56 protein-coding genes and 1 pseudogene (2 of these 57 cut by a window edge) are annotated in these 56,297 nt (G+C 69.2%); 25 read left to right on the top strand and 32 right to left on the bottom strand.

Annotated features, from left to right (window positions below):
• Positions 1–649, top strand: the 3' portion of a protein-coding gene (locus L1066_RS28210) for an acyltransferase family protein (RefSeq protein ID WP_235738905.1). Its footprint begins 467 nt before the window's first position; the window shows 649 of its 1,116 coding nt (coding positions 468–1,116); the start codon falls outside the window, past its left edge; its stop codon occupies positions 647–649.
• A 204-nt stretch (positions 650–853) separates the two neighbouring features.
• Here the strand turns inward: L1066_RS28210 and L1066_RS24180 are convergent, their stop codons facing one another.
• The 4 genes from L1066_RS24180 to L1066_RS24170 form a co-directional block, all read right to left on the bottom strand.
• Complete coding sequence (locus L1066_RS24180; protein ID WP_235738904.1) at positions 854–2,329, bottom strand: DEAD/DEAH box helicase; 1,476 nt, start codon at positions 2,327–2,329, stop codon at positions 854–856.
• 270 nt (positions 2,330–2,599) lie between these two features.
• Positions 2,600–3,049: an NAD(P)/FAD-dependent oxidoreductase gene (locus L1066_RS28205; protein ID WP_312008721.1), complete on the bottom strand. Its 450-nt coding sequence runs from the start codon at positions 3,047–3,049 to the stop codon at positions 2,600–2,602.
• A complete protein-coding gene (locus L1066_RS24175; protein WP_312008720.1) occupies positions 3,025–4,059 on the bottom strand; it encodes a flavin-containing monooxygenase in 1,035 nt (344 codons plus the stop codon). The genes L1066_RS28205 and L1066_RS24175 overlap by 25 nt, the downstream gene beginning before the upstream one ends.
• Positions 4,060–4,115: 56 nt before the next feature.
• Positions 4,116–6,398 (bottom strand): arylsulfatase, encoded by a 2,283-nt coding sequence (locus L1066_RS24170; protein WP_235738903.1) that lies wholly within the window; start codon positions 6,396–6,398, stop codon positions 4,116–4,118.
• A gap of 32 nt (positions 6,399–6,430) precedes the next feature.
• Between L1066_RS24170 and L1066_RS24165 the strand changes: the two genes are divergently transcribed.
• On the top strand, positions 6,431–6,916 hold the full coding sequence (locus L1066_RS24165; RefSeq protein WP_235738902.1) for a MarR family winged helix-turn-helix transcriptional regulator: 486 nt from the start codon (positions 6,431–6,433) through the stop codon (positions 6,914–6,916).
• On the opposite strand, the gene L1066_RS24160 is transcribed toward L1066_RS24165, so the two are convergent.
• Complete coding sequence (locus L1066_RS24160) at positions 6,898–7,860, bottom strand: bile acid:sodium symporter family protein (RefSeq protein WP_235738901.1); 963 nt, start codon at positions 7,858–7,860, stop codon at positions 6,898–6,900. The two genes, L1066_RS24165 and L1066_RS24160, sit on opposite strands and share 19 nt — an antisense overlap.
• 127 nt (positions 7,861–7,987) lie before the next feature.
• Here L1066_RS24160 and L1066_RS24155 point away from each other — a divergent pair, with 127 nt between their 5' ends.
• Positions 7,988–8,599, top strand: coding sequence for a hypothetical protein (locus L1066_RS24155; RefSeq protein ID WP_235738900.1), 612 nt, complete (start codon positions 7,988–7,990; stop codon positions 8,597–8,599).
• A gap of 39 nt (positions 8,600–8,638) precedes the next feature.
• Here L1066_RS24155 and L1066_RS24150 read toward each other — a convergent pair whose 3' ends face one another.
• From L1066_RS24150 to L1066_RS24125, 6 genes are all read right to left on the bottom strand, one after another.
• The gene (locus tag L1066_RS24150) at positions 8,639–9,355 is read right to left on the bottom strand and encodes a class I SAM-dependent methyltransferase (RefSeq protein WP_235738899.1); all 717 of its coding nucleotides are present in this window, start codon (positions 9,353–9,355) and stop codon (positions 8,639–8,641) included.
• Entirely contained in the window at positions 9,352–10,128 is a 777-nt protein-coding gene (locus L1066_RS24145) for an ABC transporter ATP-binding protein (protein WP_235738898.1), read from the bottom strand. The genes L1066_RS24150 and L1066_RS24145 overlap by 4 nt, the downstream gene beginning before the upstream one ends.
• On the bottom strand, positions 10,125–11,111 hold the full coding sequence (locus tag L1066_RS24140; RefSeq protein WP_235738897.1) for an ABC transporter substrate-binding protein: 987 nt from the start codon (positions 11,109–11,111) through the stop codon (positions 10,125–10,127). Before L1066_RS24140 ends, L1066_RS24145 begins: the two co-directional genes overlap by 4 nt.
• An 18-nt stretch (positions 11,112–11,129) precedes the next feature.
• A complete protein-coding gene (locus L1066_RS24135; RefSeq protein WP_235738896.1) occupies positions 11,130–12,299 on the bottom strand; it encodes a FecCD family ABC transporter permease in 1,170 nt (389 codons plus the stop codon).
• 142 nt (positions 12,300–12,441) lie between these two features.
• Complete coding sequence (locus L1066_RS24130) at positions 12,442–13,686, bottom strand: fatty acid desaturase family protein (RefSeq protein WP_235738895.1); 1,245 nt, start codon at positions 13,684–13,686, stop codon at positions 12,442–12,444.
• Positions 13,687–13,754: 68 nt separating this feature from the next.
• Complete coding sequence (locus L1066_RS24125) at positions 13,755–14,891, bottom strand: ferredoxin reductase (protein WP_235738894.1); 1,137 nt, start codon at positions 14,889–14,891, stop codon at positions 13,755–13,757.
• Positions 14,892–14,991: 100 nt separating this feature from the next.
• On the opposite strand from L1066_RS24125, the gene L1066_RS24120 reads away from it, so the two are divergent.
• On the top strand, positions 14,992–16,164 hold the full coding sequence (locus L1066_RS24120; protein WP_235738893.1) for a PucR family transcriptional regulator: 1,173 nt from the start codon (positions 14,992–14,994) through the stop codon (positions 16,162–16,164).
• 116 nt (positions 16,165–16,280) lie between these two features.
• Entirely contained in the window at positions 16,281–16,886 is a 606-nt protein-coding gene (locus L1066_RS24115) for a hypothetical protein (protein WP_235738892.1), read from the top strand.
• An 85-nt stretch (positions 16,887–16,971) separates the two neighbouring features.
• Here the strand turns inward: L1066_RS24115 and L1066_RS24110 are convergent, their stop codons facing one another.
• From L1066_RS24110 to L1066_RS24090, 5 genes are all read right to left on the bottom strand, one after another.
• The gene (locus tag L1066_RS24110; RefSeq protein ID WP_235738891.1) at positions 16,972–17,376 is read right to left on the bottom strand and encodes a hypothetical protein; all 405 of its coding nucleotides are present in this window, start codon (positions 17,374–17,376) and stop codon (positions 16,972–16,974) included.
• Entirely contained in the window at positions 17,376–17,882 is a 507-nt protein-coding gene (locus tag L1066_RS24105) for a CDP-alcohol phosphatidyltransferase family protein (RefSeq protein WP_235738890.1), read from the bottom strand. The genes L1066_RS24110 and L1066_RS24105 overlap by 1 nt, the downstream gene beginning before the upstream one ends.
• Positions 17,879–18,286, bottom strand: coding sequence for a phosphatidylserine decarboxylase (locus tag L1066_RS24100; RefSeq protein ID WP_235738889.1), 408 nt, complete (start codon positions 18,284–18,286; stop codon positions 17,879–17,881). Before L1066_RS24100 ends, L1066_RS24105 begins: the two co-directional genes overlap by 4 nt.
• Positions 18,283–18,558: a phosphatidylserine decarboxylase gene (locus tag L1066_RS24095; protein WP_235738888.1), complete on the bottom strand. Its 276-nt coding sequence runs from the start codon at positions 18,556–18,558 to the stop codon at positions 18,283–18,285. Before L1066_RS24095 ends, L1066_RS24100 begins: the two co-directional genes overlap by 4 nt.
• Before the next feature lie 211 nt (positions 18,559–18,769).
• Positions 18,770–19,927: a CaiB/BaiF CoA transferase family protein gene (locus L1066_RS24090; RefSeq protein WP_235738887.1), complete on the bottom strand. Its 1,158-nt coding sequence runs from the start codon at positions 19,925–19,927 to the stop codon at positions 18,770–18,772.
• Between the two features lie 126 nt (positions 19,928–20,053).
• Here L1066_RS24090 and L1066_RS24085 point away from each other — a divergent pair, with 126 nt between their 5' ends.
• Positions 20,054–20,728 carry a PadR family transcriptional regulator gene (locus tag L1066_RS24085; protein ID WP_235738886.1) on the top strand — a complete coding sequence of 225 codons (675 nt, stop codon included), beginning with the start codon at positions 20,054–20,056 and terminating at the stop codon, positions 20,726–20,728.
• A gap of 87 nt (positions 20,729–20,815) precedes the next feature.
• Positions 20,816–22,840, top strand: a complete 2,025-nt coding sequence (locus L1066_RS24080; protein ID WP_235738885.1) for an NADPH-dependent 2,4-dienoyl-CoA reductase — start codon at positions 20,816–20,818, stop codon at positions 22,838–22,840.
• A gap of 132 nt (positions 22,841–22,972) precedes the next feature.
• Here L1066_RS24080 and L1066_RS24075 read toward each other — a convergent pair whose 3' ends face one another.
• On the bottom strand, positions 22,973–24,292 hold the full coding sequence (locus L1066_RS24075; protein ID WP_235738884.1) for an MFS transporter: 1,320 nt from the start codon (positions 24,290–24,292) through the stop codon (positions 22,973–22,975).
• 94 nt (positions 24,293–24,386) lie between these two features.
• Here L1066_RS24075 and L1066_RS24070 point away from each other — a divergent pair, with 94 nt between their 5' ends.
• From L1066_RS24070 to L1066_RS24045, 6 genes are all read left to right on the top strand, one after another.
• On the top strand, positions 24,387–24,626 hold the full coding sequence (locus tag L1066_RS24070) for a hypothetical protein (protein WP_235738883.1): 240 nt from the start codon (positions 24,387–24,389) through the stop codon (positions 24,624–24,626).
• A complete protein-coding gene (locus L1066_RS24065; protein ID WP_235738882.1) occupies positions 24,623–25,141 on the top strand; it encodes a hypothetical protein in 519 nt (172 codons plus the stop codon). The genes L1066_RS24070 and L1066_RS24065 overlap by 4 nt, the downstream gene beginning before the upstream one ends.
• A 67-nt stretch (positions 25,142–25,208) precedes the next feature.
• On the top strand, positions 25,209–26,144 hold the full coding sequence (locus tag L1066_RS28200) for an SDR family NAD(P)-dependent oxidoreductase (protein ID WP_235738881.1): 936 nt from the start codon (positions 25,209–25,211) through the stop codon (positions 26,142–26,144).
• Entirely contained in the window at positions 26,105–26,731 is a 627-nt protein-coding gene (locus tag L1066_RS24055; RefSeq protein WP_235738880.1) for a Rossmann-fold NAD(P)-binding domain-containing protein, read from the top strand. The genes L1066_RS28200 and L1066_RS24055 overlap by 40 nt, the downstream gene beginning before the upstream one ends.
• 45 nt (positions 26,732–26,776) lie before the next feature.
• Positions 26,777–28,900 (top strand): aryl-sulfate sulfotransferase, encoded by a 2,124-nt coding sequence (locus tag L1066_RS24050; RefSeq protein ID WP_235738879.1) that lies wholly within the window; start codon positions 26,777–26,779, stop codon positions 28,898–28,900.
• 46 nt (positions 28,901–28,946) lie between these two features.
• Entirely contained in the window at positions 28,947–29,243 is a 297-nt protein-coding gene (locus L1066_RS24045; protein WP_235738878.1) for a chorismate mutase, read from the top strand.
• Here L1066_RS24045 and L1066_RS28195 read toward each other — a convergent pair.
• Complete coding sequence (locus L1066_RS28195) at positions 29,204–30,865, bottom strand: adenylate/guanylate cyclase domain-containing protein (RefSeq protein ID WP_235738877.1); 1,662 nt, start codon at positions 30,863–30,865, stop codon at positions 29,204–29,206. The two genes, L1066_RS24045 and L1066_RS28195, sit on opposite strands and share 40 nt — an antisense overlap.
• 133 nt (positions 30,866–30,998) lie before the next feature.
• Between L1066_RS28195 and L1066_RS24035 the strand changes: the two genes are divergently transcribed.
• The 3 genes and pseudogenes from L1066_RS24035 (at position 30,999) to L1066_RS24020 (ending at position 34,045) form a co-directional block, all read left to right on the top strand.
• Complete coding sequence (locus tag L1066_RS24035; RefSeq protein ID WP_235738876.1) at positions 30,999–31,868, top strand: DUF2817 domain-containing protein; 870 nt, start codon at positions 30,999–31,001, stop codon at positions 31,866–31,868.
• Positions 31,869–32,214: 346 nt separating this feature from the next.
• A pseudogene (locus tag L1066_RS29015) lies at positions 32,215–32,795 on the top strand (M15 family metallopeptidase).
• A gap of 215 nt (positions 32,796–33,010) precedes the next feature.
• Positions 33,011–34,045: a putative endonuclease domain-containing protein gene (locus L1066_RS24020; protein ID WP_235738873.1), complete on the top strand. Its 1,035-nt coding sequence runs from the start codon at positions 33,011–33,013 to the stop codon at positions 34,043–34,045.
• A gap of 48 nt (positions 34,046–34,093) precedes the next feature.
• On the opposite strand, the gene L1066_RS24015 is transcribed toward L1066_RS24020, so the two are convergent.
• On the bottom strand, positions 34,094–35,098 hold the full coding sequence (locus L1066_RS24015) for a GTP pyrophosphokinase (RefSeq protein WP_283095603.1): 1,005 nt from the start codon (positions 35,096–35,098) through the stop codon (positions 34,094–34,096).
• A 1,179-nt stretch (positions 35,099–36,277) separates the two neighbouring features.
• Here L1066_RS24015 and L1066_RS24010 point away from each other — a divergent pair.
• Positions 36,278–37,351 (top strand): FG-GAP repeat domain-containing protein, encoded by a 1,074-nt coding sequence (locus L1066_RS24010; protein ID WP_235738872.1) that lies wholly within the window; start codon positions 36,278–36,280, stop codon positions 37,349–37,351.
• Between the two features lie 15 nt (positions 37,352–37,366).
• Here the strand turns inward: L1066_RS24010 and L1066_RS24005 are convergent, their stop codons facing one another.
• The 4 genes from L1066_RS24005 to L1066_RS23990 form a co-directional block, all read right to left on the bottom strand.
• Entirely contained in the window at positions 37,367–37,951 is a 585-nt protein-coding gene (locus L1066_RS24005) for a methyltransferase (protein WP_235738871.1), read from the bottom strand.
• Complete coding sequence (locus L1066_RS24000) at positions 37,948–38,148, bottom strand: hypothetical protein (RefSeq protein WP_235738870.1); 201 nt, start codon at positions 38,146–38,148, stop codon at positions 37,948–37,950. The genes L1066_RS24005 and L1066_RS24000 overlap by 4 nt, the downstream gene beginning before the upstream one ends.
• A 76-nt stretch (positions 38,149–38,224) precedes the next feature.
• On the bottom strand, positions 38,225–39,178 hold the full coding sequence (locus tag L1066_RS23995; protein WP_235738869.1) for a penicillin-binding transpeptidase domain-containing protein: 954 nt from the start codon (positions 39,176–39,178) through the stop codon (positions 38,225–38,227).
• The gene (locus tag L1066_RS23990; protein ID WP_235738868.1) at positions 39,133–40,143 is read right to left on the bottom strand and encodes an NTF2-like N-terminal transpeptidase domain-containing protein; all 1,011 of its coding nucleotides are present in this window, start codon (positions 40,141–40,143) and stop codon (positions 39,133–39,135) included. Before L1066_RS23990 ends, L1066_RS23995 begins: the two co-directional genes overlap by 46 nt.
• 119 nt (positions 40,144–40,262) lie before the next feature.
• Between L1066_RS23990 and L1066_RS23985 the strand changes: the two genes are divergently transcribed.
• Positions 40,263–41,132, top strand: coding sequence for an SDR family oxidoreductase (locus tag L1066_RS23985; RefSeq protein ID WP_235738867.1), 870 nt, complete (start codon positions 40,263–40,265; stop codon positions 41,130–41,132).
• Positions 41,133–41,154: 22 nt separating this feature from the next.
• Here L1066_RS23985 and L1066_RS23980 read toward each other — a convergent pair whose 3' ends face one another.
• A complete protein-coding gene (locus tag L1066_RS23980) occupies positions 41,155–41,817 on the bottom strand; it encodes a hypothetical protein (protein ID WP_235738866.1) in 663 nt (220 codons plus the stop codon).
• Between the two features lie 201 nt (positions 41,818–42,018).
• Positions 42,019–42,372 (bottom strand): nuclear transport factor 2 family protein, encoded by a 354-nt coding sequence (locus tag L1066_RS23975; RefSeq protein WP_235738865.1) that lies wholly within the window; start codon positions 42,370–42,372, stop codon positions 42,019–42,021.
• A 116-nt stretch (positions 42,373–42,488) separates the two neighbouring features.
• Here L1066_RS23975 and L1066_RS28190 point away from each other — a divergent pair, with 116 nt between their 5' ends.
• From L1066_RS28190 to L1066_RS23960, 3 genes are all read left to right on the top strand, one after another.
• Positions 42,489–42,971, top strand: coding sequence for a helix-turn-helix domain-containing protein (locus L1066_RS28190; RefSeq protein WP_235738864.1), 483 nt, complete (start codon positions 42,489–42,491; stop codon positions 42,969–42,971).
• Between the two features lie 89 nt (positions 42,972–43,060).
• The gene (locus L1066_RS29010) at positions 43,061–43,273 is read left to right on the top strand and encodes a hypothetical protein (protein WP_376707731.1); all 213 of its coding nucleotides are present in this window, start codon (positions 43,061–43,063) and stop codon (positions 43,271–43,273) included.
• Positions 43,274–43,327: 54 nt separating this feature from the next.
• A complete protein-coding gene (locus L1066_RS23960) occupies positions 43,328–43,828 on the top strand; it encodes a VOC family protein (RefSeq protein WP_235738863.1) in 501 nt (166 codons plus the stop codon).
• Positions 43,829–43,893: 65 nt separating this feature from the next.
• Here the strand turns inward: L1066_RS23960 and L1066_RS23955 are convergent, their stop codons facing one another.
• Complete coding sequence (locus L1066_RS23955; RefSeq protein ID WP_235738862.1) at positions 43,894–45,189, bottom strand: MFS transporter; 1,296 nt, start codon at positions 45,187–45,189, stop codon at positions 43,894–43,896.
• Between the two features lie 328 nt (positions 45,190–45,517).
• Here L1066_RS23955 and L1066_RS23950 point away from each other — a divergent pair, with 328 nt between their 5' ends.
• Positions 45,518–46,147 carry a glycoside hydrolase family 25 protein gene (locus L1066_RS23950; RefSeq protein WP_235738861.1) on the top strand — a complete coding sequence of 210 codons (630 nt, stop codon included), beginning with the start codon at positions 45,518–45,520 and terminating at the stop codon, positions 46,145–46,147.
• 123 nt (positions 46,148–46,270) lie between these two features.
• Here the strand turns inward: L1066_RS23950 and L1066_RS23945 are convergent, their stop codons facing one another.
• Positions 46,271–47,377, bottom strand: a complete 1,107-nt coding sequence (locus tag L1066_RS23945) for a YihY/virulence factor BrkB family protein (protein WP_235738860.1) — start codon at positions 47,375–47,377, stop codon at positions 46,271–46,273.
• A 171-nt stretch (positions 47,378–47,548) separates the two neighbouring features.
• On the opposite strand from L1066_RS23945, the gene L1066_RS23940 reads away from it, so the two are divergent.
• On the top strand, positions 47,549–49,393 hold the full coding sequence (locus L1066_RS23940; protein ID WP_235738859.1) for a phosphoenolpyruvate carboxykinase (GTP): 1,845 nt from the start codon (positions 47,549–47,551) through the stop codon (positions 49,391–49,393).
• Positions 49,394–49,623: 230 nt separating this feature from the next.
• Here the strand turns inward: L1066_RS23940 and L1066_RS23935 are convergent, their stop codons facing one another.
• The 5 genes from L1066_RS23935 to L1066_RS23915 form a co-directional block, all read right to left on the bottom strand.
• On the bottom strand, positions 49,624–50,664 hold the full coding sequence (locus L1066_RS23935; protein WP_235738858.1) for an ABC transporter substrate-binding protein: 1,041 nt from the start codon (positions 50,662–50,664) through the stop codon (positions 49,624–49,626).
• Positions 50,664–51,572: an ABC transporter ATP-binding protein gene (locus L1066_RS23930; protein ID WP_235738857.1), complete on the bottom strand. Its 909-nt coding sequence runs from the start codon at positions 51,570–51,572 to the stop codon at positions 50,664–50,666. Before L1066_RS23930 ends, L1066_RS23935 begins: the two co-directional genes overlap by 1 nt.
• The gene (locus tag L1066_RS23925; protein WP_235738856.1) at positions 51,569–52,627 is read right to left on the bottom strand and encodes a FecCD family ABC transporter permease; all 1,059 of its coding nucleotides are present in this window, start codon (positions 52,625–52,627) and stop codon (positions 51,569–51,571) included. Before L1066_RS23925 ends, L1066_RS23930 begins: the two co-directional genes overlap by 4 nt.
• A complete protein-coding gene (locus tag L1066_RS23920; protein ID WP_235738855.1) occupies positions 52,624–53,682 on the bottom strand; it encodes an iron chelate uptake ABC transporter family permease subunit in 1,059 nt (352 codons plus the stop codon). Before L1066_RS23920 ends, L1066_RS23925 begins: the two co-directional genes overlap by 4 nt.
• Positions 53,683–53,911: 229 nt before the next feature.
• Complete coding sequence (locus tag L1066_RS23915; RefSeq protein ID WP_249225384.1) at positions 53,912–54,676, bottom strand: IclR family transcriptional regulator; 765 nt, start codon at positions 54,674–54,676, stop codon at positions 53,912–53,914.
• 64 nt (positions 54,677–54,740) lie between these two features.
• On the opposite strand from L1066_RS23915, the gene L1066_RS23910 reads away from it, so the two are divergent.
• Positions 54,741–55,694, top strand: a complete 954-nt coding sequence (locus L1066_RS23910; protein ID WP_235738853.1) for an acetaldehyde dehydrogenase (acetylating) — start codon at positions 54,741–54,743, stop codon at positions 55,692–55,694.
• Positions 55,691–56,297: the 5' portion of a 4-hydroxy-2-oxovalerate aldolase gene (gene dmpG, locus L1066_RS23905; protein ID WP_235738852.1), read on the top strand. Its footprint extends 407 nt past the window's final position; 607 of the gene's 1,014 nt are visible here — the first part of the coding sequence; its start codon is at positions 55,691–55,693; the stop codon falls past the right edge of the window. Before L1066_RS23910 ends, dmpG begins: the two co-directional genes overlap by 4 nt.

Here is a 56,297-nt window from a genome sequence, read left to right as displayed (position 1 = left end):
CTTCGAGGAGGTCGACATGCCCGAGTGCGCCTTCGCCGACGTCGGCTCCGACAAGCAAGTGGTACTGCTCGGCGACAGCCACGCGGTCGTGATGTTCCCGCCACTCGAGAAGGCAGCGAACCAGCTGGGCTGGCAGGTCAACAACTGGACCAAGAGTGGATGCACGGTCGCCGACGTGACGCTCTGGGCTCCGAGTCGCGAACGCGCGTTCACCGAGTGCGACGAGTTTCGCGAGATGATCCTCGACCGCGTCGTCGAGGAACGGCCCGACGCCGTGGTCATCTCCTTCGCCACCCGGTCGAACCGCCGTGTCGTCGGTGATGACGGCGACCGACTCGACGGCGCCACCTCGCGCGATCAGTCCATCGCCGGCCTGCGCAGCGTGCTCACGAGGCTGACGGACGAAGGCATCCCGGTGCTCCTCGTCGTCGACAACCCGATCGCACCCTTCGCTCCCCCTACGTGCCTGGCGGAGGAGGCAGCCGTCGAGCCGTGCACGTTCCGCGCCCGCGGGAGCTCCCAGGAGGTCGCCGCCGCGGAAGGCATCGAGGGTGTCACCCTGCTCCGCCCGTCCGAGCGCATCTGCAAGGGCCGCCAGTGTTCCCCGTGTGGCGCGACATCCTCGTCTATCGCGACACCAACCATCTGACGAAGACCTACGCCCTGACCGTGACACCCCGCTTCATCCGGGAGCTGGAGGCGCTGGGCGGCGCCACCTGACCGTCGACGGCGCCCAGATCGTAGGTCGTTGCCGCGGCGCGGGCTCCTGCTCGGGGACGTTGACCGTCACCCCTGAAATGCCTGAAGGCCGGCAACTCCCCGGAGTTGCCGGCCTTCTCAGCTGTGCGTGCGATCAGCGTCCGCGGCTGAAGCTGCTGGCGCTGTGGCTGCTCCGGCCACCGCCACTGGTGCGGGCTGCGCCAGAACGGCCGGCCGGCTTGCGGTTGCCACCGCCTGAACCGGAACCCTGCTTGCGCGGCTGCGACTGCCCACCCTGGCCGCCACGCGACTGACCGCCGCGGGACTGACCAGACGCGGCACGCGCCTCGCCCTGGCCTGCGCCACCGCCCGAGCGGCGACGACGACCGCCCGACTTGCCCTGCCCACCGGACTTGCCGGAGGACTGCTGCGGCTGCTCGAACTCGATCCCGCCGGGCGTCGAGCGGTCGCCCGGCGCCAGCTTCTTCAGCACCGGGTGAGCGGCGCCGTCGATGCGGGTGATGGTCGGCTTGATGCCGGCTGCGCGGGTCAGGTCGCGCACGTCCTTGACCTGGTCGTCGGTCATCAGCGTGATGACCGAGCCCTCGTTGCCGGCTCGCGCCGTACGGCCGGAGCGGTGCAGATAGGCCTTGTGCTCGGCCGGCGGGTCGGCGTGGACGACGAGCGAGACGTCGTCGACGTGGATGCCACGGGCAGCGATGTCGGTGGCAACGAGCGTGGTTGCGCGGCCCTCGTGGAAGGCCTCCATGTTGCGGGTGCGCGCGTTCTGGCTCAGGTTGCCGTGCAACTCGACCGACGGGACGCCGGACTTGTTGAGCTGGCGGGCAAGGGCCTTGGCGCCGTACTTGGTGCGGGTGAAGACCACGGTGCGCCCGGGGGCGCTGGTGAGGTCGACGAGCACCGGCACCTGGTGGTCGCGCTGCAGGTGCAGCACGTGGTGGGTCATCGTGGCGACCGGCGACTGCGCCGAGTCGGCCTGGTGGGTGACCGGGTTGTTGAGGAAGCGCTTCACCAGCACGTCGATCGCCTTGTCGAGCGTGGCGGAGAAGAGCAGTCGCTGGCTCTTCGGCGGCGTCTTCTCGAGCAGGCGACGTACACCGGGGAGGAAGCCGAGGTCGGCCATGTGGTCGGCCTCGTCGAGCACGGTGACCTCGATGTCACCCAAGGTGCAGTGGCCCTGGTTGATGAGGTCCTCGAGGCGTCCCGGGCAGGCGATGACGACGTCGACGCCCTGGCGCAGTGCCTGCACCTGGGGGTTCTGGCCGACGCCGCCGAAGACGGTGCGCGTGGAGAGGTTGGCTGCCTTAGCCAGCGGGACGAGCGCCTCCTCGATCTGGCCCACGAGCTCACGGGTCGGGGCGAGGATCAGCGCCCGCGGGGCGCCCTTGCGGGGGCGGCGGCCGCTGGCGACGAGCCGCGCGACCAACGGGATCAGGAAGGCGTAGGTCTTGCCCGATCCGGTGCGCCCGCGACCGAGCACGTCGCGGCCGTCGAGCGAGTCAGGCAGCGTGGCCGCCTGGATCGGGGTGGGAGAGGTGATGCCGCGTTCGGCAAGCACGGAGGACAGGACAGTGGGCACGCCGAAGTCGGCGAAACTCTTGGTAGACAAGGAAATCTTTTCGTTGGTGGTGTCTCACCAAACTCATCGCGCAGAGCGCGGGAAGTGTGCCTCGGATTCGAGGGATCGCACCAAGTGGTACGCCATTCGGTCCGCGGCAAGACTTGTCGGACCGAGCCCCTCCAGCGTAGTGCACGCACGCCCACAACCTCCCATCCTCGCGGTGTGCGTTGCCCCACCTTCCCTCCGGACCAGCGGGATCGTCCCTAACAGATTTGTAGTTTCCGGCCGGAATCTACAAATCTGTTAGGGACGATCCCCTCAGGAGAAGCGGAGCACCCCGTCGGCGATGTCGGCCCTGCGGATCGAGCGGACGTCGTGGAAGTAGCTCTGCTTGAGCTTCCAGGGTTCGACGGAGCCTTGCTTGGGGAGCTCGTCGATTGCTCGGAGCACGTAGCCTGCTTCGAAGTCCATGAAGGGTTCCTCGGTGACTGACGGGTCGCGGGGCGGGGTGACCACGGAGGTCCCGGTCGCCTCCATGTGGGCGAGCACCCGGCAGACGAACTCGGCGACGAGATCGGCCTTCAGCGTCCATGAGGCGTTGGTGTAGCCGATCGTGTAGGCGAAGTTGGGCACGTCGCTGAGCATCAGCGCCCGGTAGGCCATGGTGTCGGGCAGGTGGACCTTCTCGCCGTCGATCGTCATCTGGATGCCGCCGAAGGCCAGCAGGTTGAGACCGGTCGCGGTCACGATGATGTCGGCCTCGAGCACCTCCCCGAGCTGAGCAGGATGCCCTTCTCGGTGAAGGTCTCGATGGTGTCGGTGACCACCGACGCGGTGCCCTCACGCAGCACCCGGAAGAGGTCACCGTTGGGCACCAGGCACAGCCGCTGGTCCCACGGCCCGTAGGTCGGCTTGAAGTGCACGTCGACCGGATAGTCCTCGGGCAGCATCTTCTGCGTCATCTTGCGGATCGCAGCACGCACGAGCTTCGGCCGCTTCTGGCTGACCGAGTAGAGCGTGTTCGCCTGCGCGATGTTCTTCAGCCGAATGACCGGGTAGGCGCGTCTCGCGCCGAGCACCCTGCGCACGGTGTTGGCGAGCGGGTCGCGCCGCGGCACCGACAAGATGTAGGTCGGCGATCGCTGCAGCATCGTCACGTGACCGGCAGCTCTCGAGTCGCCGGACTCGAGCATGGACGGCACCAGGGTCACCGCGGTGGCGCCGGAGCCGATCACCACGACCCGCTTGCCGGCGTAGTCGAGGTCGGCGGGCCAGTGCTGCGGGTGCACGATGCGACCCTCGAAACGTTCGCGCCCGGGGAACTGCGGGGTGTAGCCCTCGTCGTAGTCGTAGTAGCCACTGCAGCTCCACAAGAAGTTGCAGGTGTAGGCGACCTGCCCCTGATCGGTGTCGACGGTGACGGTCCAGCGCTTGCTGTCGGAGTCCCAGTCAGCGCCCAGGACGTGTTGCCCGTAGCGGATGCGCTGGTCGACGCCGTACTCCTCGGCCGTCTCGCGGACGTAACGCAGGATCGAGGCGCCGTCGGCCAGCGACTTGTCGTCGGTCCACGGCTTGAAGCGGTAGCCGAGCGTGAACATGTCGGAGTCGGAGCGCACGCCGGGATAGCGGAAGAGGTCCCACGTGCCACCGCTCGCCCCGCGTCGCTCCAACAGCAGGTAGGAGCGGTCCGGGTGCTCGGTGCTCAACTTCGCGGCGGCCCCGATGCCGGAGAGTCCGGCACCGATGATGAGTACGTCGACGTGCTCAGCAGCGTTCATGCCGACGAGACTACTGAACGAAATTCAATGACGGAACCCGTCGCGCCGACGGAGGTCTATTCGGCGTGGAGTGCAGCGACCAGTTGCGCGCGAGCGGCGTCGAGATCGGCGAGCGCACCGCCGCCGGTGAAGGTGACCGTTCGCAACTCGCCGGTCCAGGCGAACGGGGGCGCATAGTCGTCGCTCACCGGGAAGCCGGCGTCGCGGCCGACCCGCAGGCCGCCGCCGCCGATCTGGATTCCGCTGGACCCCATCCCGGCAGCGAACGGAACACGCGCCACCTCCGCTCCATCGACCAGCAGTACCCCGTCCTCGCCGGCCAGTCGGAAGCCGACCGTGTGGTCACCGGCGGGCAGCGGCATGTCGGAGGTGACGGCGTACGGCGTGCTGGTGGCGTTGAGCAGGAAGCGCGGGCGGGCGTCGATCACCACGAGCGCCCAGCCGTTGGACCAGTCACCGATCGCGGCGAGCACTCCTTCACCCCCACCTTCGGGCACGGTGACATCGGCCTCGACCAGCGCGCCGAGCGCGAGGGACGGCACCGCTTCGTCGACGACCGGGTTGGCACCGGGGCGGACGACGAGTCGTTCGGGCGTGGGCCAGAGCGGTGGCTCGAAGCCGGCGAGGTGGCCGTAGAGGTTGTCGGTCAGGGGAAAGACCTGGTTGGCCGCCGCCTCCTGCTCCCAACGGGCGATGAGCTCGGTCACCACGCCCGGGTGGTCGTCGGCGACGTCATGGGCTTCCGAGAAGTCGTCGTCCATGCGGAAGAGGCACCAGCGGTCGTCAGCGAAGTCACGGCTGCCCGGAATCAGCGCCTCGTCGGCGACACCGCCGGAAACGTGGTTGGTGGTGGCCTTCCAGCCGTCGTGGATGATCGAGAGTGAGCCGAGGGTCTCGAAGTACTGGGTCGCCCGTGGCGCCGGCGCTCCGGCATCGGCGACCGTGCCGAGCAACGAGGCTCCGGCCAGCGGCCGCTGGGTGACTCCGTCGACCTGATCGGGGAGCGTCACACCGCAAGCGTCGAGCACCGTGGCCGCGACGTCGACGACGTGGCACCACTGGTCGCGCACCGCACCGGGGTCGGCAACTCCGCCGGCGGGCCTGAGGATCATCGGCACCCGCACTCCCCCGAGCCACGAGTAGCGTTTCCACAGGTGGAAGGGCGCGTTGCCGGCCCACGCCCAACCCCACGGGTAGTGGTTGTAGCCGCGCCAACCACCGATCTCGTCGATCGCTGCCAGGTTGTCCTCGAGCGTGTCCGGCACGTTGAAGCCGAAGCGGTGCTCATTGAGGGAACCGAGCTGGCCGCCCTCTGCGCTGGCGCCGTTGTCGGAGGTGAGGAGCACCATCGTGTCGTCGGCGATCCCGAGCTCGTCCAATCCGTCCAACAGCCGACCGAGGTGGTGATCGAAGTGGGAGACGAAGCCTGCGTGGGCCTCGGCATAGCGAGCGAAGAGCCGCTGCTCCTCAGCGCTCAGCGTGTCCCACGCCTGCACGAAGTCCGGGCGGGGCGGCAACGTGGTGCCCTCCGGCACGACTCCGGCGGCGACCTGTCGGGCGAAGACCCGCTCCCGCAGCGCCTCCCAGCCGTCGTCGAAGCGGCCGGCATACTTCTCGATCCACTCCTTCGGCGCCTGGTGCGGGGCGTGACCGACGCCGGGCGTGAAGTACATGAAGAAGGGCTTCTCCGGCGCGGCGTGCTTCTGGTCCTTGATCATGCGCAACGCCTCGTCGACCAGATCCTCGGTGAGGTGGTAGCCCTCCTCGGGGGTCTCCGACGGCTCCACCGGCGAGTTGTCGCGATAGAGCGTGGGCGTCCATTGGTTCGCGTCGCCGTGGAGGAAGCCGTAGAACCGCTCGAAGCCCTGGCCGAGGGGCCAGGTCTCGAAGGGGCCGACTGCCGACCGGTCGTTGCGAGGCGTCAGGTGCCACTTGCCGACCGCGAACGTGCTCCACCCGGAGTCGCGCAGCAACCGAGGCACCGTGGCGGTCGACTTCGAGATCCGCCCGCTGTAACCCGGGTAGCCGGCCGGCATGTCGACCAGGAAGCCGACGCCGGCTGCGTGCGCGTTGCGTCCGGTCAGCATTGCCGCGCGGGTGGGCGAGCACAGTGCCGTCACGTGGAAGCGGTTGTAGCGCAGCCCCTCCCCCGCCAAGCGGTCGATGTTGGGCGTCTCGATCTCGCCGCCAAACGGTCCCAGCTGCCCGAAACCCACGTCGTCGAGCAGGACCACGAGCACGTTCGGCCTACCCGCCGGGCGTGGCCGTGCCGGGTGGTACGGCGTCGACTCGGCTGTGGTGCGACCGATGACGGGACCGGTGGGAGAGGTCGTGCTCACTGGCGGACTCCTACGATGCTCTGGTGGCTGACATGGGTGAATCGGACCGGGGCGAGGGACATCCCCTCGATTTCGGGGTGCTGCTGAACCTGGCAGGCGTGGTCTTCATCGACGCCCTCCACCAGCGGCTTGCCGACGAAGGCTTCGACGGGTTCACCGTGCGTGGCGGGCTGCTGCTGCGCTCGCTGGGCGACGACGCGCTGAGCCTGCGTGAGCTGGCAGACCGGATCGGGCTGAGCAGCCCCGGTGCGCTCAAGGCAATCGAGCCGATGGTCCGCGCGGGTCTCGTCGAGCGGGTGAAGGCCGAGGACAAACGGGTGCGCGCGGTCCGCGTGACCGATCGAGGGCATGCGGCGCTCGCGTGCGCGGCCGCCTTCCATGCGGAGTTCGAGGCGAGCCTGGCCGCCCAGGTCGGCAGCGACGACGCAGCAGCGACGCGGCGGACCCTGGCTGCCCTGGTGGAGCGCGGATCGCCCCACCTGCCGCAGACGCTGACACCTCACGACAACCGCCCCTGAGTCGGCGCGGCCGAGTCCCCGTCGCGACCACCGCCGTGCAGCGGCCGCCGTCGCCAGTAGGTCGAGAGCGCGAGCCCGGTGAAGACATCCCACAACGCCCAGAAGGCGACCACGAGAGCAACCCCACCGAGCTGGTCGAAGTAGGCCAGTGCCAGCACCAGGGCGAGCGCAGTGTTGCGCACCCCCATCTCGAAGGTCATCGCGCGCACCCCGGCCGCACGCATCCGGAGGAGCCGCGCGACGACGTACCCGGTGAGCAGGACGACGGCGTTCTGGATGATCGCCGGGAGTGCCACCTCGTCGAGGTGGTCGACGATGATGCCACCTCGCGCGGCGAGGCCGGCCACGATCACGAGCAACAATGCCGTCAGGACGGCGACCTCCACCGGCCGGCGCAGGCGCGATGCCAGGCCGGGATACCGACTCGCCACCCAGACCCCGACGGCGAACGGCAGTCCGATCAGCAGGGCCACCTCCACACCCATGTCGACCGGGTCGAGACGGATGTCGCGGAGCAGCTCGTCGGCGGCCGGGTAGCGGGCAGACCAGAAGCCGAAGGCCAACGGCGTCGCCAGCACCGCCAACAGGTTGGAGCACGTGGTCAGCGAGATCGAGAGGGCGACGTCACCGTGGGCGCGGTGAGTGAGCAGATTGGAGAGGTTGCCGGCAGGGCAGCAGGCGACCAGCAGCATGCCGAGTGCCACGGAGCCACCCACGTCGAGGAGGTGGCACAGCCCCAGCGTGAGGGCGGGCAGGAGCACGAACTGGGCGACCACGCCGACGACCAGCACCAGTGGCCGGCAGATGACGGCGCGCAGGTCGGAGAGCCTGGTGTCCAGGGCGACACCCAGCAAGAAGACGGCGATCAGGATCTTGATGCCGACCTGCGGGCCTTCACCGAGGCTGATCCGCAGGGTGTCGAGGTCGGAAGCTGCGACGTACATCTGCCTCCCCGATCATTTGCTTAACCATAGTTAAGCAAATGGACGGGAAGTTGTCCTGCGTTTCCGTCACCCGGATCGGAACGGAACGAACGACTTGCTCCGGCACTCCATCCGGCAGGATGTCGACATGACCGAGCATCTCGAGGGGCTCGGGTCCGACGCCTCGCACGCCCCACCGAAATCGACCCACCCGCTCATCCGAGCCGCAGCAGTGGTGCTGCTCGCCTGCGCGGCACTCCCGGTCGGCGTGGCGTTCTCCCTGCTCTGGGACACCATCAGGGTCGTCGGGATCGATCCCCGACTGGCCAACGAGCTCCACTACATGAACGAGGTCTCCGACCCCACAGCCCCGCTCTTCGGTCGCGATCTCAGCTTCGACGACGGCATGATCCTGCTGTTCGCCGCCAGCATTGCTCCGCTGCTCTCGCTGCCCTTCGGCTCCTGGGTACGCAAGCGCATGGGCGATCCGCGCCCCGCCCTGCAACCGATCGCGATCTCGCTGCTGGGGATGGTTCCCGGTTTCGTGTGGCTGGCGACCGACTGGCCCGACCTCGGCACCCCAGAGGTGGGCTTCTTCGGCTGGGTGATGCTCAACGGCGACTGGCTCGTGCCCGCCGCGCTGGGCGTCGGCGGACTGCTCTGCCTGTGGCGGTGGGACCGGACCCGACTCGCCACCCTCCGCCGCGCCGAAGGCCTGGACCCGTACGCCGCCGAGCTCCGGAACCGCCGGCCCTCCTGACCCGACCGGCGCCGAGGACCTCGGCCCTCGGTCGCACCGTCAGGCGGTGCCGCGCACCAGGTACTGCAGTTGCACGTCGTGGCCGGGCGCGACGCCGTACTCACGGTCGAGCTCGAGGATCGAGGTCAGCGGGGTGACGGTGACGTCACGGAAGCCGGCGGCGCGCACGACCTCGACCGTGGGCTCGATCGTGGACGCCTCAGCGAGCGGCAGCGCGCTGCGCACGTGCTCGTCGTACCAGTCGGCGAAGCCCGGGGTCGGGTTGAGGTCGAGCCCCTCGGGGAACCAGGTCGAATCGACCACGGCCAGCGTGCCGCCAGGGCGCAGCAGGCGGCGCCAGTTTGCCAGCGCCACCTCGGGCTCGCGCAGCGTCCACATGACGTAGCGGTTGGTGATCGCGTCGAAGCTGCCAGGCGTGAAGTCGGGGCTGACCGCGTCGCCGATGCCGAAGTCAGGGGCGTTGGGCGTCTGCGCCGCGCGCGCCCGGGCGATCTCGATCATCCCGTCGGAGAGGTCGGTCGCGGTCACCCGGTGGCCGTTGCCGGCGTGCACGAAGGCCACGAAGCCACTCCCGGTGCCCAGGTCGAGTACGTCGGCAGGTGAGGCAGGCAGTGCCTGGCCCCAGATCTGCGACCACGCAGCCACGTCGCGCTCGAAACGCTCGGGACGCTGCTGGTTGGCGTCATAGAGCGGAGCACGTTCGGTCCAATAGGCGTTCATGTTGGCCTGGACCGAAGTGAGCTGGGTGAGGGTCATGCGTGGCTCCTGGATTCGTGGATCGGTCGGAAGAGCAGTTGCGGGTGACCGTCGAGGTCGGTCCGGCTGGCGTGGATGGCATAGACCCGCTCGAGCAGGTCAGGATCGAGGACCTCGTCGGGTGTGCCGGCTGCGGCGACCCGGCCCCGGTCGAGCAGCACGAGGTCGTCGCAGTAGCGGGCGGCGAGGTTGAGGTCGTGCAGCACCACGATGGCGCTGTCCGCCACCGAGCGGACCAGGTCGAGCACCTCGTGCTGGTAGCGGATGTCGAGGTGGTTGGTAGGTTCGTCGAGCAGCAGGAACTCGCCCTGCTGGGCGAGCGCCCGTGCGATCAGCACTCGCTGGCGTTCCCCACCCGACAGGGCGGTGAAGGGTCGGCCGGCCAGGTGCGTGGCGCCCACCCGAGCCAGCGCATCGGAGACGACAGCATGGTCGGCCTCGCTCGTGCGCTGGAAGGTGCCCAGCCGCGGCAGCCGACCCAGCATCACCTGCTCGGCGACGGTCAACGTCGACTCGGTGCCTGACTCCTGGACGACGACGGCGACCTTGCGCGCCAACTCCCGTCGCGACCACGACGCGAGCGGGCGATCATCGATGGTGACCCGGCCGGCACTGGGTCGCAACGACCCGTAGAGCATCCGCAGCAGCGTCGTCTTGCCACTGCCGTTGGGGCCGATCAGGCCGAGCACCCGGCCCGGCCGAGCGGTCAGCGAGACACCGTCGACGACCTGCCGGTCGCCGTACGCGTGGCTGAGTCGCTCGGCACCGATCATCGACTCTCCCCGAAGCGCTCGAGGATCATCTCGAGACCACGCACGCTGAGCGGCGACGGCGGCTCGACGAAGTTGAAGAGCAAGGGCATCACGGCGTCGTTGCGCACCGCGGCGAGGCTCGAGGAGCCGGGCAGGTCGGTGAGCGCCTTGGTGACGTCCGCCGACGTTCCGGTGCTGTGCAGCAGGATGATCACGTCAGGATCGCGGTCGAGGAGCTCTTCGAGGGTGACCTCGAAGACGCGTTCGTGGGCGTCACCGAAGACGTTGTCGAAACCGGCCGCCTCCAGCTGCGGCTGGGCCATGCTCTTGCTGCCGTAGGCATAGGTGGTGCCGCCGCCGATCGTCGGGAAGAGCACCGCGGCCGACCGCTGCTCACCCTCCGCGGTCGCGGACAGCTCCGCGACCTTGGCCTCGATCTCCTGCGCGGCGGCGTCGGCCTCCTCGCTCTTGTCGAAGACCTCGCCGTAGAGCCGCAGCTGACTGACGACGTCGTCGTAACCGGGGTCGTCGATGCCCTGCGCGCACATGGCAGGCTCCTCGAGCAGCGGGATCTTCGCCGAGGCGAGGGTGTCCCGATTGAGGTTGTCGACCTCACCGAGGACGAGGTCGGGCTCCTCCTCGATCACGACCTCCTTCGAGATCAGCAGGTGGCCTCCGGAGTCGGTCTTGCCAGTGAGTGCCGGGATCTCGTTGAGCTGCTCCCAGGTCTCGTCGTCGTAGTACTCACGCGGGTACTCGCCACCGCGGGCGTTCACCCGGTCAAGCACGCCGAGCTCGGCGAGGAACGGCACGGCAGCGCTCTTGAGCATGACCACACGCTCGGGGGCGCGGTTGAAGGTGACATCGGCACCGCAGTTCTCCACCGTCACGGGGAAGTTGTCTCCCTCCACCGCCTGCTCGTCGTCGCTGCCGTTGGCCAGCCCGCAGCCGGTCAGCACGAGAGCCGACAGGGCGGCAGCAACAGCAGTGCGTCGGGTGCTCACGAATGTTTCTCCTGATGTTCAGGCCGCGCTGCTCGCGTGCATGCGGCGGACGAGGATGAGAAGGAAGGGCGCCCCGATCAGCGAGGTGATGATCCCGATCGGGATCTCCTGCGGCGCGAGGACGGTGCGGGCGGCGATGTCGGCCCAGATGAGCAGGATGCCGCCCATGAGTGCCGCCACCGGGAGCGCGCGGACGTGGGCGCTCCCGACGGCGCGACGCGCCAGGTGGGGCACGACGAGACCGACGAACCCGATGCTGCCGGAGGCGGCGACCAGCACGCCGATGCACAGCGCGACCAGCACCAGCAGGGTGGTGCGGAACTTCTCCGGGGAGACGCCGAGCGTCAGCGCGGTCTCGTCTCCGATCGCGAGTGCGTCGAGTTGGCGGCCGGAGAGGGTGAGCAGCACGACGGTGAGCAGCACGACAACCGCGACGAGGGCGAGCGGGCTGCCCCATTCCGCCAGGGAGAGGGAGCCGAGCAGCCAGAACATGACCGAACGGGCACCTTCTGCGGAATCGCTCGCGAAGATGAGGAAGCTGGTGGTGGCCTGCAGCGCGTAGCCGACGGTCACCCCGGCGAGCAGCAGTCGCACCGAGGTGACCCGACCGCCGGTCCGCGCGATGCCGTAGACCAGCAGCGAGGCTGCAAGGGCTCCGGCGAACGCGCTCGTCGGCAACACGTGCTCACCGATGCCGAGACTGAATCCGAAGAGGATCGCAGCGGCCGCCCCCGTGGAGGCGCCCGAGTTGACCCCGAGCAAGAAGGGGTCGGCGAGCATGTTGCGCACCATCCCCTGCAGCGCCATGCCGCAGATCGCGAGGCCCGCGCCGACGAGCAGCGCGAGCAGCACCCGCGGCAGCCGCACCTCCCAGATGATCGAGTCACGCGGCGCCGACCAGGTCTGCTCCTCAGGAACGAGGAAGAGGTGGTGGCCGACCACGCGGACGACATCGTCGAACGGGATGCCGACCGCACCCAGGCTCACGCCGGCGACGACGGAGAGCACCGCTGCCACCGTGAGCCCCAGCAACCACACCCGGGTGCGCCACGCCGTACGACGGGCCAGTTGCGCCGGGCTGGGAGGCGACGATTCGCCGCCCTCACGCGGGGTCGGCGCAGCCACGACCGAGGTGTCGTTGACCGTCACCCGCTTGCCCCCACCCTTGTTGCGAACTCTTTGCAACAAGGACTCTACGCGATGTGCAGCCGCGCCTCACCCCGCACCCCGGGGACTTCACCTGCATACCCCACGGAAATGACCGATCGCCCCTAACAGATTTGTAGTTTTCTGGAGGAGACTACAAATCTGTTAGGGACGATCCCCAGAATCAGGCGGCTTGGGCGGCCTCACGGCGCTGGCGGGTGGCGCGACGCTGGGCGGCGTCGTAGGCGCGACGGACCCGGGGACCGCCGGTGGTGAGCTTCTTGAGCACGCCGAGCTGGCGGGGCAGGTTCTTGATGTTGGTCTCTGCCATCCAGCCGTTGGGCAGGGAGAGGCGGAAGACCTTGTGCCAGGCGCTGGCGACCTGGGCGGGCAGCGGCGCCTCGTGGTAGTTGAGGTCGTACTTCTCGAACAGCGCCTTCACCTTGGGGGCAACCTCGGCGTAGCGGTTGCTCGGCAGGTCGGGGAAGAGGTGGTGCTCGATCTGGTGCGACAGGTTGCCGGTCATCAGGTGCATGGCTTTGGAGCCGGAGATGTTGGCGGAGCCGAGCATCTGGCGCAGGTACCACTCGCCGCGAGTCTCCTTCTCCGGGATCGATGCCCGCTCGAAGGTCTCAACGCCCTCGGGGAAGTGACCGCACATGATGACGGAGTTGGACCACACGTTGCGCACGAGGTTCGCCACGAAGTTGGCGGCCAGGGTCGGCAGGAAGGAGCCGGTCGGAATCGACAGGGCCGGGTGGACAACGTAGTCCTTGGTGGCCTGCTTGCGAATCTTGCGGAGCGTGTCCTTGGCGCGACGCTTGAAGTCCTCGGACCGCTTCTCCTTGGGGATGCGCAGGTTCTTGCCGAGCTCGAGGTCGTAGGCAGCGATGCCGTACTCGAAGAAGCAGGCATTGATGAAGGCCCACGCCGGCTGACCGAGGTGCATCGGCGCCCAGCGCTGCTCCTCGTCGACGCGCATGATGCCGTAACCGAGGTCGTTGTCCTTGCCGACGATGTTCGTGTAGGTGTGGTGCACTTGGTTGTGCGAGTGCTTCCAGCCCTCGGCGGTCGAAGCGTTGTCCCACTCCCAGGTGGTCGAGTGGATCTTCGGGTCACGCATCCAGTCCCACTGGCCATGCATGACGTTGTGGCCGATCTCCATGTTCTCGAGGATTTTCGCCACGCTCAGGCCGGCGGTGCCGATCAGCCAGGCAGGCGGCAGCGCGCTGAAGAGCAGCACTGCGCGGCTGCCCAGCTCGAGCTTGCGCTGCACGTCGACCACCCGACGGATGTATTTCGCGTCGCGCTCACCGCGGGTGTCGAGCACCTCCTGACGGATGGCGTCGAGCTCGGCACCGAGCTGCTCGATGTCTTCCGGCGTCATGTGGGCGGTCGGGTTTGTGGGCTTCTGGGTGATCGTGGTCATGTGGGGCTTCCTTCGCTGGGGGCGGTGGGAGGGCCGGTGGCTTCGACGAGGTCGACCACCGATCGGAGTCAGTGGGAGATGTGGCAGGCGCCAGCAGGTGCGCTGATGCAGGTCTGGATGGGTACGCCGCCCGGGTCGGTCTCGCCGGGGATCGCGCGTGTGAGCTCTCCGTTGCGCAGATCGCGCACCGTGCCTTCGCGCATCGGCAGCACGCAGCCCATGCAGATGCCCATCCGGCAGCCGCTCGGCATGAGCACGCCAGCCGCTTCGGCGGCATCGAGGATCGTGGTGGAGCCGTCGAGCTCGATCTCCACCTCGGACGCCTCGAGGCGGACGGTGCCTCCTTCGCCGGCGACCAGCGTCACCGGGCGGAACTGCTCGGTGAAGAGCTCCAGCCCGCGGGCCTCGTGGTGCGCGCCCAGCGCGTCGAGCAGACCACCAGGACCACAGGCGTACGTCGACCGCTCGCCCAGGTCGGGAACCAGCGACTCGAGGTCGTCGACGTCGAGCACGCCGTGCACGTCGTCATAACGCGCGACCAGGTTGATCGCACCGTCCTCGGCGAGCTCACGCAGGTTGGCGATGAAGATCGAGTCGGGCTCGCTCGGCGCCACGTGCACGACGGTGATGTCGAGGTCGTCGTGCGTGTGCACGACGCCGCTGTCGGTCACGGGGAAGAGGTTGCGCAACATGCCGATGACCGGCGTGACGCCGGAGCCGGCGGTGATGAAGAGGAACTTCTGCGCCCCGGTCAGCGGCGGCAGCACGAAGTCGCCGCTGGCCTGCTCGAGGTGCACCAAGGTGCCCGGACGCGACTGGTGGACGAGGTGGTTGCTGACCACCCCATCGGGCACGGCCTTGACGGTGATCGAGATGAGCCCGTCACGGCGGGGACCGTGGGTCAGCGAGTAGGCGCGCCACTGGCGGACCCCGTCGACGTCGACGCCGATGCGCAGGTACTGCCCCGGCACGTGGCCGGCCCAGTCGGCGCCGGGCTTGATCTCGATCGTGGCTGCGTCGGCAGTCTCCATGTGGACGGACACGATCCGACCACGCAGGTCGGCGCCGGAACGGAGCGGGGCGAAGAGGTCGAGGTAGTCGGCCGGCAGGAGCGGCGTTGTGGCCGCCTCGACGGCCCGGGTCAAGACGTCCCGGACGCGTCGACCCCGATGAACGAGGCCCTGAGGTGCTGCGATCGTGCTCATGTGTCCATGGTCCATCGTTGCGGGAGTTAACTCATGACCTTGCGCGCGTGAATCAGCTGTACTCTTTTGTTCGTCAGGAGTGAACAACGAAGGAGAACTCATGGCCACGGACTCCGGTCTCCGACTGCCGCAGCCGGTGGTCGCGGCGATGCGCACCCAGTTGTCCGGCGCCGCCGAGCGGGTGGTCGCCGCCGTCATCCGCGAGGTCCCCTCCTATTCCGAACCCTTCCGGGGCCGGATGGGACGCAACATCGAGACCGCCGTGGCCCTCGCCCTGGGCGGGTTCCTCGACATGGCCTCCACCGACGACATCGCCGAGAGCCGTGCCCGGGTGGCATCGGTGTTCGAGGCGGCGTACGCCCTCGGCCGGGGTGAGGCCCGCAGCGGCCGCGCGATGGACGCGCTCGCCGCCGCCTACCGGGTGGGGGCCCGGACGGCGTGGCACGAGCTCAGCCTCACTGCTGTCGAGGCCGGGGTCTCCTCCGAGGATTTGGCCGGCTTCGCGGAGTTCGTCTTCGAATACATCGACCAGCTCTCGGCAGCGAGCGTCTCCGGGCACGCCGACGAGCTCAACAGCTCCGGGCGGGTGCGCGAGCGTCACCTCGAACGGCTCGCCGACAGCCTCCTCACCCTGACCGATCCCGAGCTCCTCGACACTCTCGCCGAACGCGCCGACTGGCCGACGCCGACCACGCTCACCGCCCTCGTCATCCCCGAATCGATCTCCGGCACCGTCCGGACCCTCACCGATGCCCACACGCTGCGGGCGTCCAACGCCCCCGGACTCGACGACCGCCCCGACCTGGCGGTCCTGCTGGTGCCCGACCTCTCCGCCCACGACCGCCGCTCCATCGTGCAGGCGATCTCCGACCGCGAGGCGGCGGTCGGGCCGAGCCGGCCCTGGCTGACCGCAGTGGCGTCGTACCAACGCGCGGTGCGGGCACTCGACCTCCGCGAGCCGCACGGCCCGGTCGACAGCGACGAGCTCCTCGCCTCACTCGTGGTGACCGCCGACGCAGAAGCGCTCGCGGACCTGCGCGCCCGGGTGCTGGCTCCCCTCGCCGACCTGCGTCCCTCCACCGTGGAGAAGCTCGTCGAGACCCTGCGCGCGTGGCTCCTCCACCAGGGCCGCCGCGACGACATCGCCGCCGCGCTCTTCGTGCACCCGCAGACCGTGCGCTACCGCGTGGGCAAGCTTCGCGAGCTGTACGGCGACCGCCTGGGTGATCCGCAGTTCGTGCTGGAGGCGACGCTCGCCCTCGCGGTGGAGTGAGGGACGGCACCTCGGTGTCGCTGGCAACTGCAACCAAAACGGTCCGAAAGCACGCAACCGCTCATAGACTGCGCCGGCGGCCTCGATCGAGGTCGATCGAACCCGAAGGATGAACCTTGAAACATCTCCGTCTCTCCGCCTTGACCGGACTGGTCACTGCGCTCGTCGTCTCGCTGACCCTGGTCGGCCCCCAGGCACACGCTGCCAAGGTCACCGGAGACAACCTGCCGACCGGCGATGAGATCACCGCGATCTTCCCCTCGATGACGGACGCGGAGAGCACCACCCGCAAGTCTCCGCGACTGTCCTATCCCAAGGGGTGCGAGGGCGAGGCCGTGGTCAAGGGGAACTCCGGGCGCAGCATCGACCTGTTCACCTTCGACGGGTGGCCGATCGCGGTGACGGCCCAGGTCGTCGAGGTGGGCAGCAAGGCCAAGGCAAGGAAGGCGACCAACGCCTTCCGCACGTTCGTCAAGAAGTGCCGGAGCTTCAAGGAGGACGGCTTCAAGATCAAGGTCTCCTCACGCAACCTCCCCAAGGTGGGCCAGCAACGGGTCGGCATGTCGATGCGCATGACGCAGGAGGGCATGTCCATGCGCGGCGCCATCGCCGTCGTGCGACAGGGCAAGCGGGTCGCCATGGTCACGGTCGCGGACATGCGGAAGATCAACACCAAGAAGTACAACAAGCTGGTCAAGTTGGCCGCGAAGAAGATGCGCTGAGCCGCTGGCCGACGACTGGCCGCTTCGATGGAGTGAACCTGCTGCGTTTCGTGGAGCCCCGAGCAGATTCACTCCATCGAAGGAGTCAATGCGAGTCGGTGGAGTCGTCGTCCCCTGCCAACGGCAAGAAGACCGACTGCTGCCGTTGCCGCGGCGGGGCGACCGAGTCCGCGCCGTAGAGGCGTGCGCGAATCGGCGCGGTGAGCACCCCGAGTGGCGCAGTGAGCACGTAGAAGTAGGCGACCACCAGGGCCGTGCTGGCCGGCGCGAGAACGAGGCCGAGCACGACGGCCAGGCCCACCACCGCGGTGATGATCTTGGCCTGGCGGGTCTGCGGGGAGACCAGGTTGCGGAACGACCGGAAGCGGATGGTGCTGACCATCAGCCACGCCGGGACCAGGCTGATCAGCACCGGGATGAGCATCGCCGGCCCGACATGGAAGTTGGGGCCGGAGGGATCCGTCGTGTCGAGCGCGAAGACCGTTGCCATCACCACGGCCGCGGCCGCGGGCGAGGAAGCCCGACGAAGTAGCGCTTGTCGTCCGTGGGATCGATGGTGAAGTTGAAGCGGGCCAGCCGGAACCCGGCGCACGCCAGCCAGAGGAAGGCAGCACCCCACCCGACCGTCGGCCACTCCGGCAGCACCCAGGTGTAGACGAGGAACGCCGGAGCCAGCCCGAAGGAGACCAGGTCGGCGAGCGAGTCGAGCTGCACGCCGAAGGGAGAGGTCGCGCCGACCAGGCGGGCGACGGCGCCATCGGCGATGTCCATGATGATCGCGACCGCGATCAGCACGGCGGCGAGCTGGAAGTGCTCGTTCGTCGCCAGCAGCACCGAGGAGAAGCCGCAGGCCATGTTGGCCGTGGTGAAGAGGCTCGGCGCGGTGACCCGCAACTGCTCCTTGGCACTCAGCTGACGCAGCGACACCACCTCGGCGCCGGAGTGCGACTCCAGGCGCCAGCGGGCGAAGCGGCGGCGTCGGGCGTGGCCGGTCACGAGACGGCATGCTCCGATCCGGGCCAGCGGCCGATCACGCTCTCGCCGCCGATGACGCGGGTGCCCTCGCGGACGGTCAACGTCACCTCCGGCGGCAGGAAGATGTCCATCCGGGAGCCGAACTTCATCAGCCCGATGCGCTGGCCGGAACTGATCTCGTCGCCGGCCTGGACACGCGTGACCACGCGGCGCGCGACCAGTCCGACGATCTGGCGGAAGACGTAACGGCGCTGCTCCCCACGCACGGTGCGCGTCACGGCGATCTCGCTGCGTTCGTTCTGGAAGGCGCTCTCGAACTTGTAGGCCGCCAGCCACTTCCCGGGGCGGTAGTCGACGGACTCGACGGTGCCACCGTAGGGGGCCCGGTTGATGTGCACGTCGAAGACCGACAAGAAGATGCTCACCTGCTGCCAGTCACCGGGGGCGCCACATCGGGCTGCCCGGGACCGGCATACATGACCTTCCCGTCGGCGGGTGACAGCACGGTGTCCTCGTCGACGGGCGTCGCGTCGACGCGCCGCTGCGGGTCACGGAAGAACGCGACGAGGCCGACGGGCAGCGCGGCCAGCAGTGCCGCCGTACGCCGTCGCCCGGCCAGCAGCGCGAGGGCGCTGGGCACGGTCCCGATCAGGGCAGGCAGCACTGCCTCCCGGTCGATCGTGGTCTTCGCGGACACTCCGGCTCCTCTGCGTCTCCCGGGGCCGGACGCCCCGAAGTCTCGCGACAACCTACCTGCCGGTCACGCCCCGGCGGGAAACGTCCCGACATCGCGCGAACCCTCAGTTGGATCACCCGAACCCTCAGTTGGGTACGGCGACCCGCCCAGCCGCGCGCCCTCGAACGCATTCCCGGCGCCCTCGACCGCATTCCGGGCGCCTTCGACCGGGTCAGGGCTGGACCGCGGCGCCCGACTCGAGCAGCTGCTCGACGTTGTCGATGCCCCACGCGGCGAGCGCTTCGCGGGTGTGGGCGCCCGGCACCGGGGCAGGCGGGTGCGAGAGAGTCGCCTCGGTGCGGGAGAAGCGCGGCGCGGGCTGCGGCTGGACGACACCCTCGTGCTCGACGAAGACTTGGCGTGCCTTCATGTGCGGGTGCTCGATCGCCTTGCTCATCGGGATGATGCCGGCGACACAGGCGTCGGAGCCCTCGAAGATCCCGACCCACTCGGCCTGGGTCCTCTGCAGGAACGTGGCAGCGATCAGCTTCCGGAGCTGATCGTGGTTGGCCGGGTCGTAGCGGTCGGGCGCCGTGTCCTTGATACCGAGGAGCTCGACGAAGACCTCGTAGAACTGCGGTTCCAGCGCACCGACCGACATGTGCTCGCCGTCGGAGGTCTCGTAGACGTCGTAGTAGGGAGTGCCGCCGTCGAGCAGGTTGCTGGCTCGCTCCTCCTTGAAACCGCCGCCGGCCAGGAAGGCGGCACCCATGGCGTTGAGCGAGGCCGTGCCGTCGACGATCGCGGCATCGACGACCTGACCCTGACCCGAGGACTTGGCCTCGAGGAGGGCGGCCAGGATGCCGATCACGAGATAGGTGGAGCCGCCGCCGAAGTCACCGACCAGGTTGCCGGGGAACTGCGGCTTGCCCTTCACCTGGCCGAGGCCGTGCAAGGTGCCGGTGATGGCGATATAGTTCATGTCGTGGCCGGCGACCTGGGCGAAGGGTCCGGTCTGGCCCCAGCCGGTCATCCGGGCGTAGACGAGACGCGGGTTGCGCTCGGCGCAGGCGTCCGGGCCGATGCCGAGCTTCTCGGTGACTCCCGGGCGCATGCCCTCGACGAGCACGTCGGCGTCCTCGATGAGCGTGAGCACGGTCTCGACGGCAGCCGGGTCCTTGAGGTTGAGCGCCACGCTCGGACGGCCGCGGTTGAGCAGGTCGTGGCTGCCGCCGGTGAGCATCTGGCCACCCGGACGTTCGACGCGGATCACGTCGGCGCCCAGATCGGCCAGCATCATGCAGGCGTGCGGACTGGGGCCGATGCCAGCGATCTCGACGACTTTGACCCCGCGCAGCGGGCCGGTTCCCTGACCAAGTTCGAACGTCATGTCCCGCATCATGACAGAACCACTGTCATCATCGACAGGACCGGTCCATCCCTGCGGAAGTGACCCGGGCCACGGGAATGTCTCAGGTCTTGCAACTAGTTGCATAGGTGCGGCAGGCTGCTACCCATGGCCCTTGAACACGCGCTGCTCGTCTCGCTCGCCGAACGCGCCGCCTCGGGCCTGGAACTCACCCGCCGGTTCGATGCCTCGATCGGCTTCTTCTGGCAGGCCAGCCACCAGCAGATCTATCGGACCCTCAGACGCATGGAGGCCGACGGCTGGCTCACCAGTGTCGAGGTCGCCCAGGCCAAACGGCCCGCCAAACTCGTGTACGACGTCACCTCGTCCGGACACGAGGAGTTGCGGCGCTGGTTGGCCGAACCCACCCCTGCCATGCCCCAGCGCAGCGATCTCGCCGTGAAGTTGCGCGGCGCCTGGCTGGGCGATGCGGCGGCTCCCCGCCCGGGTCACAATTCCCCGCCCGGGCGGGGAAACACCAGCTTTGTCACCAAAACAATGGCGACAAAGCACCAAGTTCCCCGCCCGGGCGGGGAATCCCCAACGCCCCCAGACCGCTCCGCGGAGCGCCAAGCGCTGCTGGCCGACGTACGCCGGCACCTGGCCGTCCACGCCACGCGACTCGAGCACTACCGCCATGGGTGCGCGCGCGACTACCCCGACCCGCGGTCGCTGACCGGCGGTGACCTCGACCGCTACCTGGTGCTGCGCGGCGGGATTCTCCAGGAGGAGTACTGGGTCTCCTGGCTGACCGAGTACCTCGCCGCCTTCCCCGCGAAGTAGCTCCGTTGCGCGACGAAGTCGCTCCCGTTGCACCGCGACGTCGCAGTTCTTGTCCCCAACACCACATCTGCCCGACCGGAGGCCCCGATGACCGACTACCCCCACCTGCTGGAGCCGATCACCCTCGGTGACCTGACGCTGCGCAACCGCGTGATCATGGGCTCGATGCACACCGGTCTCGAGGACCACACCTGGCAGTTCCCGCGGCTGGCGGAGTTCTTCGCCGAACGAGCGCGCGGCGGCGTCGGCCTCATCATCACCGGCGGGTACGCCGTGAATCGCCGCGGCTGGCTGAAGCCGTTCGCCGGCGAGATGATGAGCCGGCTCGACGCGATGCGGCACCGGATCATCACCGACGCCGTGCACGAGGCAGGCGGCGCGATCGCGCTGCAGGTCATCCATGCCGGGCGCTACGGCTACAGCCCCTTCAACGCCGGCGCCTCCGACATCAAGTCGCCGATCACCCCCTTCAGGCCGAAGCGGCTCTCCGCCAAGGAGATCGACCGCACCGCGGACGACTTCGCCCGCAGCATCGCGCTGGCACGCAAGGCCGGCTACGACGCCGTCGAGGTGATGGGCTCGGAGGGCTACTTCATCAACCAGATGCTGGCCCGGCGCACCAACGACCGCACCGACGAGTGGGGAGGCACGGCGGCCAAGCGGATGCGTTTCCCGGTCGAGGTCATCGAGCGCGCCCGGCGCCTGGTCGGCCCGGACTTCCCGATCATCTACCGCATCTCGCTGCTCGACCTGGTCGATGACGGCCAGACGTGGGACGAGATCGCCGAACTCGCGCGGCGGCTCGAGGCTGCCGGCGTCACGATGTTCAACACCGGCATCGGCTGGCACGAGGCGCGGGTGCCGACGATCATCACCCAGGTGCCCCAAGGGGCCTGGCTGCCGTGGACGGAGCGATTGAAGTCCGTCGTCTCCGTCCCGGTCTCCGCCTCCAACCGGATCAACTCCCCCGAACAGGCCGAGGAGATCGTCGCCACCGGGCGGGCCGACCTGGTCTCGATGGCGCGGCCATTCCTCGCCGACGCCGACTTCGTCAACAAGGCCGCCCAAGGCCGCGCCGACGAGATCAATACCTGCATCGCCTGCAACCAGGCCTGCCTCGACCACACCTTCCGCAACCGCACCGCCAGTTGCCTGCTCAACCCACGCGCCTGCCACGAGACCAAGCTGGTACTCGCCCCCACGCGCACGAGGAAGTCGGTCGCAGTCGTCGGGGCCGGACCTGCCGGGCTGTCGGCGGCGATCGCCGCGGCGGAGCGTGGGCTCGAGGTCACGCTCTTCGAGGCCAGTGACGCCATCGGTGGTCAGTTCCGCCATGCCATGGAGATCCCCGGCAAGGAGGACTTCCGTGAGTCCGTGCGCTACTGGACGCGTCGGCTCGAGGTGTTGCGTGTCGACGTACGGCTCAACACGCGGGCAGCGGCAAGCGACCTGGCGGCGTACGACGAAGTGGTGGTCGCCACCGGCGTGACGGGGCGCGCCATCGACATCCCCGGCGCCGACCACCCCAGCGTCGTGTCGTACGCCGACCTGTTGAGCGGGCGCATCACCGCGGGTGAACGGGTGGCTGTGATCGGTGCCGGCGGGGTCGGTGTCGACGTGGCCCACTTCCTGTCGCACGACGGCGACGAGAAGATCGACGACTGGTATGCCCACTGGGGCGTGAGCACCGGCAACGAGGTCGGCGGACTCGTCACGAAGGCTGCGCGGCCGAAGGTCAGGGACGTGCACCTGCTCCAGCGCAAGACGACGCCGATCGGCAAGGGATTGGGCAAGACCTCCGGGTGGGCGCACCGCGCGGTGCTGAAGGACAGCGGAGTGCGCCAGGTCTCCGGCGTGACCTACGAGCGCATCGACGACGACGGTCTGCACCTCACCGTCGACGGAGTCCCACAGGTGCTTGGCGTCGACACGATCGTCGTGTGTGCGGGCCAGGTGTCCGTGCGGGCGGTCTACGACGAACTGCTCTCGACCACCGACACCCGCGGTGGCTCCGGCAAGGGCGTCCACCTCATCGGAGGCGCCGACGTCGCAGCCGAGCTCGACGCGAAGCGAGCCATTGCCCAGGGCACGAGACTCGCTGCGAGCCTGTGAGCCTGTGAAGTAGCTGACCTTGTCACGCGAAGGAGCGCTCATTGCGTGACGACGTAGTCCGTGTGGCCCGCCGAGATGGCAGCTTCTGGGCACGGGGCGACACAAGACGCGCGACGTCGACGACAGAACGCGCTACTTGGTGGTGACCTGGGAGAGGCGGAAGCGCGTGAAGGCCGGGACGAGGGCGGCGACGACCAGGACGAGTACGACGACGAGCACCCCTCCGAAACCGGCCGCGGCAGGGGCGCCGGTCACCTCGGCCACGCCACCGTGCAGCACATCGGCCAGGCGTGGACCACCGGCGACGACGACGATGAAGATGCCTTGCAGCCGGCCCCTGACCTCGTCGGAGGCAGCCCCCTGGAGCATGCTCTGGCGGAACGCGGCCGAGACCATGTCGGCGGCGCCGGCCACCATGAGCATCAACACGGCCGCAGCCAGGGCAAGACCAGCAGTACCGCCTGCGAAGTGCACCGCGAGACCGAAGCCGGCGACCGCTCCACCCCAGACCAGGATCGCGGCGATGACCGCCAGCCCCTGACGGTCGATCCGAGAGACCCAGCCCGAGAAGACGCCGCCCAGCACCGCGCCTGCCGGGATGGCCGCGAAGAGCAGCGCGAAGGCCAGCCCGCCCTCGGCATTCCCGCCGAACGACTCGTGGGCCATCTCCGGGAAGAGCGCCCGTGGCATTCCGAAGATCATCGCGATGAGATCGACGACGAACGACACCATCAACACCGGCTGGACACGCAGATACCGGAAGCCGTCGATGACCGAGGCGAGTCCCGGCGTACGCGTCACGCCCGCCACCGGCAGTGGCGGAAGCTTCAGGACCGCACCCAGCGTGGCGAAGAGGGTGAGCGTGTCGACGAGGTAGAGCCACGAGAAGCCGAGCACCGGGATCAGCGCGCCACCCACCATCGGGCCGGCGATCGCGCCCGCCATGAAGACGGTCATGTTGAGCGAGTTGGCCGCCGGCAACTGCTCCGGCGGGAGGATCTTGGGCAGCACGGCGTTGCGGGTCGGCTGGTTGACCGCGAAGAACGCCTGTTGCACCGCGAAGAGCGTGAGCAGCAACCAGACATCGGTGTTGCCGAGCGCCGCCTGCACCCAGAAGAGGGCCGCGGTGCCGATGAGACCGGCCGTGGTGATGAGCAGCAGACGCCGGCGATCGAGCGCGTCGGCCAGCGCTCCACCCCACAGGCCGAAGACGACCAGCGGCACGAGTCCGAAGATGCCGGTGAGCCCGACGTACGCCGAGGAACCGGTGATCGAGTAGATCTGCGCCGGCACCGCCACGACCGTCAGCTGCGCACCGACGACGGTGACGATGTTGGCACGCCACAGCCGGCCGAAGTGTTCATTGCGCAGCGGCGTGGTGTCGGCCAGCGCGTTTCTCAGGGAGCGTCCTGGCCGCGGCATCCGCTGCGCACGCCGCCGGTTCGATCCCACCGAGGGATGGTTTCACGCGGCAGACGACGCTGGAGAACCAGCCCGACGTCAACGAAGGGTTGACATCTGCATCGCGTCAAGACATCGTTGACACATGGCTGGCTCCGACAAGACCCCCGTCTCGACGACTCCCTACGCACTGGTGGCGGTGGGCATCGCCCTGACCACGACGAGCACCTTGCTCAACGGCGTGGTGCGTGGGCTCTGCCTGGGCGCTGGCATCGCGATGATCCTCGTCTCCGTCGCCCTGTTCAGCGCGGAGCACCGCCGAGGCAAGGAGGACCCCGACAACGGCGGCCTCTGGCTGCCGAGTCGGGACGAGGACCCGAAATGAGTGACCTCAACGACACCATCGGCCACGCGATCCTCACCGGCACCGACCCGGCCGACCAGCTCGCCGTCGTACGGCGTGCCGCCGAAGCCGACCTGGTGGCCAGCGACCTGCTCCAACAAGCTGTCCACGCCGCCCGCGCCGGTGGGCACAGCTGGTCCGCGATCGGCACCACCCTCGGCCTCACCCGCCAGGCGGCGCAGCAACGGTTCGGCAAGGGAAACGCCACCGAGAGCAAGTCCGGCGACGACAGCGTCGAGGAGCGCTGGCTGGGTCCGGTCACCGCGTTCGACGAGATGGCCGAGCTCGAGATCGCAGGCCGGCTCGGGTGGCACACGATCGGCGCCGGCATGCTCCGGCACCGGGTGGTGCGCACCCCGACGCAGTGGGAGCACCGCCGAGTCATCTGGACCGGCAGCCTCGCGAGGTACGAGAAGGACGGCTGGCAGGTCGGCGCCCGCGCCTTCCCCTATCTCTATCTGGTGCGTGACACCGGGACGCCGGCGCTCGCGGGCTGAAGTGGAGCAAGACCGGCCGGGACAAGCTCGATGCGGCAATTCGCTGGTTGGTTGAGAGAATCCGCAGGTGCCTCACTCGCAACACCCCGACACCCCGCTCGAACGCATCGACCCCGACGAACTGGCGATCGCGATCAAGGTCCTCCGGCAGATCCCGGAGTTGCACCCCGATCACGACGACGTGCGCACCATGAAGCGCGCGGCGTCGTACATGTACAAGCTGATCAAGAAGTCGCGGCGCGCCGAGATCCGACTGGAGCGCCAGAAGCACGACCAGGAGATCATCGAGAAGACGGCCACCGGTTCGGCGATGCGCATCGACGACGAGACCGCCGGCATCCCGTTGGTCTCGAACGCGGAAGGTGCCTTCGCCGGCGAGTTGATCACTGCTCGAGGCTGCTACATCTGCAAGCAGGACTTCACGCTGGTCGACGCCTTCTATCACTGGCTCTGCCCGTCGTGCGCCGCGATGTCGCACACCAAACGCAACCAGCGCACCGACCTCACCGGCAAGCGTGCACTGCTGACGGGCGGGCGGGCGAAGATCGGCATGTACATCGCGTTGCGCCTGCTCCGCGACGGCGCCCACACCACGATCACGACCCGCTTCCCCAAGGACGCGGTCCGGCGTTTCTCCGCCATGGAGGACAGCGCACAGTGGCTGCACCGGCTCAAGATCGTCGGCATCGATCTGCGCGACCCCACGCAGGTGATCTCGTTGACCGAGGACGTCGCCGCCGACGGACCGCTCGACATCCTCATCAACAACGCCTGCCAGACGGTACGCCGCTCCCCGGCGCCTACTCCCAGCTCGTGGAGATGGAACACGCCCCGCTGCTGCCGCTCGAGTCGGGCCTGCCGTTGCCGGAGATGGTCACCTTCGACCGGATCTCCGAGGCACACCCCGCTGCGATCGCCGGCGCCCTCGAGCAGCACGCAGTCGCGCATCACGAGGGCGAATCGGTGGAGGCTGCCCTGGCCGCCCAGAACGCCGCCTCCCTGACCGCGCTCGCCCTGTCGGCGGGCCATGCCTCGCTGGAAGCGCACCTCGCCGGCACGGCCGTCGACGCCGGCGGCCTCCTGCCCGACACCCAGACCAACAACTCCTGGACCCAGGTCGTCGACGAGGTCGACCCGCTGGAGCTCCTCGAGGTGCAGTTCTGCAACTCCATCGCACCCTTCCTGCTGGTCTCCCGGCTGCGCCCTGCGATGCGGGAGGCGGTCCGCCGGGGCGCGCGCCGCGCCTACGTCGTCAACGTGTCAGCCATGGAAGGGCAGTTCTCCCGCCGCTACAAGGGCCCCGGCCACCCTCACACCAACATGGCGAAGGCCGCGCTCAACATGATGACGCGCACTTCGTCGGGCGAGATGTTCGAGAGCGACCAGATCCTGATGACCGCCGTCGACACCGGTTGGATCACCGACGAGCGTCCCCATCAGGAGAAGCTGAGGATCGCCGCCGAGGGCTGGCACGCCCCGCTGGACCTGGTCGACGGCGCTGCCCGCGTCTATGACCCGATCGTGCGTGGCGAGGCCGGGGAAGACGTCTACGGCTGCTTCGTCAAGGACTACGAACCCAGCCCCTGGTAGTGCAGTTCCCACCCGGCGATCGCGAATCGCCGGTAGCGTCACGACATGCGCCTCCGGTTCACCGTCGTGCTCGGCGGTCTCACGTTGCTCATCGGCATGCTCACCGTGGCCCACCCGCCAGCCATCGCCGCCCCACCCGAGCACTCGCTCACGGTCAGCGGCACCGGGGTGTCGACGTACCCGACCTTCGCCCCGGACATCGAGCGGTACGCCGTCGCGGGAGCTGCGGGCGCCCAGCTGCGGGTGCAGGCAACCACCAGCGACCCTGACGGCCAGGTGCTGGTCGACGGGGTACCGCAGGGAGCGAGCGCCGACGTCGTGGTGACCGGAGAACCCGGCGAAGAGGTGTCGGTGATCTTCGACGACGTCGACGGCCGGGTCGCGCACTCGCTCTTCCTGCTGCCCGACGGCTTCCCGACGTTGGAGGCGGAGACGGTTGACGGCGCGGAGCTCGACCCGGGGGTGGTCTTGCTGACCCTGTCGAGGTTCAGCCAGGGCGAGCCGTTCTTCGAGACCGCGCTCGACCGCAACGGCGTGCCGGTGCACGTGCATGAGGAGGCGGAGACCAGTCTCGACCTCAAGCGCCAGCCCAACGGGTCGTTGACCGTGCAGCGCGGCTCCGCGGGGAGCGACTGGCTGGCGGGGGCGCCGCTCGTGGTCCTCGACGAGCAGTGGCAGCCGACCGGAGCGACCCACAGCACCGTCGGCCTGGTGAACACCGACCCCCACGACTCGATCCTGTTGCCCAACGGGCACGTCATCCTGCTCTCCTACGAATACCGCGACACCCCGGACGGCCAGGTGCAGGACTCGATCGCACAGGAGGTCGACTCCGACGGCGAAGTGGTCTTCGAGTGGAGCACCGAGTCGCTGGTGATCGACGAGGAGACCGTGAAGCCGGGTGACCCCGACTACGCGCACGTGAACTCGGTGGTGGTGATGGACGACGGCCATTGGCTGCTCTCCTTCCGCCACTTCTCCGCGGTCTTCAAGGTGGCGCGCTTCGACGACGGCGGATTCGAGGCAGGGGAGGTGATGTGGCGCCTCGGCGGACGCCGGAGCGACTTCGCCTTCCCCGACGACGAATGGGCGGGGCCGTGCGCGCAGCACACCGCCAGCGAGCTGCCGAACGGCAACATCTTGATCTTCGACAACGGCGGCAACCAGCTCGGCCCCGACGCGCCCACCCTGTGCGTGGACCCCGCCGATCCGGATCAGGGACGTGTCAACCGACCGTTCACCCGGATCAGCGAGTATGCGCTGGACGAGCAGGCCATGGAGGCAACGCTGGTCACCGCCCATGCGCCCCCGGGCCGCTTCGCCTACTTCGCCGGCGGCGTGGAGCAGCTGCCCAGCGGGCACCGCCTCGTCGGGTGGGCGGCGAGCCAGCAGGAGGTCGCCACCGAGCTCGATGACGACGGCCTCACGCCGCTGTGGACGCTGCGCGACACCAATCCGACCACCAACCAGCGACTCTTCACTTATCGCGCACATCTCGCCGAGGTGCCCGACGCGATCGACCCGACGGTGACGGTCGCCGATCCCGGGGAGATCCTCCAGGGCACCTCGGCCCGGCTCGACTGGCAGTGCCGCGACCGGGGCGGCTCCGGCCTCGCCGGCTGCGCAGCGACGGCCGACGGGCTGCTCGACACGAGCACCCCCGGTGTGCACGGGGTCACGGTGACCGCCACCGACGCGGCGGGCAACAGCGTGACGCACGAGACGACGTACGTCGTGGCGCCGCTGGAGCGCGCCGTCGATGCGGCGGTGCGGACCAAGGGAAAGGCCTGGAAGGGCGTCGGGCTGGTCGGCGCGGCCAAGAAGCAGCAGGCTGCCACCAAGATCATCAAGGCTCGCAAGAAGCAGGTCGCGCAGGTGCGCATCACCAACCGTGGCAATGCCCCGGATCGGTTCCTGGTCACCGGCAAGGGTGCGACCAAGGTGGTCAAGGTGGTGCACCGCTCCGGTGGCCGCAAGATCAGCGGCAAGGTCACCGGCGCCGGATTCCGTACGCCGACCCTCGCCCCGGGCGCGTCGGTGACGGTCAAGGTCACCTTCAAACGCAAGCGCGCGGTGAAGCGCAACCAGAACTTCCCCGTGCGGGTGCAGTCGACGTCCGCTGCCTCGGCGCGTGACGCCGTACGCGTGAAGGTGAAGGTGCGGAAGTGATCCCGTGGGCAGCGCCGCGACCGGATGACCTCTAGACTTCACGCCCGTGACGACCCCGCCCGAACTCCTTCGCCTGCGCCAGAGCATCGACAACATCGACGCTGCCCTGATCCACCTGCTCGCGGAGCGCTTCCGGTGCACCCAACAGGTGGGCGTGCTCAAGGCCGAGCTGGGCCTGCCGCCTGCGGACAAGTCCCGCGAGGAGCGTCAGGTGTCCAGGTTGCGTGACCTGGCGGAGAGTGCCGGTCTCGACCCGGTCTTCGCCGAGAAGTTCCTCAACTTCGTCATCGCCGAGGTCATCCATCACCACGAGCGCATCGCCGAGGCCGACAACCTGCCCTGAGCGGCCTCACGGTTCCCGCGCCACTGGAGCACACCCACAAGTTGCGCGCCCTCGAACGCAACGGGCGCGACCTCGACACACAAGTTGCGCGCCCTCGACACGCAGGTGGTGCTACTTCGCTCGGGGGTGGCGACGGGGGTGAGGGCGGTGCGCCCGCGGAGGAGCACCGGTTCCTCCGACTGCCACAGCGCTGCCTCCACGGAGCCGTTCGCGCTGCTCGCGGCGACATCGACGAGATCGTGGCGGGCGAGAGCCAGCGACGGATGCTCGCGGGCGAGGTCGGTGAGGCGCGCGGCCTCGTTGACCGGATCGCCGATGACGGTGTACTCGGAGCGCCGAGCCGCCCCGATGTTGCCGGCCACCGCGCGACCGGCGGAGACGCCGACGCTGGCACGCAACTCGGGCACCTCGGCGCGGAGCCGTTCGGCGAGCACTCGGGTGGCGCGAAGCGCTTGGGTCTCCAGGTCGGGCACCTCGTCGGGCGCGCCCCACACGGCCAGCGCCGCGTCGCCCTCGAACTTGTTGATCCAGCCGCCGTGGGCCTCGACGACGTCGACCACCACGGCAAAGAAGCGGTTGAGCAGCTCGACGACCTCGGTCGGGTCACGCCGCTCGGCGATCGACGTCGAACCCACGATGTCGACGAACATCACCGCCACTCGCCGGCTCTCCCCACCGAGTTCGACGCCGCGTGACAACGCGTTGCGAGCGACGTCATCGCCGACGTGACGACCGAAGAGCTCCCGGATGCGTTCGCGCTCGGCGAGCCCGGCCGCCATCCGGTTGAAGCCAGCCTGCAGGTGTCCGATCTCGGTGGCGTCATAGATGGGGACGGTCACGTCGTAGTCGCCCTGCTGCACGCGCTGCACCGCCTGACGCAGACCGCTCAACGGATCCGCGGTCGCCTTGGCCCCCAGCAAGGTCGCGCCGCCGCCGACGACCAGACCGATGCCACCAAGCACCAGCATCGTCACGGCGAGACTCCGCGTGGACGCCTCACCGTCATCGACCAATGAGAACAGGCCCACCAGCGCAGCGCCGAAGAGCACCACACCTGATCCGAGTCCCCAACTCGACATCGCCCGCCACACCGAGCTGCGAGGCGGCGGCAGCGGCGCCGTACCCTCGAGCGCCATCCGGGCGAAACCGCGCAGCGTCCGCTCCGATGCCAGGTGGGAGAAGGCGGAGACCGTCCACCCCGACAGGAGCACGATGAGCAGCACGTCGATGCCCAGCCTGACGCTCACCGTCGCGTTGAGCCCACCGAAGACGAAGGCCGCCAGCGACCAGGCGATCGCATGCCACAGCGCCATCCGCCGCGGCGCACGCAACACCGACATCCGGCCGGAGCGAGACGGGTCGGCCCCCGCGCGGATCCACGCGACCATCGGGCCGAGCGCCACGTTGAGCATCACCACCCCGATCGTCACCGCGACGACGAGATAGCTCGCGGCACCGACCAGGTTCACCAGCCGCAGCCTGTTCTCACTGTCGAGCTTCGGGATCGGCACCACCCACGCGGCCAGGCAGTAGACCAGCACTGCGCCCAGCAGGTTGAGCACGACGATGCCGACGCTCATCGCCAGTCGGGCCCGCCAGGGGCGGAAGCGGGTCACAGCCACGCCGACACAGTAGAGCCAGATCAGTCACCGGGAGGGCATTGCGAGCAGATCATGTCTGCGGTGGGACGGCTGCTGTCGCACCCGGCTGCCGAACCGCACCGTCCGACCGCCTCCTGCGAGTAGCATCGCGGGCGTGGCCAGGCACAGGGTGAACCGGTGGCAATCCGCGTTGTCGGCCGTCGCAGTGGCGCTCGGTTCGCTCGCGCTCATGCCTCCGGCGCACGCAGACGTGCCCGCAGCGGCACCCGATCCCCCGGTCGCGGCGGACACGCCCGAGCCCGAGGAACCCGAGCCGATCGCGATCCCGGCAGAGTTCGGAATCGGGCCGGGCGGGAGGATCGTCCAGTCCACCGCGACGATCGGCAGGTCGGCGAACGGGCGCAAGATCAAGGCCTGGTTCGTCGGTGAGTTCAACGCTGACCACGTCCTCGTCGTGCTCGGCCAGATGCATGGCGACGAGTTGGCCGGGAAGGCCACTGCCATGTGGATACGCAACCACGTCCGACCCAAGAAGGGCACCGCGATGTGGGTGGTGCCGACCATGAACCCTGACGGCGACGCCAGGGGCACTCGGGTCAACGGCAACGGTGTCGACCTCAACCGCAACTGGCCGACCAGCGGCTGGCAGGCGACCCCGCGGGGCAGCCGGTACTGGAGCGGCCCGGAGCCAGGCAGCGAACCGGAGACGCGAGCGATGATGGCGTTCCTCAAGAAGGTCAAGCCCGACTACATCGCCTCGATCCACCAGCCCCTCCACGGGATCGGCAAGTCCGGTGAGGACGTCAAGTGGGAGCGGCGGCTCGCCCGCAACCTCAGCCTGCCCCGCAAGTACTTCGGCGTCTCCCAGGGCGCGGGTGTCTCCCCGACCCTCACCGGTTGGTACAACCACCGCCTCGGCAGTCACGGCACCGCCACCACCATCGAGTACGGCGCCTCCCCGGGTCAGCGCTACCGCACACGCATCGCTGGGCGCGGCATCGCTCGAGCTGCCAAGGTGCGCTGATCTCCCGAGGGCCAATCCGCCCCGACGACCGGTTGCGTAGGGTCGAGACGTGCGTGCTGCTGTGGTGGTCGTCTTGCTGTGCCTGCTGGCTGCATGCGTGGGCACACCGGAGCAGCCGAGCAGGCAGCCCGATCGCACGGAGCAGGGCAGTCCGACACCGGAGAGCGAATCACCCACGGATCAGCCGTCCCCACCCGACGAGGGCGGGCCGACTGCCGACGTGCCCGAGCCTGGAACCGTGCCGCCGGCGTGGCTGGGCACCCGGATCCTGCCCGAGGGTGCGACCGGTCTGAGCACACCGAAGGCGCTGCGCCACCGCCGCTTCACCTTGCCCGACACGGTACCGATGCTGCCGGGCCGAGGATTCCGGGCGGAGGTCACCGACCCGGCACCGGCGGACGTGATCGCGCGGTCCACGTGGAACGAGAACTGCCCGGTGGCGGCCGACGAGTTGGCCTGGCTGCGCCTGGTCTTCCGCGGTTTCGACGGCGAGCGGCACACCGGGGAGTTGCTCGTGCACTCCTCGGCCGCCGACGGCCTCGTCCAGGTCTTCCGCGACCTGTGGCGAGCGGACTTCCCGATGGAGCGGATGTCGATCACCACCCGGGCCGAGCTCGATGCAGCACCCACGGGCGACGGCAACGACACCGGCGCCTTCACCTGCCGTGCAGTGACCGGCGGCAGCTCGTTCAGCGAACATGCCCGCGGGTTGGCCATCGACATCAACCCGTTCCAGAACCCCTACGAGAAGGGGAGGTCGTGCTCCCCGAGCTCGCCCGCTCCTACCTCGACCGCACGGATGTGCGCCCCGGGATGATCACCGCCGACGACCCCGTGGTCCAGGCCTTCGCACGCATCGGCTGGGGCTGGGGCGGCAGTTGGAACTCGCTGAAGGACTACCAGCACTTCTCTGCCAGCAACCGCTGAGCCCGACTGGGCTTCGATGGAGTGAGCATGCGCTGAAGCTGCCCGTGCAGAGCACGTTGGCTCCATCGAAGCCGCCAGCCTGTGGAGGAACGGATGCGAGGGCCCGGGAGTCCGGGCACTCTCGCCGCATGTCCTCGATGTCCAGCTCTCCCGGCCGTGGTTGGCACCGGATCCACCCTCCGCCCAGGATCAGTCGACCGCGACTGGCGGCGCCCGTGAGGACCGATCCCGAGGGACGACTCGGGCCGACTCCCGGGGCCGCCCGCGGGCGCAAGTGGCGGCGTACGTCGCCCGGACTGTTCGTGCCGGCCGATGCGGTCTTCGACCAACCCGGTCAGCGGATCCTGGAGGCATGGCAACGAACCGGGGACGCCAGCCGCGTCACCGGGTGGGCCAGCCTCCACCTGGCCGGCGCGCGGTGGTTCGAAGGATCGGGAGCCCGCGGCGAGCTGCTCCCCGTTCAGCTGCGCATCGGCCCGGACCGTCGCATGGCCAACAGGCCGGGTCTTCTGCTCGACCGCGGACGGATCCTCGAGGCCGAGACGGTCACCCGGCACGGGGTGCTTTGTCTCAACGTCCATCGCTCCCTCTTCGACGAGGTGGTCTGCCGCGGCGAACTCCGGTCCGGTGTCGCCGCGATCGACATGGTCCTCCATGCCGAGCTCACCACCCGCGACCGCCTCCGTGCCTGGCTCGGCACCGTGACGCGCACCCCCGGTCTGCCCTTGGTGCGCCGCGCCCTCGACCTGAGCGTCGAAGGTGCCGAATCGCCTCCGGAGGTGGCGTTGCGCCTGACCTGGCGTGGCGACGCCGAGCTCCCTGAACCGCTGAGCAACGTGCCGATCCACGATCGGTCCGGTCGGTTCCTAGGACGACCGGACCTGGTCTGCCCGGAGCTCGGCGTGGCCGCCGAGTACGACGGCGCCCATCACCTCTCCACGAGTGCGCGCAGCCGCGACATCACTCGGGAAGGAGGCCTGAGGGATGCGGGGCTCGAAGTGGTCTCCGTCGTGGGCGGGGAGTTGTGGCAGCGCGACCTGGTCGTACGTCGACTCCACGCCGCGGTGCAGCGCGTCGCCGCCTCGACATTGCCGAAGGCGTGGGTGCTTCACGGCCCCAACGGACCGGCCCCCGATCTTGCCGCGCGGTTCGACAGTCATCTCTCCCGGATGAGTCGCGCTCGCCGGGAAGCGGCGTTGGCCGACGCACCACTCGCCGTACCCGGCTCCAGTGGAGTGAACATGCGCTGAACCTGCCCGTGCAGAGCACGTTGGCTCCATCGAAGCCGCCAGCAGAGGTCACGTGGCGTCGGGGTCGTCTCCGACCAGCTTCTCCAACCGGGCCAGCAGGGCGTCACGACGATGCGCATTGCCGCTCAGATCGGCATAACGGGTGCCGTGGACGGCGAGGAGTGCGTCGTCGAGGCGGCGTACGGCGCCGGGTGGGTACTTGTAGCCCATCCGCGCGGCGATCGCGGCGTCGTCGATGGTGGTGATCAGGCCACGGAGCTGGTCGAGCGAGGTGATGCCGAGCTCCTGCAGCAGTCCCGCCATCCAGTCGTAGTGATCGGTGCGCGACCAGCCCGCCTCGGTGTAGCGGGCCTCCAGGAAGGTGGCGAGCTCGCGGTCGTCAATGCGTTCGCCGGCTGCACCCGCAGGCTCTCGTACGCCGGCCCGCAGCCGCTCGCGGATCATCGAGAACTCGCGGTCGGCCAGGTCGAGCAGCCCGGCCGCCAAGGTGAAGCGGCGGTCGAGGTCGGGGCCGAACTCCTCGGGGATCTTCCCCTTGTAGCGGATGTCGTGCTCGAACTCCGCCCAGGCGTGCTGGAGCACGGTGCGCAACTGCACCGAGGCCGGCTGTCCGCCCAGTTCCTCCAACGTGGCCATCGTGGCCGTCGCCGGGTCGGGGGTGACCAGCAGGTGACGACTCGAGTAGCCGAAGCGACCCTCGCTCGCGGTCTCCTGCCCGAGGTCGCGGTCGTCGAGCACGGTGAGCGTGTCGGCCAGGAGGTCCGCCACGGCAGCGACATCACTCAGCACGTAGGTGATGACACGGACGCCGATCTGGTCGGTGATCTGGGTGAGCGGGTCGTCGTACAACAGCTTCCCGTCCTCCTGACGCACCGCCTTGCCCGCGAACGAGGAGACACTCTTGGTGCGCCCGCTGACCGTCAGGTAGTTGATGCCGGCTTCGTCGAGCAGTCCCTGCACATGGGCGACCCATCGGTCGGTGGCGGCGCGGAGCTCGTCCTGCCGGGCGGCGTACTTCTGGACCGCCTCGGTCAGGGGTGGGGTGCGCTGCATGCCCCAAGACTGTCAGAAGAACCCACTCGAAGATGCCCTGCGGGGTGTCCGAGAAGTGGCCGAGGGGTTGTGGATCGATGCGAGAAAGCCGATCATATCCGATATATGTTTCCGGAAGACAGGTGATCCCGTGGCCTCCCACGCCCCTCGTCGCACCCGTGCGGCAGCGCCCCACACCTCGGCGCGCGTCGCCCTGGCCCTCCTGATGGCAGCTGGCGGGCTCGCCGCAGCGGGAGCGACAGCGATCGCCGGCCCACCCGCCGATCCGGACAGCGCACCGACCTTCGGACGCCATGACGTCGACACCGTGTCCGGGGCCTCCTTCACCGTGGTGGGCGAGGTGTTCCCGGGCGAGCAGAACATCGTCACCGTCGGCTACGGCGAACTGGTCGGCGGCAACCCCTCCGGCGGCGGCACCGTGCAGGTCTATCGCCCCGGCGCCGACCTCGCCAAGTGGGAGAAGGTCACCGTCGTCCGACCCGACGACGACATCATCTTCCCCAACCAGGTGACCGTCCACGACGTCGACGGCGACGGCGACAACGACCTGGTGGTGCCCGGCGGCTACTTCTTCGACACCAATCCGCTGCTCAGCGGCGGGCCGAAGAACCGCGGCACCCTCACCTGGTGGGAGAACCGAGGCCTCGACAGCGCCGGGACCCCGCGACCGTTCCTGCGTCACGACATCATCACCGAACAGCCGTGGTCCTACCACAGCGCGATCGTGGCCGACCTCGACGCAGACGGCACCGACGACCTGCTCTCGACCGGCGAGCAGGGACGGGCTGCGGCAGACCAGAACGACGACGCGATCTCGATGCAGTTCTTCCGCGGGCTCGGCGACGGCGCGTTCGCACCTCCGGTCGAGATCGCCACCGTCGGCGGAAGCATCCCGGTCGTGCACGACGTCGACGGCGATGGCCTGCTCGACATCGTCTCCTCGCAGTACTTCGACATCGGCAGCGGCGCGGACGCCGACCCGGCGACGTTCCTCTGGCTCGAACAGGTCGACGACGGCACCCCCGGCCTCTCCGCGGCCGACTTCGTGCCGCACACCATCGCGACCCGACTGGAGACCGACAACGGTCGCGGCGTCGGACCCGGCTTCCAGATCCGACCGGTGCCCGACTTCCGCGGTGATGGCGTGACCGCCTGGGTCGGCACCAACCACACCAACCGGTGCACGCTGACCAGCCTTCCCCGGAGGAGGTCATCGAGTTCACCCCCGGACCCGATCCGCGCGAGCAGTGGTCGCTCACCACCTTGTCGAACCCGGCAGTCTCCACCCCCGACTGCGACGGCTACACCAACACCACGCCCATCTTCCCCGGTGACGACATCACCTCTCGGATCGGCTACGGGCAGGCCGCCCCCGGTGTCTTCGGGTACGGCGACATCGACGGCGACGGCGACATCGACCTGTTGGTCTCCGGCGACGGCGACCGACGCCTCTTCTGGATCGAGCAGCGCGGTGACGGCAGCACCATGCTGCACACCCTCACCGCACCGGGCGAGGAGTTCGGCCAGTCCGGCGGTGCGGTCGTCGCCGACCTCAACGGCGACGGAGTGAACGAGCTCGTCTTCAGCTCGTTCGACGAGTCCGCGGTGGCAGTCTGGCAGCGCGGGACCGTCGAGGCGCCGTACCTCCGGCCGGTCTCGCTGACGGCCACACTCGCGTCGACGAAGGTGGCACCGGGCTCCAGCCAGCGGATGGCGATCGTGCTCACCGGGGTCGATGAAGGCACCAGTCGTCAGGTCACCGTGACCCGCACCCTTGCTCGCACCGGCAGGAGCAGCAACGTCGGCACCGTGACCCTCACCCGCGAAGCGGCAGGACGGTACGTCGGATCGATCGCGGTCCGCAGCCCCGAGACCGGCACGATCCGGGTCCGGTACGCCGGGACCATGTTCACCACCGTGACCGGCGAACCGCCCCGCTCGGTGGCCTCGACCATCCGGGTCACCACCCGGATCAAGGGCTTCGCGAAGCGTGCCAGGACCCGCAAGGCCAACGTGGCGCTCACGGCGCGGATCGCGCCGGGAGTGAAGCGCAAGGTCATCGTCCAGAGTCGCGTCTGCAAGGCGAAGAAGTGCGCGTGGAAGAAGCGCAAGGCCGTGAAGACGAAGGCCAACGGCGCGCTGCGCACCAAGGTCAGGGTTGCGAAGGGCACCACCAAGGTGCGGCTGAAGGTGCCGGCCGACAAGTCCGGCCTGGCCACGACCAGCCGGGCCAAATCGGTCGTCCGACGCTGACGCCGCGGGGGCGACTCAGAAGAGCGGTCCGACCACGACGGTGGCCTCTCGCTCGTCGTCGTACGCGATCTGTGGGCTGAAACCGTGGCGGCGGAAGGCTTGCCCCAAGGCGTCCGCCTGGTGCTCGGCGCACTCCAGCAACACCTGGCCCGTGGCGCTCAGCCACGGAGGTGCCTCCTGGAGGATCCGTCGGTGCAGGTCGAGCCCGTCGGTGCCGCCGTCGAGTGCATCGCGACGTTCGTGGTCGCGGGCCTCGCGCGGCAGCAGGTCGATGTCACCGGACGGCACGTAGGGCGGGCTGGCCACCACGATGTCGACACGGTGGCGAAGCATCCGGGGCAGCGGTGCGTAGAGGTCACCACGATGGACCATCCCGCCGCGGAGGTTGCGCTCGGCGCAGGCCAGCGCGGCCCTGTCGACATCGACCGCATGCACGGCCGCCTCGTGCTCGTTCGCCAGCACGGCCGCCGCCACCGGCGCCACGCCACTGCACAGCTCGACCACGACCGCACCCGGTCGGACCCGCTCGATGACGAGTTCCGCGAGGTGCTCCGTCCTGGGTCGTGGCACGAACACACCCGGCGCAACGGTCAGTGTCATGTCGAGGAAGCGCACCCGACCCGTGACGTGCTCCAGCGGCTCCCCGCCACCCGGCGGGCGACGAGGGCGGCGAGAACCGGTGCAGCGCGGAGGTCACGCCGCCGAGCGAGGTCGAGGGCGGCCCGACGCAGCTGCTCGGCCTCCTCCTCGGCCCACACGCAGCCAGCTGCGCGGAGCGCCTTCACCACCTCGTCCATGAGGGGTCATGGTGTCACGCGTCACTTCGTTTCCGTGGCAGTGACGGGATCCGGCCGGCCGGGCTGCCGCGGTCGGTCAGGACTCGGCGAGGAACTGCTGCAGCAGCGGACCCGCCGTCTGCGAGCCGGAGGCACCGTCCTCCACGAAGACTGCGACCGCCATCCCCTTCCGCTGGGCGATCATCCACACGTGCGTGGGCAGTTCACCACCGGCGTCGGGCGTGCCGTGTTCGGCGGTGCCCGTCTTCGCGCCCAGGTCAGCTCCCATCCCGTCGAGGAACCGCCCGGAGCCGTCGGTGACCACCGCCCGCATCAGCCCCCGCAGCGCCTTGGCCTCGGCGGCGGTGAGCGGGACAGCGGGCTCCACCTGCTCGACCTCGTTCCCGTCAACGAGCGACGGCAGCACCGTGTGCCCGGCACGCACCGACGCAGCCACCGTGGCCATCGCCATGGGCGAGGCGAGCACCTTGCCCTGGCCGATCAGGTCAGCCGCCTTCTCCGTCTTCCCTTCGGGCGGCGGCACCTGGCCGAAGTAGGCAGGGAAGCCCAGGTCGTGATCGACCCCGAGCCCGAGCGCGGCGGCGGCCTCCTCGAGCCCATCGTCGTCGAGCTCCTCGGCCAACCCGACCAGCGCGGTGTTGCAGGACTGGGCGATCGCCTCCCGCAGGGTGATCCGTCCCAGCGAGGAGGCCGGGTAGTCGTCGTAGTTCTTGAACGTCTTGCCGTCCACGACGGTCGTCGCCGGGCAGTCGACCATCGAGCCGGGCTTCAGCCCCGAGCGCATCAGCGCGAGCGCGGTCACGACCTTCATGGTCGACCCGGGCGCGTAGCGGCCGTAGGTGGCAGTGTTCTGCCCGTCGCCGCCGGGCCCGCTCGCAGCAGCAAGGATGTCGCCGCTGGCCGGGTCGATCGCCACCAGGGCACTGGCCGGACCGACGTCGGCAAGGATCCGCTCCGCCAGTTCCTGCAGCGGTACGTCGAGGGTCAGCTGCAGCGGCTGGCCGTCGGCCGGGTCGGACTCGTGGAGCACTCGCTCCTGGTCGCCCTCCCCGTGCTCACCCGGACGCCCTGCACCCCGCGCAAACTGTCGTCGTACCGGGCCTGCAGGCCGCTCAGCCCCACGACGTCACCGGCCGCGAGCGCCCCGTCGGACTCCTCGATCAACTCGGCGGTGGCTTCGCCGACCGTGCCGAGCAGTGGCGCTGCGAACTCCTTGCTCGGCGCCAACGGGCGGGTGGTGCCCAGCGACACCGCACCGGGCACGTCCTCGAAAGCGGCGGGAACGCGGTCCCGGACGTCCTCGGCACGCAACAGGATCGCCTCGACGAAGGCCTTGTCCCCGGACGCCACTGCTCGTTTCACATACGGCCCGGGCGTGATCTCGAGCAGTTGCGCGATCCGCTTGGCACTGTTGCGGGTCTGTCCCTGCTTGATCTTCGACTTGTCGAGCCCGAGCCGCACCACGTCGCGCTCGGTCACGATCCGATCGCCGTTGCGCCCGAGCACCTCACCGCGGCGTGGCCGGCTGGTGGTCAGGTCGAGCGTCTCTCCGGTGACCAGGGACGGCTCGACCAGGCTGGGGTCCCAGCGCACCACCCAGTCGTCACCGTCCTCCACGAGCGTCGCCTCCGCGGTGTAGCTCCACGGCTCGCCACCGACCTCCCAGGACCAGGCGAGCTCGGCCGTCGCCTCGCCACCGTCCCGCTCGACCGAGACGACCTCCACCGAAGCCGGCGCGTCGATGCCCGCCACGATGTCGGCGTACGCGGCAGGGTCGCCCTCCAGGGGCACCTCACCCAGGTCACGCGCGGCGAGCCCCTTGGCCAGGGCCTCCGCAACAGGTGTGGCGTCAGAGGTGTCGTCGGAGCTGCAGGCCGCGAGGACCCCGCTTCCCAGGAGCAGTGCCCCTGCCAGTGCCATCGCCTTCTTCGTGCCGGTCCCGGAGCGCATGGCCCCGATCATGACACCGGCGTGGAAGGTGGTCGAACGCGCCACGACTCCGCACGTGTCGAGTTGTTGCGGCATTTTCTGGGCAGTGACCCGTCACGACTCGACGCCTGCGGAGTTGGGGTGTGGAAGCATCACCATGTCGAGCCCAGCAACGAGGAGAACCGATGAAGACCCCTGCCGTGGCCCTGACCGGGCGTGTCGTCGCCGTCACCGGAGCCGCCCGCGGCATCGGCTTCCAGATCGCGAAGCAGCTGGTGGCACGGGGCGCGAAGGTCGTGATCAGTGACGTGGACGCGACCGCACTCGAGGCTGCCGGGAAGGAACTCGGTGCGTCGCTGACCCACACGTTCGACGTCACCGACCCCGCCGCCTTCGACGGTTTCCTCGATCGCGTCGAGGGCGAGCTCGGACCGCTCTTCGCCCTGGTCAACAACGCCGGCATCATGCCGACCGGCCCACTGCTGGACGAGTCCGACGACACCACACGCGCGGTCTTCGAGGTCAACGTGCTCGGCATGATGTGGGGGTCCAAGAAGGCGTTGGCCCGGATGGTCCCCCGCGGTCACGGTCACCTGGTCAACCTCGCGTCGACCATGGGCGTCATCGCGATCCCCGGCCTCGCCACCTACAACGCCAGCAAGGCCGCGATGGTGATGTACGGCGAGGCGCTGGCTGCCGAGTTCGAGGCGAGCGGGGTGCGAGTGACCACGGTGCTGCCCAGCGCCGTCAACACCGACCTGGCCGCCGGGCTCGACACCCGCGCAGAGTTCACGGTGCTGGGCAAGAAGATGGCGGTGGAGTCGATGATCGAACCCGAGGACGTCGCCGACGCCGTCCTCATGGCGCTGGAGTCCGGGCGCTCCCATCCGCGACTGGTCGTGCCGAAGTCGCTCGGCCGGGTGCTGCGCTCGCAGGACCTCATGCCGCTCCCGCTCAAGCGTCGGTTCGCCAAGCTCGGCGGCATCAACGACCAGATCCTCCGGCGCACCGACCCGAAGGCCCGCCAGGACTACCTCGACAGGGTCACTCGCTGAGCGCGTCGAGCAGCGGATGACCTCAGGCGTCGTCGTCCATCGACTGGCGCACGAGCCACGCCTGCCAGGCGACGAATGCGCCGAGCAGGGCCACCCAGCCCCCGCCGGTGAGCACTCGCTCCATCGCAGGTGGCCACACCATGACGGAGTAGAGGGCGAGCACGCCGAGCACCCATGGCAGGTGGACGGCGCGGCGCAACCTGGCATGGGCAGTGGGTCTGGTGTGGACACCCAGCGCTGCCAGGTCTTCTGACGGGAAGCGCTGGCGAAAGCCCCGGGCCGAGGTGAAGATCTCGAGGTCGGGGCGTGCGGAGCGCAGCCGGGCCGCCACCGCCTCGCGGCGCCGAGCCGTCCACCGTGCCGGGAGGCAGACCGCGACCACCTCGGCGCGCTCGGCCCTCAGACCGTGCACACCAAGGATGATCCGGCCGTGTGCCCTGATCGCAGCGACCACGGTCTCGTCATCGCGGCTCAGGGCGTCGTCCGCGTGGTGCCAGGCGTGCAGCCCGCAGGTGCAGCCGGTGACCGGTGGCCGATGCTCCGGGTGGTTCACGCAGACCGCTCGCGTCGTCCCCGGACGCCACGGCCGGTTCCCGACGTGCAGGGGCAACAGCTCCCCCTGCACGTCGATGCGGAACTGCCGAAAGCCCAGGAGGGTGCCGGGGACGAGCGCTTCGGTGCTCATGCGACGACCTCGAGCGGCCGTGGAACGACCTCGGCCACGATCTCCGAGCCCCGGGGCTGCGCTTCGGCGTTCGCCTCCCCAGGCGTACGGCGTCGCTCGGCCCGGATCCCAGCTCCACGAGCCCGAGCGGCGCCGCCTCGATCACCGCGACGGTACGTCCGATCCTCATCGTGTCCTCCTTCGTGGTGGTCGACCGGGTGGTCAGCCCGGGACCCGGTCGAGGAAGCCGCGCACGTCGCGGATGCGCTGGTCGTCGTCGGTCACGACCACGTCGAAGCCGATGACGACCGGCTCCTCGCCCGCAGGTCCGAGTCCCCACTGGAAGCGGGCCTGCCCGTGGTGGGTGTCGACCTCGCCGACCTGGCTGAACACGAAGCCGGGGAACTGGCCCTGCACAGCAGCGATGGTGGCTCCGACCGCCGGGCGACCGGCAACGTCGGCGAGCGGGTCGACGTACACGCAATCCTGCGTCCAGTGCGCGGCGAGAAGTTCGTCGCGCACTGCCGGGTCCGTTGCGTTCCAGGTCGCGAGGTAACGGGTGACGATGGTGTCCATGGTGTGCCTTTCTTGGCGTCGATGCTGACGACACCAAGGCTCACCGGCGACGGCGCAACCGTCGATTACCTCGGAGGTCATGGCCCGTTCGCCGCGCAGCGCCCTACGCTCACAACGTGACCTCCACGACCTCCTCCACTCCGGTCGGCGGCGAACTCCGGCGCTGGCGGGAGCTCCGAGCCTTCAGCCAACTCGCGCTCGCGACGCGCGCCGACGTGAGCACCCGACACCTGAGCTTCGTCGAGAACGGCCGTTCCCGACCCACGCCCCAGATGATCCTGCGCCTGGCCGACGTGCTCGAGGTGCCGATGGCCGAGCAGAACAAGCTGCTGCTGGCGGCCGGGTTCGCGCCACGCCACCCCCACCGCGGACTCGACGACGAGCACCTCTCCTCCGTGATGGCGGGCCTGCGCAGCCTGCTCGATGCACACGCGCCCTACCCCGCGCTGCTCCTCGACGACCACTGGGACATCGTCGACGCGAACGAGGCGGTCCACACGCTGCTCGACTCCTGCTCCCCGACCCTCCTGGAGCCGCCGGTCAACGTGATCCGGCTCGCCCTGCACCCCGAGGGCCTGGCCCCCGGATCCACAACCTGACCACCTGGCGGGCCCACCTCCTGCACCAGCTCGACCAGCGCATCGGCCGGTCCGGCGGCGACCCGCAGCTCACCGGGCTGCGGGACGAGGTGACCGGCTATCCCGGTGGCGATGCCGCCGAGCTGCCCCGGCCGGTCGACCCCGTGGTGCTGCTCGAGCTCGCCACCGACGAGGAGCCGCTGCGGATGTTCAGCGTGGCCAGCCGGATCGAGGGGCCAGCCGACATCACCTTGGACGCCCTCCACCTGGAGACCTTCCTCCCGGCCGACGAGCAGACCCGGCGACGACTCTCCCACCGATGAATCCCGGCGCCCGGGCCGGTCAACCCCTCAGGACCAACACCTCGAGGAGCAGACATGACCAGCATCACCCCCAATCTGTGGTTCAACCACGAAGCCGCCGAGGCGGCGACGTTCTACACCGAGATCTTCGGCGGCAAGGTGCTCAGCACCTTCGGTGAGGGCCCGGTCGATCCGCAGGGCAAGCAGCAGCCGATCACGGTCGAGTTCGAGATCGTCGGCATGCGATTCGTCGGGATCAACGGCGGGCTCGACGAGCACGGCAAGCCGATCTTCACCCCCAACGAGGCCGTCTCGCTCGAGATCGACTTCGACGACCAGGCGGAGCTCGAACGCGTCTGGCACGCCCTGATCGCCGACACCGGCGAGCCCAGCTACTGCGGGTGGCTCAAGGACCGCTACGGATTCTCCTGGCAGCTCGTGCCGGCGAACCTCGTCGCGCTCATCGACGGTCCCGACGCCGAAGGCGCCGCACGCGCCATGAAGATGATGATGGAGACCAAGTTCGTTCCCCTCGACGGACCCGCGCTGCAGGCGGCGTACGACGGCAGCGCCTGAACGCACGGTCCGCGTAGGTCCCGCCGGTCACTCGCAACACCCACATGTCTCCGCCGGTTCGCGGGTCAGGGGCTGGGCACCGGCGGGGCCGCAGTCACCGGGGCGCTGATGCCGTTGACCTCCGGACTGATCCGGCGCTCCAGGCGCACCGACGAGACGGCCATCACGGCGCAGCCGGCGATGAGCATCGCGATGAACAGCACCCCCAGATGGTGGTTGAGCAGGAATCCTGCTGACAGCGGGCCGATGATGGCACCCATCTGGAAGGCGCCGGCGGTCAACGCGTTGTAGCGCCCACGCAGGTGGGGCGGGGCCAGGTCGTTGGTGATCGCGGGCAAGGTCGGCTGCAGCATCGTCTCGCCGGCCGCGAAGACCGCGTGATAGCCCATCACCAGCACCACGGCCGCGACCGTGCCCGGCACCAGCTGGGTCAGACCGAGGGCCAGCCACGCCAGCGCCCACATGGCCGCCAGCACCACCATCACCCGGGTCCGCCGGTGCCCCTGGATGCGACGCAGCACGAAGAATTGGAACAGCACGATCACCAGCGTGTTGAGCGCGAAGGCCCACCCGATCACCCGGGTCGACACCTCCGACACCTGCCGGGCGAAGGCTGGGAACCCACCCTCCATCTGGCCGTAGCCGACGAAGGCGAAGATCAGCGAGATCATCACCAGCTGCGCGACACCGGGACGCCTGAGCAGCGCCAGGTAGGTGGTCGCGGCCCGGTCCGTCCCGTCGTCCGGAGCCTCCGAACGCCCATGCACGTGGCGCAGCGGTCCGAGCATCAGCGCCACCGGGATCAGCATGCAGGCCGCATCGACCAGGAAGATGGTGGTGAACGTGGTCGGTCGGTCGACGTCTGCCCAGATCCCGCCGACGACGCCTCCGAGCCCGATGCCGAGGTTGATGAGCGCGAAGTTGATGCCGAAGTACTGCATCCGCACCGGCCCCTCGACGAGCGAGGAGATCAACACGTTGAAGGCCGACCAGCCGCCCGCGTTGCAGATGCCGATGAAGACGATGCCGACCACCGCGAGCGGCAAGGTCTCGGCGAAGGCCAACACCGAGCAGCCGATGCTCTGCGCGAGGCTGCCGATGATCACCATGCGCCGCGCGCCCCAGTGGTCGGTCAGCCAGCCGGCCAACGGCGTGAGCACCAGGGCCACCGCACCGATGAGGGCCATCAACGCACCGGCGACGTCGAGACTGAAACCCCGCACCTCGTGCAGATAGATGATGGTGAAGGGCAACGTCAGCCCACGTCCGAGCACCTGGAAGACGGTCGTGCACAGCAGCCAGCGGCCGGGGGTGGGGAGTTGGTCCCAGAAGTTGCGCAGGGTCACCGGGCTCGCACTCACTCCGGCATTCTCCGGGTCCTGGGTACGGAGCGCCAAACGAATAAGGGGCTCCGTCGGGCGGGAGGGAGATGGGTCCGGGTCCCAGCACCCGGGGATGCGCGCGGAGACGGCGGCCGGCCCGACTCCGCCCTCCTGGTGGAACTTCCGAGGGGAAGGGATAAATTGCCCCCGTGCGAACCCCGGCCATCCTTCTCGCCGCTGCCCTGCTGACCGGGTGCGGCGCTGCCGACTCGAAGGCGCTCGACCAGCCCCTCGAGCGGGCCGCCATGGTGCCCGACGTACGTGCGAAGCAACCGGTCGAGGAGCCGTCGCCGGCCCCCGGGCCGAGATGCTCCTCGACGACGCAACCGCGGCAGCGAGTGCGGAGACGTCACCGCTGCGGGCCGCCCGCCACCTCCGCGGCGTCGACGTCTCCCACCACCAGGGCTGGATCGACTGGGAGCGCGTTGCGAACGATCGCGTCGACTTCGCCTGGCTCAAGGCGACCGAGGGCACCAGCCACACCGACCCGACGTACGTCGACAACCGCGACCGCGCGCGGGCCGCGGGTCTGCGCGTGGGCGGCTACCACTACTTCTCGATCTGCAGCGACGGCGCACCGCAGGCGGAGCACTTCGTGAAGGTGGTCGGCGACCAGTCCGACAGCACCACGCAGTTGCCGCCGGCCGTCGACGTCGAGCTCGACCCCGACTGCAACCCCACCCGCGAGGTGTTGCTCAACCGCCTCAGCGACTTCATCCGAGTCGCGGAGAAGGGCACCGGCCGTACCGTGATCGTCTACGCCTTCCCCGACCTCGAGCGCCGCTACAAGGTCAGCGAGAAGCTCGACCGGCCACGCTGGGTGCGCAAGCTGGGCGATCGGGAACCGGGTGGCAACTGGCTGGTCTGGCAGAAGTCACAGACCGCGGAGGTCGAAGGCATCAGCACCCCGGTCGATCTCGACCTCATGCGCCACTGACCCCCTCCCAGCCCAGAGCGCGGAGGTCGCAGCCGAGGGCGCGCAGATTCGGCCGTCGGCGCCATTCCGCGCGACCTCGACGCCACTCCACGCGACCTCGACGCCATTCCGCGCGACCTCGAGTCAGTCGGGCGGGACCCAGTCGATCCCTTCGGCCCGGCGCTTCTGCTCCGACTCCCGGTGGATCTTGGCCTGCCGCTGACGTTGTTGGCGCTCCTCCTCGATCTCGCTGGCGACCTTGCGATCGAGGGGTGACTTGTCGAAGTCGATGGCGACCGTGGCGAAGTCCTTGGTGCGCTGGGCGCGGGCCATGCCGCGGTAGGCACGCTTGTCGGCCTCGGTGAGCTGGACCCAGTCGGTGAACGGGGTCAGCAGCGCCCGCGGATAGAGGTGCAGGGCCAGCACCACGTTGACCGAGATGCCCATGACCGCGATCACCGAGCCGATGTAGAGCAGGCCGACCAGCCCGAGCACCACGCCGAAGGTCTGGGTCATCTCCGAGGTGTGCACCAGCACCCGGGTCACGAAGACCGCACCGAAGTGCTGGAGCACCTGCCACAGGGTTGCCACGAAGAACGCGCCCGGCGCCGCCTGCCAGACCCGGTGCCCCTTGGCCGTCGCGACCCGGAAGAGCAGGGTGAGGGCGGTGCCGAGCAGCACGACGTTGGCCAACCGCAACAGCCAGGCGACACGCGGGTCACCGGTCCACGACCCGAGGGCGTCGGTGGAGCTGCCCAGCGTCGCGAGGATGCTGATCGCCGCGATCGTCGTACCCACCACGAAGATCAGCACGACGCTGCGCAGCCGCAGCAGGATCGGGTTGGGCCGGGAGTTGCGCGGCACGTACCAAGCGACGTTCTGAGCGTTCTGCAGGGCCTGCCCCAAGCCCATGGCTCCGTAGACGGAGGCGAGGAAACCGATGATCACACCGCCCGTGGACCCCTCGAGGCCCTCAGGACGCCCGAGCTGGTCACCGATGATCGGGAACTGGCTGAGTGCGGTGTCGAGCAGTTGCTCCTGCAAGTGGGGTCGGCCCTCGAGCACGAAGCCGAGGATCGAGGAGCCCAGCAGCATGAGCGGGAAGATCGCGATGAACGCGTAGTAGGTGATGATCGCCGACAGGTAGTTGCCCTGGTCGTCGAAGAACTTGTAGAAGATGGCAAGCGGGACTCCCAGCACCGGATGCCGACGCTGGGCCCGATCGACCTTCGACACCGTGCCGCGGAACACAGGAGAAGGCTATCCGCCTCTCTGCACCACGAGAGGATTTGCGGCGGCCGGGGCGTCCGAGCCCTGACCGTCCGGTGCCCGAAGGCTGGTCCGCTTGGGAACCTTGCCGTGTGGCATGGCACCATCTTGGTCAAACAGACCGTGAAGAATCATCAGGAGAGGACAGATTCAATGGTCGATGTGGCTGCGGTGTTGGACGAGGCAGGGTTGTCCAACCCGAAGGTTCGGGAGTACGTCCAGCATTGGGCGGAACTCACCGGAGCAGAGCGGGTCGAGGTGGTCAGTGCCGCTGACGACGACCGCCTGATTGCGGAGGCTCTCGAGGCTGGTGAGCTCCTGCCCGCCGGTGAGGGTCGCTACTACTCCCGGAGCTACCACAAGGACACTGCGCGGTCCGAGGAGCGCACCGTCGTTGCGACCAATGACGAGAAGGACAAGGGCCTCTACAACAACTGGAAGCCCGCCTCCGAGATGCGTCCCCTCCTCGAAGGGCGTATGCGCGGCGCGTCCGCCGGCAAGACGATGTATGTCATCCCCTACCTGATGGCTCCGGCCGGCAACGCCCTCGCCCCGTGGGCGGCCGGCGTGCAGGTCACCGACACCCGTACCGTCGTGCTCCACATGATCCGCATGGCTCGGGTCGGCGCCGAATACGTCAACGACCTCGAGGACCAGGACAGCTTCGTCCGCGCCGTCCACGTGACCGGTGACCTCGAGAACCTGGGTCAGGGCACCCCCGACGACCAGCGCTGGTTCGTCACGGTCGCCGACGAGCGCACGATCCTCCACTACGGCTCGTCGTACGGCGGCAACGCGCTCCTGGGCAAGATCGCCCACGGTCTGCGTCAGGGCGCCTACGACGGCTGGGCCTCCAAGAAGTTCCTCGCCGAGCAGTACATGCTCATCGGTATCCACGACAAGGAGACCGGCAAGGACTACCACATCTGCGGCGGCTTCCCGTCTGCCTCCGGCAAGACCAACCTCGCCATGATGTTGGCCCCCGACGCCCTGGGCGACCGCTACCACGTCTCCTTCTACGGCGACGACATCGCGTGGCTCTGGGTCGACGAGAAGACCGGCAAGCTCTACGGCATGAACCCGGAGTACGGCGTCTTCGGCGTTGCGAAGGACACCAACGAGTCCACCAACCCGACCGCCCTGGAGTCGCTGGGCAACGGCACGAAGGTGATCTTCACCAACGTCGCCTACAACCCCAAGACCGAGGAGGTCTGGTGGGAGGGGCGCACTCCTGAGCCGCCCGCCGACGTCACGGACTGGCTGGACTGGAAGGGCGCGCCGATCGCCGACCGGATGGCGGAGCAGGCGAACGAGCCGTGGGCGCACCCCAACAGCCGCTTCACCACCACGCTCGGCAACGTCCCGAACATCGCGACCGACTACGACGCACCCACCGGTGTGCCGATCGACGCGATCATCTTCGGTGGCCGCACCCGTGACCGTGAGCCGCTGATCCGCGCGATCAACGACCTCCCCGAGGGCGTCTACGACGGCCTCACCCTGGGCGCCGAGGCCACGGCCGCCGCCGAGGGCAAGGAGGGCGTGCTCCGCTACGACCCGATGTCCAACCGCCCGTTCATGGCGTACGGCGAGGGTGACTACGCGCAGCATTACCTCGACATCGTCGGCGCCGCCTCCGAGCAGCCGATCTTCGCGCACGTCAACTGGTTCCAGCGTGACCCGGAGGACGGCCACTTCCTGTGGCCCGGATACCGCGACAACCTGCGCCCGCTCCTGTGGCTCCTGCAGCTGAAGAACGGCGAGGTCAAGGGTCGCCAGACCCCCGTGGGCATCCTCCCGCTCAAGGAGGAGCTCAACCTCGAGGGCGTGGACATCTCCGAGGAAGACCTCGAGAAGATCCTCACGATCGACAAGGCTCGCTGGCAGCAGGAGATGGGCTACCGCGCCGAGCACCTCGAGCAGTTCCCGAACATGCCCGAGTCGATCTGGGAGGCCCACCGCCGCGTGTCCGCCGACCTGGACGCCTACGAGGGCTGATCGTCTGAGCGTCGAGTTGCCCGCCCCGAGTTGAGCTCGGGGCGGGCTTCTCCATTTTCCCGATCAGTGGTGGCGTGGGTCAGTCCCACGCGTCGGCCACCTCATCGAACGTGAGCAGGCGTCGGTCACCGGTGACGAACCGGAGCCCGTCGACCCGAGCCCGGGCGAGCAGGATCATGCGGGCCAGGATCGACGTCGAACAACAGCACGGAGTGACCACTGATCGGGGCTCAGCCCAGGGGCTCGGCGTTCTCGAGCACGTCGGCCAGCTCGTCGAGGATGTCGGCATAGGCCGCGTAGGAGTACGGGGCCCCCGCATACCAGGTGCCGACCTGCCCGGCCTTCACCGCGGGAAGGTTGGCCCAGGTGTCGATGGTCCCCATCTTCGCCAGGACCGCCTCACTGTTGCGGCCGTCGATGAGGATGACGTCGGCATCTGCGAACTGCCCGGCCTCCTCCCACGAGTACTCCTTGAAGACCAGCGGGTCGGCGGGGTCGGCGCCCATCACCTCGATGCCTGCCTCGGTCAGCGTCTTGGTCTCCGGGAGCGTGACCGGGTTGACGACGTACAACGTGGTCTCGGTGCCGGAGGCGATGAGCACCTTGAGTCCCTTCGCCTCCTCGACCACCTCGCCGAGCGCCTCGTCGTAGTCGTCCTTGGCGTCGGCGAGCGCTTCGTTGCACGTCGTGTCGGCTCCGAGCCTCCCGGCGAGGTCGACGAACATCTCGATGGCCTCGTCGACGGTGTCCGGCTGCCCGTTGACGCCGAGGATCGGGGCCCGCTTCTCGATCTTCTTCTCCTGCTTGGAGGGCACGTACCAGAGCGCGCCGTCGAAGACGAAGTCGAGGAGCAGGTCAGGAGTCATCTGCGCATACTCGTCGATGTCGAACTCGCCCCACGTGGAGCCGATCGTGGTCACCTTCGAGAGGTCGACGCTGCCGCGCTGATAGACGGAGGCGGGGTCGTCGCCGAGCTCCCCGAAGATGCCGTCGACCTGGTAGCCGGCGTCCCAGAGGGAGGCCGCGACGCTGTTCTGCGCCACGACAGTCGTGGGCACGGTGTCGAGCTCGATCTCCTTGCCGCGAGCGTCGCTGAACTCGAAGCTGCCCTCCGGTTCGGCAGCCTGGCACTCACCGACCTCGTCCGGCTTGTCGTCGCCGGCCGAGTCGGGGTCGGTGTCGCCACTGCACGCGCTCAACACGAGCACCGCGCAGGCGGCGGCCGCCACGAACGGGGCACGACCACGGCGGGTCCCCAGGCGTCGGTTCATCACACTTCCTCCTTCAATGACGCCGACGGTTCCGTCGACGAGTCCCTCGGCAGTACGTCGACCCCCAGGTCCGGCGCTTGCCGTTGCTTCTTGCGCGGCACGACCAGGGGCGTGCCCGTCTCCGGGTCGGGAATGACGCGGCAGGCCAACCCGTAGACGTGCTCGACCAGTGCAGCAGTCACGACCTGCTCCGGGGCACCTTCAGCGACCACGGCACCGTCCTTCATCGCCACGAGGTGGGTGGCGTAGCGGCAGGCGAGGTTGAGGTCGTGGAGCACCGCCACGAGGGTGTAGCCGCGGTCGGCCCGGAGCTCCTCGCACATGTCCAGCACCTCGACCTGGTGAGCGATGTCGAGGAAGGTGGTGGGCTCGTCGAGCAGCAGGATCTCGGTGCGTTGGGCCAGCGCCATCGCCAGCCAGACCCGTTGCCGCTGCCCGCCGGAGAGCTCGTCGACGAGACGCCCGGCCAGCTCGGTGGTGTGGGTGGCGGCGAGCGCCTCACCCACCGCGGCCTCGTCGTCGGCGCTCCATTGCCGAAGCAGCGTCTGGTGCGGATAGCGGCCGCGGGAGACGAGGTCGGCCACGGTGATCCCACCCGGTGGTTCCTGCGACTGCGGCAGCAGCCCGAGTCGCCGGGCGACCTCCTTGGAGCCATAGTGATGGATCTCCCGACCGTCGAGATGCACTGCACCTGCAGACGGCTTCAGCAACCGCGCCATGCCGCGCAGCAGCGTCGACTTGCCACATCCGTTGGCGCCGACGATCACGGTGAACGACCCATCGGGCACCGCCAGGGTGAGGTCGCGGTTGATCACGTGGCCGTCATAGCCCAGCGAGACCCCGTGGGCCTCCAGTCGCTGTCCGCCGGTCGGTAGCCCGGCGGACCTCCGCGGCGTCTCCTCGTTCATGCGCGCCCCTTTCGCCATTCGCGGGTCAGCAGCCAGGCCAGGAAGGCACCGCCGAGCAGGCCGGTGACCACACCGACCGGCACCTGACGTGGCTGGAAGAGTTCTCGAGCCGCGAGGTCGGCAAGCACCAGGAGCATGGCCCCGGTGATTCCGGACGCGACGAGGTTGGGCCCGCCGGAACCCGTCAGACGGCGGGCGATCTGGGGCGCGGTGAGCGCCACGAAGGCGATCGGTCCGGCGGCAGCGACCGCAAGGCTGCTCAGGAGGACTCCGACCACCACGGCCCCCAGCCGCACGAGCGACGTACGTTGCCCCAGCCCGGCGGCGGAGTCGTCGGACAGTTCGCTGAGAGTGAGCGCCGGCGACAGGCACAGCGCCAGCACCGCCAGCACACCGACCGCGGAGGCCTGCACCGCAAGATCGTCCCAGTCGGCGCCAGCCAGGCTCCCGACCAGCCAGTTGCCCGCCTCCTGGGCCGCATAGATGTCGGCCTCGACGATCAGCATCGAGTTGATCGACAGGAGCATCGCGCCGACCCCGACACCGATGAGCACCAGCCGCAGTCCGTCGAGGCCGTTGCTCAGCGCCAGCGTGTAGACCACCAGCGCCGTGACCAGACCGCCGACGACGGCGCCGATCGATGCACCCGCGAAGCTGGTGCCGAAGACCAGCAACGCGACCAGGCCGCCGGTCGCGGCACCCACTTCGAAGCCGATGATGTCGGGCGAGCCGAGCGGGTTGCGGGCCACGGTCTGGAAGATCGCGCCCGAGCAGCCCAGCGCCGTACCCACCACGACCGCCGCGAGCACCCGCGGCAGGCGGGACTCCCAGATCAGGTAGTCCTCGAAGGAGGTGCCCTCACCGCGGAGGGTGAGCAGGAGGCGCGGGAAGCCCATCTGGATCTCGCCGAGGAGCAGGGCCGCGACGCCCGCACCGGCACAGAGCACCAGCAGTGCGAGGCAGACGAGCACGGCGCGCGTGGAGACGGCGCCGCTCCAGGCACCGACACGGATGCGCCGGGAGCGGGTGAGTCCGGGGACCGTCGCGGCAGTCACAGGTGCGCCAGTCGACGGCGGCGGACGAGGAGGATGAAGACGGGAGCCCCGACGAGGGCGCACATGATGCCGGCAGCGACCTCACCGTCGGTGACGATGCGGCCAGCGACGTCGGCCAGCACCAGCAGCGTGGCGGCCATCAGCATCGACAGCGGCACCACCCAGCGTTGGTCGGGCCCGACGAGATGTCGCGCCACGTGCGGCAGCACCAGCCCGAGGAAGGCGATCGGACCGGCAACGGCGGTCGCGGCACCGCAGAGCAACGTGATCGCGACCGCGGTGACGAGGCGGAGCCGACCGATGTTGAGGCCGAGGGCCCGCCCGGAGTCCGCACCCAGCGCCATCGCGTTGAGGGCCGGGGTGACCAGGAGGGCCGCAACGGCTCCGACCACGATGAAGGGGAGCGCCAGCCACAGCACCGAGAGCTCGCGGCCGACGACGGAACCGACGAACCAGAACCGCATCGCGTCGTACGAGGCCTGACTCGACAGCGAGACACCGCTGATGAACGCGGTGAGGACGGCGGTGAGGGCCGCTCCCGCCAATGCGAGCCGTACCGGGGTGGCGGCGGCGCGTCCACCACTGCCGAGCAGATACACCGCGACGGAGGCCAACGCAGCTCCGACGAAGGCCCACCAGATCTGCATCTCGGGGGCGGTGACGTCGAAGAAGGCGATGCCGGCGACGACTGCCGCGGCAGCGCCGGCGTTGACGCCGAGCAGTCCGGGGTCGGCAAGCGGGTTGCGGGTGAGCGCCTGCATCAGCGCACCCGCGCCGCCGAGCGCGGCGCCGACGACGACCGCGATGATCGTGCGGTCGAGCCGGAGGCCGAGCACGATGTCGTGCACCTCCCTCCGTCGGCACGAAGAGCTCGCGGAGCACTTCCCCGGGCTGAGCGCCCGGGCACCGACCATCAGGCTGAGCACCACCGCCCCCGCGAGAGCGACGCACAAGGCGATCGCGATCGGCACCGGACGCCGGTGTGCCGACGCCACCAGCGGGGCCGCCGGGGCACTCACGGACATGCAGGAACCCTTGTCTCCGAGGAAAGCCAACAGGTAAGGCTAACCTAAAGAAACCCCGGTTCCGCAAGCGCAAGCAGGCCCCGAAGATCAGACGATTCGCGCCGTCATCACGCCGAAGCCGGCGATGTAGTCCTTGATCGGCCGGTAGAAGCTCGACGTCACCCCATAGTTGCCAGCGCGGGGTAGTCCCGGACAAACTTGTAGACAAATCGGGCAGCCGACTACAAGTTCGTCCGGGACTACCCCGCGCTCAACGAGATCAGCGGCCGTGGCGGCGGGCGAGAGTGTTGCCCAGGGCGGCAGCGGCGGCACGCAGTTCGGAGATGTGGGCCTCGGGGCGGAAGCGGCCGACGGGGCCGGTGACACTGATTGCGGCGATCGCGGTACGACCGTCCTCCTCGAGGATCGGGGCGGCGACGCACAGCAGGCCGGGCGTCGATTCCTCACGCTCGAAGGCGACCCCAGCCTCGAGCACCCGGTCCAGCTGCTGCTCGAGCAGCCCCGGCGCGACGACGGTGTGGGGAGTACGCCGTACGAGCGGCGCGGTCAGCACGCTGCGTCGTACGTCGGGACTCGCGTGGGCGAGCAGCGCCTTGCCGATCGCGGTGCAGTGCATGGGCATCCGACCACCGGTGCGCGACGGGCTGCGAGCCTGGCGATGGCCACCGATCTTGGCCACGTAGACGACCTCCGTGCCCTCCTGGAGACCGAGGTGGACGGTCTCGTGGGTGCGCTCGTAGAGATCCTGGAGGAACGGCATGGCCACCTCCAGCAAGGTGCGCTCGGTGGCGGCGCGCATGCCGAGCTCGAAGAGCCCACCGGCCAACCGGTAGCCGTGCTCGGTCTTGTCGAGCAGCCGGTGGCGCACCAGCTCGGCAGCAACGCGGTGCACCGTGCCCTTCGGCAGCTCGGTCCTGCGCACGAGCTCGGCCAATGGCAACAACCGGTCATCGACACGGAAGGCACGGAGGATCGCGACGGCCTTGCCGACCGCCGTGTCCGTCACCTCGTCTGCCACAGGCATCAGCGTACCGCTGAGCGGAACGCGCCGATGGTCCCCGGCCACCCCTGCGACGGACAGTTGCACCATGAGCGAGACGACCGGGAAGACCAAGGTGGCGATCATCGGGTCCGGCAACATCGGAACCGACCTGATGATCAAGGTGATGCGCACCAGCGAGCACCTCGAGATGGGAGCGATGGTCGGCATCGACCCCAACTCCGACGGGCTGGCCCGCGCGAAGCGCTTCGGCTTCGCCACCACCGCCGAGGGCGTGGACGGCCTGATGGCGCTGGAGGGCTTCGACGACATCGAGATCATCTTCGACGCCACCTCCGCCAAGGCCCACGTGCACAACGCCGGCAAGCTGACCCCGCTCGGCAAGCGGCTCATCGACCTGACGCCCGCGGCGATCGGCCCGTACGTCGTGCCCGCGGTCAACCTCGACGACCACCTGGACGCGCCCAACGTCAACATGGTCACCTGTGGTGGCCAGGCGACCATCCCGATCGTCAACGCCGTCTCCCGCGTCGTTCCGGTGGCCTACGCCGAGATCGTTGCCTCGATCTCCTCGAAGTCCGCCGGACCCGGCACCCGCGCCAACATCGACGAGTTCACCGAGACCACCTCGGCCGCCATCGTCGAGGTCGGCGGTGCCGAGCGCGGCAAGGCGATCATCATCCTCAACCCGGCCGAGCCGCCGCTGATCATGCGCGACACGGTCTTCTGCCTGGTCGACGCCCCCGACGAGTCGATGCACGACGAGATCCGCGCCTCCATTGAGAAGATGGTCGGCGACGTCGCGGCCTACGTCCCGGGCTACCGCCTCAAGCAGCAGGTGCAGATCAACGCGATCCCCGCGGACCAGCCGGTGCACACGCTCACCGACGGTCGGCGCCCCAGCCACCAGGTGTCGGCGTTCCTCGAGGTCGAGGGCGCTGCGCACTACCTCCCGGCCTACGCCGGCAACCTCGACATCATGACCTCGGCCGGCCTGCAGGTCGCCGAACGCATCGCAGCACGGAAGGCGGCCACCGCATGAGCACCCCGATCTTCGTCCAGGACGTCACCCTGCGCGACGGCATGCACGCCGTCCGCCACCGGATCACTCCCGAGAAGGTCGGCGAGATCGTGCGGGCGCTCGACGCCGCCGGCGTCGACGCGATCGAGGTCGCACACGGCGATGGCCTCGCTGGTGGTTCGGTCAACTACGGCCCCGGCTCGCACAGCGACTGGGAGTGGCTGGAGGCTGCGGCCGAGGCGATCACCAGTGCCCGCCTCACGACCCTGCTGCTGCCCGGCGTCGGCACCGTCCATGAGCTCAAGCGGGCTTGGGACCTCGGCGTCCGCTCCGTGCGCATCGCCACGCACTGCACCGAGGCCGACGTCTCCGCTCAGCACATCCAGGCGGCCCGCGAGATCGGCATGGACGTCTCCGGTTTCCTCATGCTCTCCCACATGGCGCCGCCGGAGAAGCTGGCGGAGCAGGCGAAGCTCATGGAGTCGTACGGCGCCCACTGCGTCTACGTCACCGACTCCGGTGGCCGCTTGACGATGAACGACGTCGCCGCCCGCGTGCAGGCCTACCGCGACGTGCTCGATGAGGGCACCGAGATCGGCATCCACGCGCACGAGAACCTCTCGC

The sequence above is a fragment of the Nocardioides alcanivorans genome (assembly GCF_021555175.1).
GTDB classification, from domain to species: Bacteria; Actinomycetota; Actinomycetes; order Propionibacteriales; family Nocardioidaceae; genus Nocardioides; species Nocardioides alcanivorans.
This window is presented reverse-complemented; position numbering and strand designations above follow the sequence as displayed.

Coding starts and splice junctions, on each gene's coding strand:
- L1066_RS24175 (WP_312008720.1), bottom strand. CDS start 4,059: ATGAACGCTGCTGAGCACGTCGACGTACTCATCATCGGTGCCGGACTC.
- L1066_RS24165 (WP_235738902.1), top strand. CDS start 6,431: ATGGGTGAATCGGACCGGGGCGAGGGACATCCCCTCGATTTCGGGGTG.
- L1066_RS24160 (WP_235738901.1), bottom strand. CDS start 7,860: ATGTACGTCGCAGCTTCCGACCTCGACACCCTGCGGATCAGCCTCGGT.
- L1066_RS24155 (WP_235738900.1), top strand. CDS start 7,988: ATGACCGAGCATCTCGAGGGGCTCGGGTCCGACGCCTCGCACGCCCCA.
- L1066_RS24150 (WP_235738899.1), bottom strand. CDS start 9,355: ATGACCCTCACCCAGCTCACTTCGGTCCAGGCCAACATGAACGCCTAT.
- L1066_RS24145 (WP_235738898.1), bottom strand. CDS start 10,128: ATGATCGGTGCCGAGCGACTCAGCCACGCGTACGGCGACCGGCAGGTC.
- L1066_RS24130 (WP_235738895.1), bottom strand. CDS start 13,686: ATGACCACGATCACCCAGAAGCCCACAAACCCGACCGCCCACATGACG.
- L1066_RS24125 (WP_235738894.1), bottom strand. CDS start 14,891: ATGAGCACGATCGCAGCACCTCAGGGCCTCGTTCATCGGGGTCGACGC.
- L1066_RS24120 (WP_235738893.1), top strand. CDS start 14,992: ATGGCCACGGACTCCGGTCTCCGACTGCCGCAGCCGGTGGTCGCGGCG.
- L1066_RS24110 (WP_235738891.1), bottom strand. CDS start 17,376: ATGGCAACGGTCTTCGCGCTCGACACGACGGATCCCTCCGGCCCCAAC.
- L1066_RS24090 (WP_235738887.1), bottom strand. CDS start 19,927: ATGACGTTCGAACTTGGTCAGGGAACCGGCCCGCTGCGCGGGGTCAAA.
- L1066_RS24085 (WP_235738886.1), top strand. CDS start 20,054: ATGGCCCTTGAACACGCGCTGCTCGTCTCGCTCGCCGAACGCGCCGCC.
- L1066_RS24080 (WP_235738885.1), top strand. CDS start 20,816: ATGACCGACTACCCCCACCTGCTGGAGCCGATCACCCTCGGTGACCTG.
- L1066_RS24070 (WP_235738883.1), top strand. CDS start 24,387: ATGGCTGGCTCCGACAAGACCCCCGTCTCGACGACTCCCTACGCACTG.
- L1066_RS24065 (WP_235738882.1), top strand. CDS start 24,623: ATGAGTGACCTCAACGACACCATCGGCCACGCGATCCTCACCGGCACC.
- L1066_RS24050 (WP_235738879.1), top strand. CDS start 26,777: ATGCGCCTCCGGTTCACCGTCGTGCTCGGCGGTCTCACGTTGCTCATC.
- L1066_RS24015 (WP_283095603.1), bottom strand. CDS start 35,098: ATGCAGCGCACCCCACCCCTGACCGAGGCGGTCCAGAAGTACGCCGCC.
- L1066_RS24005 (WP_235738871.1), bottom strand. CDS start 37,951: ATGACACTGACCGTTGCGCCGGGTGTGTTCGTGCCACGACCCAGGACG.
- L1066_RS24000 (WP_235738870.1), bottom strand. CDS start 38,148: ATGGACGAGGTGGTGAAGGCGCTCCGCGCAGCTGGCTGCGTGTGGGCC.
- L1066_RS23985 (WP_235738867.1), top strand. CDS start 40,263: ATGAAGACCCCTGCCGTGGCCCTGACCGGGCGTGTCGTCGCCGTCACC.
- L1066_RS23980 (WP_235738866.1), bottom strand. CDS start 41,817: ATGAGCACCGAAGCGCTCGTCCCCGGCACCCTCCTGGGCTTTCGGCAG.
- L1066_RS23975 (WP_235738865.1), bottom strand. CDS start 42,372: ATGGACACCATCGTCACCCGTTACCTCGCGACCTGGAACGCAACGGAC.
- L1066_RS23960 (WP_235738863.1), top strand. CDS start 43,328: ATGACCAGCATCACCCCCAATCTGTGGTTCAACCACGAAGCCGCCGAG.
- L1066_RS23950 (WP_235738861.1), top strand. CDS start 45,518: ATGCTCCTCGACGACGCAACCGCGGCAGCGAGTGCGGAGACGTCACCG.
- L1066_RS23940 (WP_235738859.1), top strand. CDS start 47,549: ATGGTCGATGTGGCTGCGGTGTTGGACGAGGCAGGGTTGTCCAACCCG.
- L1066_RS23935 (WP_235738858.1), bottom strand. CDS start 50,664: ATGAACCGACGCCTGGGGACCCGCCGTGGTCGTGCCCCGTTCGTGGCG.
- L1066_RS23930 (WP_235738857.1), bottom strand. CDS start 51,572: ATGAACGAGGAGACGCCGCGGAGGTCCGCCGGGCTACCGACCGGCGGA.
- L1066_RS23915 (WP_249225384.1), bottom strand. CDS start 54,676: ATGCCTGTGGCAGACGAGGTGACGGACACGGCGGTCGGCAAGGCCGTC.
- L1066_RS23910 (WP_235738853.1), top strand. CDS start 54,741: ATGAGCGAGACGACCGGGAAGACCAAGGTGGCGATCATCGGGTCCGGC.